The sequence below is a fragment of the Bacteroides uniformis genome, from assembly GCF_025147485.1.
In the GTDB taxonomy this organism is placed as follows: domain Bacteria; phylum Bacteroidota; class Bacteroidia; order Bacteroidales; family Bacteroidaceae; genus Bacteroides; species Bacteroides uniformis.
In genome coordinates, this window is sequence record NZ_CP102263.1 from 4,483,721 (window position 1) to 4,541,391 (window position 57,671).

At 46.9% G+C, this 57,671-nt stretch carries 37 protein-coding genes (2 of these 37 running past the window's edge); 15 read left to right on the plus strand and 22 right to left on the minus strand.

The window, feature by feature from the left end; genetic code table 11:
* Both NQ510_RS18245 and rseP read left to right on the plus strand, forming a co-directional pair.
* Positions 1-797: the 3' portion of a 1-deoxy-D-xylulose-5-phosphate reductoisomerase gene (locus NQ510_RS18245; RefSeq protein ID WP_005826984.1), read on the plus strand. The gene continues 349 nt to the left of window position 1, outside the view; 797 of the gene's 1,146 nt are visible here — the last part of the coding sequence; the start codon falls outside the window, past its left edge; the stop codon is at positions 795-797.
* A 112-nt stretch (positions 798-909) separates the two neighbouring features.
* The gene (gene rseP, locus NQ510_RS18250) at positions 910-2,241 is read left to right on the plus strand and encodes an RIP metalloprotease RseP (RefSeq protein WP_005826988.1); all 1,332 of its coding nucleotides are present in this window, start codon (positions 910-912) and stop codon (positions 2,239-2,241) included.
* Between the two features lie 132 nt (positions 2,242-2,373).
* Here rseP and NQ510_RS18255 read toward each other — a convergent pair whose 3' ends face one another.
* Positions 2,374-3,273, minus strand: a complete 900-nt coding sequence (locus tag NQ510_RS18255) for a diaminopimelate dehydrogenase (RefSeq protein WP_005826990.1) — start codon at positions 3,271-3,273, stop codon at positions 2,374-2,376.
* Positions 3,274-3,468: 195 nt separating this feature from the next.
* On the opposite strand from NQ510_RS18255, the gene ruvA reads away from it, so the two are divergent.
* A complete protein-coding gene (ruvA, locus tag NQ510_RS18260) occupies positions 3,469-4,071 on the plus strand; it encodes a Holliday junction branch migration protein RuvA (RefSeq protein ID WP_005826995.1) in 603 nt (200 codons plus the stop codon).
* A 23-nt stretch (positions 4,072-4,094) separates the two neighbouring features.
* A complete protein-coding gene (locus NQ510_RS18265) occupies positions 4,095-5,087 on the plus strand; it encodes a DUF3843 family protein (protein WP_005826997.1) in 993 nt (330 codons plus the stop codon).
* A gap of 195 nt (positions 5,088-5,282) precedes the next feature.
* Here NQ510_RS18265 and NQ510_RS18270 read toward each other — a convergent pair whose 3' ends face one another.
* The 8 genes from NQ510_RS18270 to NQ510_RS18305 form a co-directional block, all read right to left on the minus strand.
* On the minus strand, positions 5,283-6,446 hold the full coding sequence (locus NQ510_RS18270) for a M24 family metallopeptidase (protein WP_005827001.1): 1,164 nt from the start codon (positions 6,444-6,446) through the stop codon (positions 5,283-5,285).
* A 137-nt stretch (positions 6,447-6,583) separates the two neighbouring features.
* Positions 6,584-7,921, minus strand: a complete 1,338-nt coding sequence (gene gdhA, locus NQ510_RS18275) for an NADP-specific glutamate dehydrogenase (protein ID WP_005827003.1) — start codon at positions 7,919-7,921, stop codon at positions 6,584-6,586.
* A 377-nt stretch (positions 7,922-8,298) separates the two neighbouring features.
* Complete coding sequence (locus NQ510_RS18280; protein WP_005827008.1) at positions 8,299-10,446, minus strand: glycoside hydrolase family 97 protein; 2,148 nt, start codon at positions 10,444-10,446, stop codon at positions 8,299-8,301.
* Positions 10,447-10,449: 3 nt separating this feature from the next.
* Complete coding sequence (locus tag NQ510_RS18285; RefSeq protein ID WP_005827009.1) at positions 10,450-11,787, minus strand: alpha-amylase family glycosyl hydrolase; 1,338 nt, start codon at positions 11,785-11,787, stop codon at positions 10,450-10,452.
* Positions 11,788-12,097: 310 nt separating this feature from the next.
* Entirely contained in the window at positions 12,098-13,276 is a 1,179-nt protein-coding gene (locus tag NQ510_RS18290) for a hypothetical protein (RefSeq protein WP_005827013.1), read from the minus strand.
* Between the two features lie 22 nt (positions 13,277-13,298).
* Complete coding sequence (locus NQ510_RS18295; protein WP_005833034.1) at positions 13,299-15,092, minus strand: RagB/SusD family nutrient uptake outer membrane protein; 1,794 nt, start codon at positions 15,090-15,092, stop codon at positions 13,299-13,301.
* Positions 15,093-15,124: 32 nt separating this feature from the next.
* Positions 15,125-18,085, minus strand: coding sequence for a SusC/RagA family TonB-linked outer membrane protein (locus NQ510_RS18300; protein WP_005827017.1), 2,961 nt, complete (start codon positions 18,083-18,085; stop codon positions 15,125-15,127).
* Positions 18,086-18,291: 206 nt separating this feature from the next.
* The gene (locus NQ510_RS18305; RefSeq protein WP_005827019.1) at positions 18,292-19,956 is read right to left on the minus strand and encodes a DUF6377 domain-containing protein; all 1,665 of its coding nucleotides are present in this window, start codon (positions 19,954-19,956) and stop codon (positions 18,292-18,294) included.
* 231 nt (positions 19,957-20,187) lie between these two features.
* Between NQ510_RS18305 and NQ510_RS18310 the strand changes: the two genes are divergently transcribed.
* Positions 20,188-22,653, plus strand: coding sequence for a glycoside hydrolase family 9 protein (locus tag NQ510_RS18310; RefSeq protein WP_005827021.1), 2,466 nt, complete (start codon positions 20,188-20,190; stop codon positions 22,651-22,653).
* 35 nt (positions 22,654-22,688) lie between these two features.
* A complete protein-coding gene (locus NQ510_RS18315) occupies positions 22,689-23,492 on the plus strand; it encodes a ThuA domain-containing protein (RefSeq protein ID WP_005827023.1) in 804 nt (267 codons plus the stop codon).
* A gap of 584 nt (positions 23,493-24,076) precedes the next feature.
* Here NQ510_RS18315 and NQ510_RS18320 read toward each other — a convergent pair.
* From NQ510_RS18320 to NQ510_RS18350, 7 genes are all read right to left on the minus strand, one after another.
* On the minus strand, positions 24,077-25,639 hold the full coding sequence (locus NQ510_RS18320) for a RagB/SusD family nutrient uptake outer membrane protein (protein WP_005827028.1): 1,563 nt from the start codon (positions 25,637-25,639) through the stop codon (positions 24,077-24,079).
* Between the two features lie 21 nt (positions 25,640-25,660).
* The gene (locus NQ510_RS18325; RefSeq protein WP_005827030.1) at positions 25,661-28,771 is read right to left on the minus strand and encodes a SusC/RagA family TonB-linked outer membrane protein; all 3,111 of its coding nucleotides are present in this window, start codon (positions 28,769-28,771) and stop codon (positions 25,661-25,663) included.
* 253 nt (positions 28,772-29,024) lie between these two features.
* Positions 29,025-30,749, minus strand: a complete 1,725-nt coding sequence (locus NQ510_RS18330) for a glycosyl hydrolase family 18 protein (RefSeq protein WP_005827034.1) — start codon at positions 30,747-30,749, stop codon at positions 29,025-29,027.
* Positions 30,750-30,764: 15 nt separating this feature from the next.
* Positions 30,765-32,030, minus strand: coding sequence for an MFS transporter (locus NQ510_RS18335; protein ID WP_005827035.1), 1,266 nt, complete (start codon positions 32,028-32,030; stop codon positions 30,765-30,767).
* A 53-nt stretch (positions 32,031-32,083) separates the two neighbouring features.
* Positions 32,084-32,815 carry a 6-phosphogluconolactonase gene (locus NQ510_RS18340; protein WP_005833056.1) on the minus strand — a complete coding sequence of 244 codons (732 nt, stop codon included), beginning with the start codon at positions 32,813-32,815 and terminating at the stop codon, positions 32,084-32,086.
* Positions 32,816-32,837: 22 nt separating this feature from the next.
* Entirely contained in the window at positions 32,838-33,779 is a 942-nt protein-coding gene (locus tag NQ510_RS18345) for an ROK family protein (RefSeq protein ID WP_005827039.1), read from the minus strand.
* Between the two features lie 130 nt (positions 33,780-33,909).
* Positions 33,910-37,842 (minus strand): hybrid sensor histidine kinase/response regulator transcription factor, encoded by a 3,933-nt coding sequence (locus NQ510_RS18350; RefSeq protein ID WP_005827040.1) that lies wholly within the window; start codon positions 37,840-37,842, stop codon positions 33,910-33,912.
* Positions 37,843-37,967: 125 nt separating this feature from the next.
* Here NQ510_RS18350 and NQ510_RS18355 point away from each other — a divergent pair, with 125 nt between their 5' ends.
* A complete protein-coding gene (locus NQ510_RS18355) occupies positions 37,968-40,937 on the plus strand; it encodes a PEP/pyruvate-binding domain-containing protein (RefSeq protein ID WP_005827042.1) in 2,970 nt (989 codons plus the stop codon).
* Position 40,938: 1 nt separating this feature from the next.
* On the opposite strand, the gene NQ510_RS18360 is transcribed toward NQ510_RS18355, so the two are convergent.
* Positions 40,939-42,006 carry a metallophosphoesterase gene (locus tag NQ510_RS18360; protein WP_034525525.1) on the minus strand — a complete coding sequence of 356 codons (1,068 nt, stop codon included), beginning with the start codon at positions 42,004-42,006 and terminating at the stop codon, positions 40,939-40,941.
* A 70-nt stretch (positions 42,007-42,076) separates the two neighbouring features.
* Here NQ510_RS18360 and menA point away from each other — a divergent pair, with 70 nt between their 5' ends.
* Positions 42,077-42,988, plus strand: a complete 912-nt coding sequence (menA, locus tag NQ510_RS18365; protein ID WP_005827044.1) for a 1,4-dihydroxy-2-naphthoate octaprenyltransferase — start codon at positions 42,077-42,079, stop codon at positions 42,986-42,988.
* A gap of 46 nt (positions 42,989-43,034) precedes the next feature.
* Here the strand turns inward: menA and rfbB are convergent, their stop codons facing one another.
* The 3 genes from rfbB to NQ510_RS18380 all read right to left on the minus strand — a co-directional run bounded on the left by rfbB (position 43,035) and on the right by NQ510_RS18380 (position 45,996).
* A complete protein-coding gene (gene rfbB, locus NQ510_RS18370; RefSeq protein WP_005827045.1) occupies positions 43,035-44,177 on the minus strand; it encodes a dTDP-glucose 4,6-dehydratase in 1,143 nt (380 codons plus the stop codon).
* An 87-nt stretch (positions 44,178-44,264) separates the two neighbouring features.
* On the minus strand, positions 44,265-45,137 hold the full coding sequence (gene rfbA, locus NQ510_RS18375; RefSeq protein ID WP_005827046.1) for a glucose-1-phosphate thymidylyltransferase RfbA: 873 nt from the start codon (positions 45,135-45,137) through the stop codon (positions 44,265-44,267).
* 364 nt (positions 45,138-45,501) lie between these two features.
* Positions 45,502-45,996 carry a metallophosphoesterase family protein gene (locus tag NQ510_RS18380; RefSeq protein WP_005827049.1) on the minus strand — a complete coding sequence of 165 codons (495 nt, stop codon included), beginning with the start codon at positions 45,994-45,996 and terminating at the stop codon, positions 45,502-45,504.
* 91 nt (positions 45,997-46,087) lie between these two features.
* On the opposite strand from NQ510_RS18380, the gene NQ510_RS18385 reads away from it, so the two are divergent.
* The gene (locus NQ510_RS18385) at positions 46,088-48,154 is read left to right on the plus strand and encodes an RNA degradosome polyphosphate kinase (RefSeq protein ID WP_005827051.1); all 2,067 of its coding nucleotides are present in this window, start codon (positions 46,088-46,090) and stop codon (positions 48,152-48,154) included.
* 128 nt (positions 48,155-48,282) lie between these two features.
* A complete protein-coding gene (locus tag NQ510_RS18390; protein ID WP_034522753.1) occupies positions 48,283-50,535 on the plus strand; it encodes an inorganic phosphate transporter in 2,253 nt (750 codons plus the stop codon).
* A 43-nt stretch (positions 50,536-50,578) separates the two neighbouring features.
* Here the strand turns inward: NQ510_RS18390 and NQ510_RS18395 are convergent, their stop codons facing one another.
* The gene (locus NQ510_RS18395; protein ID WP_005827054.1) at positions 50,579-52,009 is read right to left on the minus strand and encodes a CCA tRNA nucleotidyltransferase; all 1,431 of its coding nucleotides are present in this window, start codon (positions 52,007-52,009) and stop codon (positions 50,579-50,581) included.
* A gap of 129 nt (positions 52,010-52,138) precedes the next feature.
* Here NQ510_RS18395 and NQ510_RS18400 point away from each other — a divergent pair, with 129 nt between their 5' ends.
* Complete coding sequence (locus NQ510_RS18400) at positions 52,139-52,969, plus strand: outer membrane protein assembly factor BamD (protein ID WP_005827058.1); 831 nt, start codon at positions 52,139-52,141, stop codon at positions 52,967-52,969.
* A 68-nt stretch (positions 52,970-53,037) separates the two neighbouring features.
* On the opposite strand, the gene NQ510_RS18405 is transcribed toward NQ510_RS18400, so the two are convergent.
* Complete coding sequence (locus NQ510_RS18405) at positions 53,038-53,439, minus strand: response regulator (protein WP_005827060.1); 402 nt, start codon at positions 53,437-53,439, stop codon at positions 53,038-53,040.
* An 86-nt stretch (positions 53,440-53,525) separates the two neighbouring features.
* On the opposite strand from NQ510_RS18405, the gene NQ510_RS18410 reads away from it, so the two are divergent.
* The 4 genes from NQ510_RS18410 to NQ510_RS18425 form a co-directional block, all read left to right on the plus strand.
* Positions 53,526-55,160, plus strand: coding sequence for an ABC-F family ATP-binding cassette domain-containing protein (locus NQ510_RS18410; RefSeq protein WP_005827062.1), 1,635 nt, complete (start codon positions 53,526-53,528; stop codon positions 55,158-55,160).
* An 83-nt stretch (positions 55,161-55,243) separates the two neighbouring features.
* Positions 55,244-56,620, plus strand: a complete 1,377-nt coding sequence (locus NQ510_RS18415) for an FAD-dependent oxidoreductase (protein ID WP_005827064.1) — start codon at positions 55,244-55,246, stop codon at positions 56,618-56,620.
* Between the two features lie 62 nt (positions 56,621-56,682).
* Entirely contained in the window at positions 56,683-57,093 is a 411-nt protein-coding gene (locus tag NQ510_RS18420; RefSeq protein ID WP_005827068.1) for a DUF6769 family protein, read from the plus strand.
* A gap of 119 nt (positions 57,094-57,212) precedes the next feature.
* Positions 57,213-57,671, plus strand: the 5' portion of a protein-coding gene (locus NQ510_RS18425) for an efflux RND transporter periplasmic adaptor subunit (protein WP_005827070.1). Its footprint extends 762 nt past the window's final position; only the first 459 of its 1,221 coding nucleotides appear in the window; its start codon is at positions 57,213-57,215; its stop codon lies off the right edge, out of view.

A 57,671-nucleotide genomic window follows, 5' to 3' on the forward strand; every position in this document is an offset into this window, starting at 1 on the left:
CGATAGCCCTTGCCAACAAAGAGACGCTGGTGGTGGCGGGAGAGCTCATCAATGACCTGGCACGTTTCAGCGGTGTCCCCATCCTACCCGTCGACTCCGAGCACTCCGCCGTTTTCCAGTGCCTGGCCGGTGAGATAGGCAACCAAATAGAAAAAGTGATATTGACTGCCTCCGGAGGTCCGTTCCGCACCTGCACTATGGAGCAACTAACAACCGTCACCAAAGCGCAAGCACTGAAACACCCCAACTGGGACATGGGCGCCAAAATCACGATAGACTCTGCTTCCATGATGAACAAAGGGTTCGAGGTAATCGAAGCCAAATGGCTGTTCGGTGTACGTCCCGACCAGATAGAAGTCGTGGTACACCCGCAATCCGTCATCCACTCCATGGTACAGTTTGAGGACGGTGCCGTGAAAGCACAACTGGGAATGCCGGACATGCGCCTGCCCATCCAATATGCCTTCTCCTATCCCGACCGGTTGAAAGCCTCTTTCCCGCGCCTGGACTTCAAGCTGTGCACGGAACTGACGTTCGAGCAACCGGACACCACCCGTTTCCGTAACCTCGCCCTGGCCTACGAAGCGCTACATCGTGCAGGCAATATGCCTTGCATTGTCAATGCCGCCAATGAAGTGGTGGTAGCTGCCTTCCTGCAGGACAAAATTTCGTTCCTTGGCATGAGTGAAGTAATAGAAAAGACCATGTCGCGCGTATCCTACTTACAGAAGCCCACCTATGAAGACTATGTGGCTACGGATGCCGAAGCCCGACGGATAGCAGAAGAGCTGATTTGATAGATACACCGGAATGAAAAGAATTATAAAAAACATCTACTCATTTGATACGTTAAATAAGAAAACGTACCTTTGCGAAAATTATAAAAATCGTAAAACAGCAAATAATTAGATGGAAACATTCTTGATTCGTGCCCTGCAACTCATTATGAGCCTCTCGTTGCTCGTTATTGTTCATGAGGGGGGGCACTTCCTTTTTGCGCGTCTGTTCAAGACGCGGGTAGAAAAGTTCTGCTTATTCTTTGACCCTTGGTTCACATTATTCAAGTTCAAGCCCAAACACAGTGACACGGAATATGGTATCGGGTGGCTACCCTTAGGTGGTTATGTAAAAATAGCAGGTATGATAGACGAATCTATGGATACCGAACAGATGAAGCAACCCATGCAGCCATGGGAGTTCCGTGCCAAGCCGGCATGGCAGCGCCTGCTAATTATGGTAGGCGGTGTATTGTTCAACTTCCTGCTCGCATTGTTCATCTATTCCATGATACTCTTTACTTGGGGCGACGAATATATACCAGTACAAAAAGCCCCATTGGGTATGGATTTTAACGAAACAGCCAAAGCCATAGGCTTCCGCGACGGCGATATCCTAATATCTGCCGACGGGGTACCATTCGAACGCTATGACGGCGACCTGCTGACCAGTATTGTCGATGCCCGCCAGGTAAGCGTATTGCGTGACGGGGAAGCTGCTTCAGTCTACATCCCCGAAGACATGATGAACCGCTTGCTGGCAGACAGTGTGCGTTTCGCCAGTTTCCGTTTCCCTTATGTAGTCGACAGCCTGATTGTAGGATACCCTGCCGCTTCCGCCGGTCTGCAAGTAGGTGACAGCATCACCCACTTGGATGGAAAGTCAATAGCCTACTACGACTTCAAAGAAGAGATGCTGAAGCGCAAGAAAGCCAATGCATCCCATGAGGTAACCTTGACATACGTCCGTAACGGTGTGACAGACACCTTGAGCATGATGACCAATGCCGACTATGAAATAGGCGTAGCAGCACGTACGGCAACCGACAAACTGCTGCCCGTTGTCCGCAAGGAATACAGTTTCCTTTCCTCTTTCCCTGCCGGCGTATCTTTGGGGGTAAAGACTCTGAAAGGCTACGTAGGCCAGATGAAATATCTCTTCTCCAAGGAAGGAGCCAAGCAACTCGGAGGTTTCGGAACCATCGGCAGTATTTTCCCCGCCACGTGGGACTGGCACCAGTTCTGGTACATGACGGCATTCCTCTCCATCATCCTTGCCTTTATGAATATTCTGCCCATCCCTGCACTGGACGGCGGACACGTGTTATTCCTCATTTACGAAATCATTGCACGCCGCAAGCCCAGCGACAAGTTTATGGAACGTGCGCAGATGGTGGGCATGTTCCTCTTGTTCGGTTTGCTGATTTGGGCAAACTTCAATGATATACTGAGGTATTTCTTTTAAAGAACAAGACATAAAAAAACGCATCATCCATTCGCGGTAGAACGGATGATGCGTTTGCATCAAACAGATGATGTATTCGGGGCAAGCAGACGATGCGTTTGAACCAAACACATCATCTGTTTTTTCTGTGTCTTATACCAAATGGCCGATCCACTCTTCGCGGTCGCCCGGAAGCAGGTCTATTACCGGAACTTCAACCATTGTATAGCAACCAGGCTGCTGACGCATAGCGGCACGCGCCACACATACCAGCACTTGTGCCGTGAGGGCAGGATTGTTGATACGCATGTTGAACTCAAATAGCTGGTTCTGCGTCTTGCCAGACACACCTTTACGGGTCAGGTTTACCCCATGACCCATATCGAGCAGTGCATCCACACTCGGAACCAATTTTACATGTGTTTCGTCATTCACAAAGTACGGGTCGGCTTTGATGGCTGCAGTCACCTTGTCAAATTCGTAGCCATCCTTCAACTCGATGTACACCATACGACGGTGAATGCCGGTTCCTGTAGGAATAGTCATGGAAAGGGCGGCTTTCACACCTTCGATGGCCTTTACAGCCACGGTATGTCCCATGCTCATGCCCGGACCAAAATTAGTATAGGTAATGCCTTTCGGAGCAATGGCTTCCAGCATGGTGCGGACAATGGAGTCACTACCCGGGTCCCAGCCGGCAGAAATGATGGATACCGTATTATGCTTTTTAGCCTCTGCATCCAGTGTGCGGCGCAAGGCAGTGATACCCGTATGGATATCGAAACTGTCCACAGTATGAATGCCTAAAGCAAGGATCTCCTTTGCATACTCTTCCACTTTGCGGGTAGGCGTACAAAGGATAGCAACATCCACGCCTTTCAGTTCCTTGATATTCTTCACAACGGGATATGCACTCAGTTCCGCAGGACAGTTTTCAGCTCCGGCACGGCGTACTACACCGGCAATTTCGAAATCGGGAGCTGCTTGCAGGGCTTCGAGCACATAATGCCCGATATTACCATAGCCAACGATGGCTGCTCTTACTTTTTTCATTCTTTTTATGAATTTATTTATCAGTTTTCTACTTTATCGGCGCAAAAGTAAGCATTTTAATTTATTATATCGGCAGAACTCCCTGCTGTTTCACACAGTTTTTCTTTTTTTAGTGAGTGAAAGTCCAATAATAATTCATACATTCGCAGATGATATGTACGCAAGGCACATTTGGGGCCAACAAGCAAAAGAATTATGATAGAATACATCAGAGGCGGAATTGCCGAACTAAGTCCGGCAACCGCAATAATAGACTGCAACGGACTGGGATACGGCGTCAATATTTCATTGAATACGTATGCCGCCATCCAGGGCAAGAAAGAATGCAAACTATATATATATGAAGCTATCCGTGAAGACGCCTATGTCCTCTACGGGTTCGCTGACAAGCAGGAACGCGAACTATTCCTGTTGCTCATCTCCGTTTCAGGCATCGGCGGAAATACAGCTCGCATGATTCTCTCGGCACTCTCGCCATCCGAACTGATAAATGTCATCAGCACGGAAAACGCCACTCTACTGAAAACAGTCAAGGGTATCGGGCTGAAAACAGCCCAACGGATAATTGTGGATTTAAAAGACAAAATCAAGACCGGCAGCGTTGTAGCCGGCAACGCAGGGACCATAGGTACACTGGTATCGGCAGCCAACGCACAAGTACAAGAAGAAGCCATAGCCGCCCTTACCATGCTGGGCTTTGCACAAGCCCCCTCACAAAAAGTAGTGCTTGCCATTTTGAAGGAAGAACCAAGCGCACCGGTGGAACAAGTCATCAAATTGGCATTAAAAAGACTATAATATTTATCTAAAACAAACAAATCATGACAACAATCAACATGCAATATTGGTTGGGGGCCAATGAACGCACCCACGTACTGCCAACGGACAAATGGTACCTCGACTTTGCCACAAGCATCCTGCCCCTCGTCAAGACCTCTCCCTTGTTCAACAAGGAAGACCTGCGTACCCAAATTGACGCAGCCATCTCCCTCGGCATGTACTTTCAAGATGCCATTGCCCAAAGCGGAGGCTGGAAACTTTTCTCCGAAGCCTTTCAGGGAGTATACGGAACTTACCTGCCGTTCTATCCACTGGGTGACGATTATACGCCCGATGAAATAAATCAGGAAGACATTGCATTCGTACTGTGGACATTGAAATCACAATTCAGTATTTTTGACAAGGAATACACCTTGTTCAGTCCTTATGACAAAGACCTGCTTGCATTAAGCCAAAGCGCCTATGAACTGATGGATGCACGTTTCGAAGAAGCTCCCATCAGCGAGGGAGAATCTTCCTTCCTTTGGGTAATGGGACTTGATTTACTGGATATGCCCATTACTCCGCTGCCGGAAGTCACTCCGGAAACCAAACTGAGTAAAGATGCCGCCCGCTGTCTGGAATACAGCCAGGGGAAACCGCTGCTATACTTCACCGATTACAAGGAGCTTTGCACTTTCTTTGTCGATGTCTTGGGATGGGAAAACAAACGGTCCGCACTATTGCCCGACCTGGAATACCAAAAAGAGTTCGTGATTTATGCCAACGCCAAAGGTATGCTCGTAGCCCACAACGTGGCCGCCTATTTCTGTGAAGAACATAACCCGATGTACGATGCCAAACGCGCTGCTGCAGAGGGTTACAAGATGTTCTGCCAACCCGGAGAGTGTCCGTTCGACCTGCTGAAATACGGAATGACCAAAGGAATTCTACCCGATGTGGAACTTCCCTTCCTGAAAGGAAAAGAAACACTGCATCAATATTGGGACTTTATAGCCCGCTACTACTTATGTGAATATTATGAAGGCGAGTAACCATTCCGGCATAAAGCCCAAACGGAGCAACAAGGCCAAGCCAACCGGAAAACGGATTGGTAAATCCAAACCTTCGAAAGCGAATAATCAGCTTAACAGAAGGGTGAAATAATGGAAAATGGATAATGGAAAAATAAACAGTGCAGCGTATTTATTGAAACCGCATGGCAATTTTCCATTATCCATTATCAATTTTCAAAGTTCCACAATCTCTTCCTTACACAACGTCAGTTTCTCCACTCCTTCCGCTGTTACAACCCAAGAGTTTTCGATACCGACGGGACCAATGCCTGGCAAAACAATCTTCGGTTCCAAAGCAAAGACCATGCCCGGTTCCAGCTCCTGCTTCATGCGTGGAGCCAGCACCGGCATTTCATTGATTTCCAGTCCGATGCCATGACCGATAAACTTGGCTTTTTGAGTGGCTCCCATAAAGTTGTCGGCAAAGCCCGCTTTGGTGACAATATCGATAGCGAGATTGTAAAGGTCCTCACAAACAGCACCTGGTTTCGCTTTTTCTACAACAGCCTCTTGTATGTCCAGGCAAACCTGATGGGCAACATATGCCTTTTCCGGCAGCTTTCCGATAGAGAATACACGGCTCATGTCTCCCATATAGCCATAGAAGTTACCCCCCATATCGACCATAAAGCTCTGGCCGGGCTGCAACAGTGCACCGTTCACACTGATAGGCAGTGACGGATCAAGTCCCTCGCCTCCCAGAGCAAAATCATAGGGGGCAGGCGCAGTAGCATTATCTCCTGCCAGCAGACTTCCCATAAAAATCTCCATACTTTGTCCGAAGGTACGGAAAATACCCAGACAACCTTCCAAACGCATCAGGCGCTCTATTTCGATGGATAACTGGCGGTCTGTCATTCCTGGTCTATAAACCGAGGGTATTTGTTCGTAAGCTTTAGCATGTGCAATGCCGGAACGGCGGAACATCTCAATCTCTATTTCAGTCTTGACACTTCGGGCCTTCCGGATAAGTGCCGTACCACAAGGAAGCACCTCCGTTTCAGGGAAACACGCAGCCAAACGGTTATATTCCGTAAAAGACAACTCATCCCCCTCCAGCATCAACCTCGCAGGTATGGGCAAACCACATTCCTTTAGTAAGTCAGGCAGTTGTTCCGGTTTACGGATAGGATGAATATGTTCCCCTTCAATATTGTTGGGACGTTTGATGAATAAACGGGCGGGAGCATTCAACGGCAGATACAAGTAACCGCTGACGACACGTCCGTACGTATAGATTAAATTTACATTGCAAGCGATAAGAGCGGCATCAATCTCTTGTTGAGCCATGAGAGAGCGTATTTTATCACGTCTCAGTTTCAATTCAGGTAGTAACATCTCTTTGTCATTTATGGTTTCTCGGATACAAAGATACAACTTTTTTAATTGAGAATAAAAAAGTACTGCCCCATACCTTCACAGGCGTAGGGCAGCACAAACCACAAATACAAATACAACTAAACAAAGTTTCTCTCTTAGATAATTCCCTGACCCATCATGGCATGAGCCACCTTCATGAAGCCGGCGATATTCGCTCCCTTCACGTAGTTGATGTAGCCATCAGGTTCTGTCCCATATTTTACGCATTGAGCATGAATTCCGTGCATGATGGCGTGGAGTTTTTCATCCACTTCGGCTGCACTCCAGCTGAGGTGCATGGCGTTCTGCGACATTTCCAATCCGCTGGTAGCCACACCACCTGCATTGACAGCCTTACCCGGTGCATACATAATCTTGTTGTCAATGAAAAGGTCGATAGCTTCGGGCGTACATCCCATATTGGAGATTTCGCCTACACATGTCACCTTGTTGTCAATGAGGTGTTGTGCATCTTCGCCGTTCAGCTCGTTCTGGGTAGCGCAAGGCAGAGCGATGTCCGCTTTCACTTCCCACGGGCGTTTGCCTGCCACGAAAGTAGAGCCGGGGAATTCGTCGGCATACGGTGCTACGATATCGTTGCCCGATGACCGGAGTTCCAGCATATAATCTATCTTTTCGCCACTGATACCGTTCGGGTCGTAAATGTAACCGTCGGGACCGGAGATGGTAACCACCTTGGCACCCAATTCGGTAGCCTTGGTAGCAGCACCCCAAGCCACATTTCCAAAACCGGAGATAGCCACGGTCTTGCCCTTGATGTCAATGCCTTTTGTCTGTAACATTTGGTTTACGAAATACAAGCCACCAAATCCTGTTGCTTCAGGACGAATCAGCGAACCGCCAAATTCCAATCCTTTACCGGTAAATGTGCCCGTAAATTCGCGAGTCAACTTCTTATACATACCGAACATATAGCCCACTTCGCGACCGCCTACACCGATATCACCGGCAGGAACATCCATATCCGGACCGAGGTGACGCCACAATTCCAGCATGAAGGCCTGACAGAAACGCATGATTTCAGCATCGCTCTTTCCGCGCGGAGAGAAGTCGGAACCACCCTTACCACCGCCCATAGGCAATGTAGTCAAAGCATTCTTGAAAGTCTGCTCAAATCCCAGGAATTTGAGGATAGAAAGATTTACGGAAGCATGGAAACGAATACCGCCTTTGTACGGGCCAATGGCATTGTTGAACTGCACACGATAGCCGAGGTTCGTCTGAACTTCACCCTTATCATCCACCCACGTTACACGGAAAGTAAAGATACGGTCAGGTTCAACCAGACGTTCTATAATTTTCGCTTTCTCGAACTCAGGATGTTGGTTATAGATATCTTCGATGGAAAGAAGAACTTCCTTTACGGCTTGAAGATACTCAGACTCGCCGGGGTGCTTTGCCTCTAAAGAGGCCATGATACGTTCGATATTCATAATATTACGTTTTAAAGGTTATTACCTTGTTGACTTCACGCTATTCAAACAAAATGTCAATGAATAACACCGCAAATATAAGAAAACTTTTCAAAACAGCTAAATTTTACGGTTATATTTTGATTAAAGAATGATAAAATGTCAAATCCCCGGCATTCTCTATTCATACCTAAATGGTCTATTCTTTTCCTATTCTGTCAACAATTCGCCATAACGGCATAAATATAGAAAAATTATAATAAAGAAAATAAGAAATGACGAATAATTTACGAAAAAAGACACAATCCTCACGGACTATGCCTTTCCAATTGCTAACTTTAATTCTTAAATGCTTGTATTAAATCCGCAACATAATAATTACTATGTACGGACAAGCTTCATAATTTCTTCAATCCTTTTACCTCTTCTTTTGTTGCTTCTCGAACACTGATAGCCACCCCTCCACTACTTGCCAAAGGTTGACGCAGCACACTCTTTGACGTTACTATGCCACGACGGATGTCATAGCTCTGCGGATTATCTTTCCAGTCTGCATCCCGACCATCTGCATAAACGGTAACAATATATTTCCTTCCTTCGGGTAAGAAAGAGAAAGGAATAGTTGCCGTACGAGGATGTTCGTCGGTAATAGCACCTACATACCACTCTTGTTTTCCTTTGGCTTGACGAGCCACTGTGATATAATCACCCGGTTCGGCTTCCAAATACCAAGAATTGCTCCAATCCACCGCTACATCCTTAATAAATTGAAACGCATCGGGAAAACGGCGATAATTATCCGGCAGGTCTGCTGCCATCTGTAACGGAGAGGGCATCGTTACATATAGAGCCAATTGTTTTACCAATGTAGTACCCGCCTGACCTTTAGGTTTCGAACTATTATAATACGAAAGTTTTGTCTGGAAAATACCAGGAGTGTAATCCATCGGACCACCCTTCAACCGAGTAAACGGCAAGATACAAGTATGATCCGGATCATTGCCCCCCATAGATTCAAACTCACCACCACGGGCAGATTCTTGCGCTACCCAGTTGGGCCAGGTCCGACACAAGCCGGTGGGACGAACAGCCTCGTGACTATCTACCATAATCTTATAATCAGCAGCACGCTTCACCACATGTATATAATGATTGTTCATCCATTGTGAGGAATGATATTCACTACGGGGAATGATTGAGCCCACATATCCTGTCTTTACAGAATTATAGCCATTATCTACCATAAATTGAAAGGCTACATCCAGCTGCCGCTCATAATCGGCAGCATTAGCAGCCGTCTCATGATGCATGATAATCTTTACCCCCTTTGATTTGGCATAGGCATGTAGTACCGCAACATCAAAGTCCGGATAAGGTTTGTCAAAAAGGAACTGACGATCCTTACGATAGGATGCCCAATCTTCCCAACCTTCATTCCAACCCTCAACCAATACCGCATCAATACCATTCTCCGCCGCAAAGTCTATGTACTCTTTCACATGTTCAGTATTGGCCGGATGATGTCCATTAGGAGTTAACTTTGAATAGTCGGTTATGCCGGGTTTAGCCTTATAATAGTCGCTATATGCCCATGTACCTCCTCCACCAGTAAACATCTCCCACCAGACACCGATAAATTTCTGTGGCTTAATCCAAGAAGTATCTTCCAGCTTACAAGGTTCATTCAGATTAAGAATCAACTGAGAAGCAAGGATGCTACGTGCATCGTCACTAACCATAATTGTACGCCACGGGGTATGCAACGGTAATTGCAGATATCCTTTCTTTCCTAATTTATCGGGAGTAAGATGAGCAGAAAAGTTAAACTCTTTATCATCCACATTCAGCAACATGGCAGAATAATCTACCAAGGCAGCTTCATGAATATTGATATAAAGTCCTTCGGTAGTCTTTATCATAAGGGGTGTTTGTACTGTGAATGAAGTCGCTTTAGCTTCATATCCTTTTTTACGTAGATTACGTTCCATAGCTTCGCGCACTTCGGAAATGGCCGCAGTAGTATAGGCAAACTCATTCGTATCATAATCACCGGGAATGCAATAGAGTGTATGATTACCGGTCAGATTGAATTCCGTCAGTTCGTCTTTTACCGTCAGATAATTCATGGTTTTCTGCTCCGGCAACTCATAACGGAATCCGAGTCCATCGTCAAACAATCGAAAACGTACAATCATCATACGGTCGTGCTTTGCCGGTTGTGAGAAAGTGACAGTAAGTTCATTGTAATGGTTACGGACTTTTTCATACTCTCCCCATACAGGCATCCAAGTTTCATCAAAAGTAGAATTTGTTGCATCAAGAATCCGGAAGCCATTTGACAAATCCGCTTCTTCCATAAGTATTCCCAAGGCAGAAGGTTCTACAACCGGCTCTCCTTTGTAATATAAGCTATAGACCGGCCCTCCCTCGGAATCAAGCACAACATTGAGTTTCAGATTCCCATTGGGAGATAACAATTCGTGTGCCATCGCCACACAAGCAATTCCCAGAAATACAACTGTTAATAATACATGTTTCATATACATCCGTTATTGTTGATATATAAAATATTGATAAGGCTCCATCGTCATTACTGTAGGCAACTCCACATCCACACCGGCAATCACATCGGTCATGGTCTTGCCAGCATGCTCCATAGGTACTTTCACTTGTACAGACTCATTGGCGGTATTCACCATGACCAACATGCCATGACTGCCTGCTGCCCGATAAAATGAAGCGACATCTCCGGTAGTATAAACTTCCAGTTCACCACCACGTACACTGCTCGTAGCTTTATAGGCTCTGATGATTTCTGCCATCTCTTGCGCAAAGACTTCATTGGACTTCAAGTCTATAACTCCGTAATTGAAAAAGTTAAGTGACCGCGGATAGGCTACTTCCTGCGAACTATAAATAAGAGGTATCCCCTCGAGCATAGTCGTCAATACAAAAGCAGACATGGCACCACGCTCACCGCCATAACATTCTATCGGTGATGCCTCACTTGCCTGGTCATGATTAGTAGAATAGCGTAACCGTAACGTACCCTTCGGCATTCCCTCCAATTCGGAAGTATTCATAGCATAAAGGTCAGTAAGTGAGCATTTACCGGCATAATAGTCTTTCAGTTTACTATGGAAGTTCCAGCCGTAGAGCAGATTGAAACCATTGTTCATTAAAGACGTTTTTCCGCCTTCGGCAAGCATCAGCAAATTATTGTCAAGTGTACGGAGCTCGGCGATTGCTTTCTTCCAGAAAGCATCTGGTACCCCCTCGGCATAATCACAACGGTATCCATCAATACCAATTTCTGTTACCCAATACTTCATGGCATCAATCATGGCTTGCTGCATGATTTCGTTGTCAAAATTCAAGTCAGCAACATCCGCCCAAGGCTGTTCTTGAGGTTGTACCACATTGCCATTTGCATCCTGTGTATACCAATCCGGATGCTCAGTCACCCAAGCATTGTCCCACGAAGTATGGTTGGCAACCCAGTCAAGAATCACTTTCATTCCTTTGGCATGGGCAGCATCTACCAGTTCTTTCAAGTCTTTTTTTGTTCCGTAACGTGTATTCAGCTTTTTATAATCCTTTATACAATAAGGTGAATTCACACTTTTCAGTACTCCCGGCTCATTTACAGGCATCAGCCAAAGCACGGTAGTCCCCAGGCTTTGAATACGGTCAAGCTCTGCTTTGATGGCAGAGAACGCATTTTCTTCGGCAAAAATGCGGGGATTTGCCTCATAAATCACCATATCCGAAGCCATGTATTCTTCCTGTGGGACGGGAATCGGTTCCATGTCACTCTGACTATCACTACACCCCATACAAGAATGTAGCATCGTAAAGAGCAGTGTCGCAATTATTACTTTTTTCATATTTCTACTTTTTATCTATACTTATACTCATTGGCGGAACTGATATCTGCAAAAGGAGCATCCAAACTCTCCAGTAATGGGCATTGGCAGAAAAGATACTAAGCCTTAATACTCAAAATCCCGGAAGCCAATACTAAAAAACAAAAGAGCTAAGAGATAACTTCTTCCCAAGGCTTGGTTTTTCTATCCCAAGACTTGGGATAGAAAAACCAAGCCTTGGGACATATATCCGCAAGATTGAAAAGAGATATCCTATCCCCAATCTCATTCCACCAATAGGTCATTTAACATCTTCATTACTATACAAAACTCATTTCAAGAAATTATTCTGATTAGAAACAAAAGCCGCTTCAGATTCCGGTTCAGAGTCTCCGTCCGGATTGTTAGGGTCAATCTCCTCACCAGCTATGTCCGTAATACGGAAATAATAATCTCGATCAAGCGTCACTGCTGCGAGGTCAAATTGTGAGCCTCCATTGTTATTATTCATTATCAGATTGTAAGTCAATCCCTTATTTGCTTCACCTGTATCGTAATAATTATACGTGACACCTTTTATCTCAACACTACCGGTTGGTAATATTCCTGGCCAACTGCCAAAGAGTTCCGGTATATCATTTCCCCACGCGTATATGGTTGTTTCTGCCCATCCGGACTGGTCTTCAATAAAAATGGTATAACCATCATGGATGACCACTGCATCCGGATCTATTTCCGTCCAACCGCTTTCTGTGATTTCCAAATATATGTCACGGTCAAGAGTAAAGTTCTGTGGTCCATCAAATTGTGAACCTACTCCATTATCGTTAAATATCAAATTGTAAACCAATCCCTTATTTGCTTCACCTGTATCGAAGTATTTATAGGTAATTCCTTTTATCTCAACGCTACCAGTAGGTGAAATACCGGGCCAACCTCCAAAAAGTTCCGGCAAATCATTTCCCCACGCATAAAGTGTCAGTGCATCCCAACCTGTATTGTCCATCACGAACACAGCATAACCGTCATGGGTCACTTCACTTGGGTCTTCCGGCTCCTCAAAATAAGCATTCCAGCGGGTTACCGTTATATCAGTGCGAGTACCTACCTTAGCCGAAATTTGATGTAAAGCATCCCCATTCTGCAAAGTACGCTCTATACCTTGTGTCTTAGAAACGAAATAAAAGCCATCGGCAAGTGTCTTTCCATTAACAAAATCTTCCGGATAGAGGTATATGCCCCATTTAACATCATTGTTTGCAGCTTTCTCCATCTGCCACTTAAGGTCTCCGAAAGCAGCATCCTGACCTCCATTGAAATCGCCTGCAATATAAATTATTTCATCGGCACCAGTTCCTTGGGGCATAATCACCTCCAGCAAGATAGCATCGCTACGAAGTTCAAATTGCGGCAACTCATGGTCAAACACAATTTCCTCCTTGTCACAACTACTGATGAAAGCTACAAAAAGCAACAAAAGCCATAGCGGATTACATATATATTTTTTCATTGTTACTATTATTATAGGATGATTAATAATTAGGATTCTGTACCAGTCCCGGATTTACCATAAGGGCAGACTGGGGCAAGGGATACCACTCGTATTTGCGGTCACGTTTAGCCGGATAGCTTAAACCGTCGTCCGTGGCACGGCCAAAGAACCACCATTGTCCTTGCGTAAACTTATCGAAACGACGCAAGTCTGTACGACGACGACGCCCCTCTCCCAAGAATTCAAGTCCCCATTCACTCAACATCCAATCCATATCAAAGGATGTAAAACCAGGACCGGGCTGTTCGAGAGCCGATTTATCTGTAAAATAGCGTGTTTTAACTCTATATACCAGCTCTTTAGCACCTTCTGTATCACCTGCACGCATTTTACATTCAGCAAGAGTATAGACCACTTCACTCAAACGGAATTCCACCTCATCGATGTTTTGGAAATCAATGCCTGCACTCTCCGGATAAACCGGATATCTTACCAAACGGACACCTGAATTCGTTTCACCCCAGCGAGGTGACATGACAGTCTCCAGATTACGTCCTAAATTAAGGAATGTACCCACCTGATCCACATAAACCAAATCCTGACCGTCACGGTCGGCATCTGCTTTCAAAGCCGCACCCTTACCATAGTTGGCTTTAATAGCCCCTTTCAAAAAAATGCCTTGATAGTTTCCTGTTGTTTCATTATACACATAGTTCTGCTTACGGATATCTTTATCGTGGAAACGTTCATAAACTGCTCCTAACTTATCACCGTAGTCGGTAAGAAAGCTCTTAGGATTGTCAGTACCACCATACGGCTGTACATTTCCAGAATTATCCCATGAAGGTGCCAAGCATACACAATTCCATCCGCTCTGGCTGTATGTACCTCCAAAGTAATCCCAACAATTGTAAGGCATGAAAGGCATGTTACGCATCCAACCGGTATTGACCTGACCGACTTCCATCGCCAATGCCATTACAACTTCCGGACATTCTACATTGTTTATCGAATAAATATCGCGATAGTCATCGGTAATGCTGTAAGTACCATAATCGCCATTCAGAATTTTTTGGCAAAGAGTGGCACACTCATTATAACTGTTTTGTTTGATAAACACCTCAGAATTCAGCAACAAGCGCATCTTAATCATACGATTGGCAGCTTGGTTCATGCGGTTGCGAGTCTTTCCAGAACCATCTTCTTTCATAAGATCTGTAACTGACTCATCTAATTCCTGACTGATAAAATCGTAGATAATCTTGCACCCCTTATCAAAATCAGTATCTGCAGAACCAGGGATTTCCGCACCCGAAGAAATGTTCAAGGGAAGTGCTCCACCCCAAATCTCAAAGATATTGTAGTATGCCCAAGCACGCAGGGTACGTACTTCGGCAATATAACTATTCAAAGCATCCTCAGTCATGCGTATAGATGCGGGGCTGATTGCCTGCAAATCTGTAATAAGCGTATTGCAAAGCCCAATAGTGGTCCACGCATTCTCCCAAGTTTGGCGAATAATGGTTGATTCTGACGTCCAGGTATGTGAAGACAAAGCAAACTTCAATGCCTCATCCCATCCCCAAAGTCCACCGTTCCAACTGCGCCATGCCACCTGGTCGGCAGAAAACTCCTGCAAATACCAGAAGTATTCCAAATAACTATATGCAGCTTTCGAATAGATGGCTGCCACTGCCCCCTGAACACTCGTCTCATCTTGATAATAAATTCCGGCATCCACACGATCGAACACTTCCTCGTCCAAATTAGTACAAGAGAAAAGTGAACATGACATAATCATCGCCAATAACCAACGACATTTTATATATTTCATATCTTTCATATTTTTAATAATTTGTTTCTCATTTATTTGAAGCGAAGAGTCACACCTAAACTCAATTGAGTTGCTGTAGGATAAGCACTATTACTATCTACTCCCGGCTGGATACCATTCACGTCTATAATTGAAGGGTCATTACCAGAATATCCGGTCAAGGTAAACAGATTCTTGGCAGACAGATATATGCGCATATTATCCAGTAACTTACGGTTCTTAGGAGTAAAATTATATCCCAAGGTTACATTTTCCAGTTTTATGAAGCTACCATCCTCCAGGAAATAGGAAGATATTACTCCACCACCGGTACGGATATTCTTATCTTCCAGATACGCAGAGCGAAGAACATTATCTGTACCACATCCCTGAAGCCCCATACCATATTTACGCATATTGAATACATCAAAACCGAATGTACCGCGGAAGAATACACTCAAATCAAAATTTCTCCAAGTCAGGTTGTTACTCCAAGACAAGAAGTGCTTGGGAGCACCATTGCCAATATAACGTTTATACTTGGCATCAGCCTGAGAAATCGGTATTTGCTCATCTTTATCATTCAAAATAAGCATATTGCCATTTTCGTCAACACCTGCATATTCATAACCGTAGAACTGCCCTATCTCTCCCCCTTCCTGCACACGGAAGAAATATTCGCTGGAGCCAGTACCCGGTTTTAAGTAAAGGTCGAGATAAGATGCCTTGTAAATATCGTTAGAAAGTTTGGTCAACTTAGTCTTCCCATAAGAATAATTGATTCCGCTCGTCCACTTCACTGCTGTTTTAGTAAGGATGTCACCATCCAAAGATACTTCTATACCGGTATTTTTCGTTGTTCCAACGTTAACCAAAATAGTGGAATAGACAAAAGGCGGTTGAGGTGCCGTGTACGTATAAAGCAAGTCTTTAGAACTACGGTCAAAATACTCCACTGAACCACGTAAACGATTCCATAGAACAAAATCAACACCCAGATTAATCGCAACGCTCTTTTCCCAAGCCAAATCCGGATTAGCATTACTAGAGGGAGCATAGCCCGTTACCCAACGCCCGTCAAAGAGATAACTACCATTGGTATTGTAAGTAGAAAGTGATTTATAAGCATCAAAATCCGAACGACCGGTAATTCCGAAAGAAACACGCGGTTTCAAACTGGTCAACACTTTCCGGGTATTCTTCATAAAGCCCATCTCCATCATTTCCCAAGCCAAAGAAGCTGCTGGGAAGTACCCCCACTTTTGGTTAGCACCAAATTTGGAAGAGCCTTCATAGCGCAACGAAGCCGATGCAAAAAGCATATCCTTCCAATTATAGTTCAACCGACCAAAGAAGCCAATAAGTGTCGATTCAGAGCGACCGCTATATAAACTTGCCAAACCATCCTTCAGATAAGAGCCACTGCCCAAATCCCAATATTTCGTATTATCAAAAGAGAAGTCGTTGTTACTACCACCAATCTGTTCCCAGATAGACTTCTCATAAGTATAGCCCACTACAGCCTTAATATTGTGGTCGCCCAAGTTCAGTGCATAATTTCCCAACCACTCCAATCGATTGGTGTACCATTTCTGATACTTCATTTCCGCACGTCCTTTATAACCATTCCAATAGGACTCCGAACCGGCAGACGAAGCATAATATTGTTGCTTCATGTCATTGTAATGCAATGAGTAACTTAATGTTGTATTCAACAAATGCTTTTCTGTCTGCAAAATATTCAGTTTAGCCTCAGCCGTACCCAACAAATACATACGCTGGCCGTTGTTATCTCTCAAAGCAAGCTCCGCAACCGGATTGGTTGCACCCGTAGGAGAAGTAGGCTGATAATACGAACCGTCTGCATTATATACCGGCATTGTAGGATTCATTGTGAGTGCCCTATCGAAGAAACCATCATTTCCCCAGGTTTCATTTACACGACGTGCACTCAACGAACCGTTGAATTGTAAGCGATTCTCCAGTACACGCTGTTCCATAGAAAAACGACCTCCAAATTCTTCACGACCACTCACGATGTCAAGTCCATTGGCACTTTTGTAATTGAAGGAAGCACCATAGAAACCATTCTTTGTGCTACCATCAATAGATATATATTGGTTTGTGTCGTATGCTACATCACGAGTAATCAGTCCATACCAGTCAGTGTCGGCTCCATAGTCTGTACCTCGTCTCGAACGACGGAATTCATCAGCCGACAGAATATCCGGAGAGGGCTTGGCTACATTAAAAGCGATGTAACTGTCATATGTGACTACCGTTTTTCCAGCTTCACCCGAGCCACGTTTCGTTGTAACTAAAATCACACCATTAGCACCTCGCGTTCCGTAAATAGCAGCTGAACCCGCATCTTTCAATACCGTAATAGATTCAATATCCTGTGCAGCGATGTTACGGATATCGCCACCTGCCACACCATCTATGACAATCAAAGGACTATTACTTGCAGAAACAGATGTTGCACCACGTACTTGTAATGAAGAACTGGAGTTAGGATTGGCAGCTGCCTGCGTATTGACATTCAAGCCCGCGACTTTTCCCGATACCATTTCCATCGGGTTATTCATAGCCCCCAAATTAAAATTTTTCTTATCCACTTGTACAATGGAACTGGAAACTTCTTTTTTACTCAATGAACCGTAACCCACTACTACAACTTCTTCCAACACCTGCTGGTCATCATGCAAGACAACATCAATCTTGTTTCTACCGGATACGTTCAGTTCCTGCGTTTGGTAACCTACATAAGAAAAAATAAGTATTGCATCAGGATTGACATTCAATAACACATAGTTACCGTCAATGTCAGTTATCACCCCCGAAGTTGTACCCTTTACCAATACACTTGCACCGATAAGACCTTCACCCGTTGCATCGGTCACCTTTCCTTGTACCTGAAGTTGTTGCGCAACAGCAACACCAGTCATCATAAGAAAACCCAGTAAAAGGATCATGCGCTTTTTAAGGCATCTCTTTAGACTTTTCTTTTTCATCTTATTAGAAATTAGTTAAACAATAAATAGATTGATGCAAATGTATTATCAAAACAAACGCACGATTTGGGCTGAGATAAAAATCTAAAGTCCTGCAACAGGCAATCAACTATAATACAACGCATTACAAAAATGCTATTGCTACTAATTTCTAAATCATTTCTAAACTTTTTAAGGCAGAAGAAAGCCTCAAAAGGAGGATAAAATCAAAAAGAAGTTATTTTCATCACTCGTTCTTCAAAGTCCTCTTTACAAAGAGACTTGTTTTTTAGCTTGGAACGATAAGTATAGATGGTAGTTATGGAATAACGCAAAAATTCTGCAATACGCGCACTGTCTGTAATACCTAAACGAATCAGTGCAAATATGCGCAGTTCGGTAACAAGCAATTCTTCATTTTTAGGATGCAATTGTTCTTCAACTGGCAACAAACGATTAAATTCTTCTACAAAGTTAGGGAATATCTTAAGAAAAGATACATCGAAATTGTGATAGAACTCTTTCAACTCTTGATTTATGAAACGGTCGGACTTCAATGTACGATATAACTCCTCAAGTTTACCGGCAGCAGCCTGCTTGTTCAATATGCGGCGATATTCTTCCATCTTACTTATATAAGAGGAACTTAAACTGAGGAAACGTCCCAAATACTCTTCCTTAATATGATTGGCTTCCGTAAGAGTCTGATTAGTATGCAATAATCGTTCATTAGCCTCATGTTGAGACTTGTTCAGCTTCTTCAATTCACTATTCAATATACTCAATTGGGAATTGGCAGCAACAACTTTTTTACGGGCATAAGACAATTTTTTCATTTGCCATAGCACACACAGTACTGTCAATAGAAGGAAAACAGAAAGGATACATATGCCTGTAATAAACATTCTCTGCCGCTGTTGCTGTATTTCCTTTTCTTGCTGATAAGCACGATCTATGAGCGGAAGCATCTTGGAATTCTGCGAACTACGCAACCGAGTAGTATAATAATTAGCATCTTCCATACTAATCTTGATATAGTGATTAGCACGTTCCAAATCGCCCATTCCATAAAGTAATTCCGCTAATGCGCACAAAGAATAATTTTCTTTCACCACTGCCCTAATGTCAGCAATGGCACTGCTAATACGTGCTTCCATTTCTTTCTGCTTGTTCCCCACGACATGATAAGCAAAAGCCAGAATTGAAGTAGCTACTGCATACTCACGCGTATTGGATTTCAACCGAGGTAAAAAATTCTTCAATAAACATATAGCCTCCTGACTTTTTCCCTGGTCAATGAGCTGAGGTGCATGCACGACTACATATCTATAAGTATCTTCCGGTACTAGGCTGATTATAGAATCCCTATACAAATTTGCTATCCGAAGATAATTGTTCACGTAGTTCCGATCAGTGGCGTACTCTGCCTGATAGAGATATAGGTTTTCAAAACATACATAATAGTCCACTATATTTTCACCCTCCAACGTGTTACGAGGAAGCGATTTCAGCAATTCCATTGCTTCAACAAAAAGGCCCGAAGTATTTAGAATATGTACTTTATTTAATATAGAACTATTTATCCATTGCCTATTATTTAGCCGTGTGGCAATAAGAATATTTTCATTTATATAATGTAATGCAGAATCACTAATATAAGAATTATATTCGGCAAAAAGACGATTTTGTATCAGATAACGCTCCATGTCAGTAAGCCTCCCTTGCTTCAACTCATCCTTTATCAAAGAAATATACCGTTCTTTTTCTTCCTCGTATTGTCTACGCATCACGATAGTCTTATCCAGAACAGACAAAAGGCTATCTATTGCAGATGCATACATACCAAGCGAACATGGCAACAGCATTATTATTAAAATCAAGATACGCATCATAGGTTAACATTGTGACATAACTTCGCAAAGTTACAATTTTCTTCTGTTATGAAAATACGATTTTAGTATTTTCTTTGGCATTATAAGTCGTACATCATAGGGATTATACATCTACCGAAATTCATATTTCCTCTACTTCGGATAGCTTTTAAAGCTTTTATGGCAGTTTTCAAACCTCCTTCTGCCTAATAATGGCTAACATTGCAACCGAAACCAAAGGTTGACATCAACATGAGAAAGACATTATTATTTTTATACCTTTTATCTCTCGGCAGTATTGCCGCATACGGTCAGACACGTCTGACCCAAGACCCCAAACTGGAACGACAACTCCACGAAAGCGGACTGATACATCAACCCCTCCCCCTGGATATTGAAAACTCTTTCGAAACCAACGGATGGAAAAAGGAGGTCTTGCAAAGCGCTCCTCTCACCCGCTCGGCAGGTACAGAGGGATGGAGTCATTCCGGCGCAGGAAGCATGTCCTTCAGTACGGAAAAGACCGTTTCCGGCAAAGGCAGCATCAAACTGCAATTCTCCACATTCACCGGGAAAAGGGCGACCGGCTCTCCTTCCGACCCAGACTATGCCACCTACGGAAACAGCAGTGTTACCTATCATCTGGACGGCGCCAATCTGGAGAAGTACAACCGCATCGTATTCTCCATCTATCCCGATTGCGACGGCGCGCGCATCGTCAACATGAACCTCACGTTTCGCAATGCAGATACTCCTGCCAAGAAAGGATATAATCAGCCTTCGGGTTCACACCTCATTAACCTTATTAATAAGGAGTGGAACCAATGCTTCCTCGAAATAGACGAGTATCAGCGCGACAAGGTGATGTCCATCACCTTCAGCACAGCCCTCAAAGGCAAAGACCGGACAACAGGAGATTCAGCTATCTACTACCTGGACAATCTACAACTGCAAACGGTGAAAGCCCCTGAGAAAGTCAGCGGATGGATACCTGCCGATGGAAAAATCTCCTACTCGACAACCGGCTATGCCGTCAACCACCCCAAAACCGCCCTCATCAACACAAACCTCACCATAGACGCCGGAAAGCGCTTCCAACTGCTTACCACGGACGGAAAAGTGGCTTACGAAGGAGACATCCGAAAAGAGAAAACCACTCTCGGAGAATTTGGCCTTATTGATTTCACCTCCTTCAATAATCCCGGAGAGTATCAGCTGAAGGTCGGAACATCGCTAACTCCCACCTTTCGGATTGGAGAACGGCTTTGGGAAGATTCACAATGGAAAGTGCTGAATTTCATCTTTTGCCAACGCTGCGGGCATCCAGTTCCCGGCAAGCATGCCTCCTGCCATGCAGACCTGATGTCCCGGCATGACGGACGCAGTATCTCCTACTCCGGTGGATGGCACGATGCGGGCGACTTGTCCCAGCAGACCCTGCAGACGGGAGATGTGGCTTTCGCCCTGCTCGAAGCCTATAATAAACAAAGAAACACCAACCCCACCCTCGCCGCCCGCCTGCGCGAAGAAGCGGAATGGGGAGTGGAGTTTATGCTAAAGAACCGCTATGGAGACGGCTACCGCGCCAGCAGCATGGGATTGCTAATCTGGCAGGATGGTGTATTCAACACACTGGACGACATATCTTCTGTACGCGTGCAGAACATGGCATTCGACAATTTCCTCTATGCCGGATATGAGGCGTATGCCTCCATGACGCTGGACAACGACCCGATGCAGCAGGAATATCTTCTGCGCGTGGCCGAAGAAGATTTCGCTTTCGCCATGGAGAAATTCAAAAAAGACGGTTTCGACCAGTTCGTCCAGCCTTACGAACACAGTTACAACACTTCGAAAAGTCAGTATATGGCTACCATCTCCTGGTCGGCAAGCCAATTATACAAGCTGACCGGAAAACCTTCTTATGCGGACATCGCCGCCGAATACATCCGCTACACCCTCGACTGCCAGCGCACGGAACCGCTGAAAGACAAAGACGGGACACGCGGATTCTTCTACCGGGACAAATCCCGCAAATCCATCGTACATTACATACACCAGTCGCGCGAGCAGGTCTATATGCAGGCTATGGTGATGCTTTGCGAAACCCAGAAGGAGCACCCCGATTACCCTAAATGGGTGAATTCCATACAACTATATGGAGACTATCTGAAAGGAATGATGAAATATACCCATCCCTACGGTATGATTCCAAGCGGTGTTTACCATGCAGAGGAATATAAGGATACCACCAACTTCTACGCCCTCCATCTGTTTCCACCTGCCAATGCCAAGGAACTGTACACGGAACAGATTAAACGAGGAGTACAACTGGACAAAGAGCACTACATGAAACGCTTCCCCGTGTGGTTCAACATTTTCAACGGCAATACCGCCATCCATCTTTCCAACGGAAAGTCCGCCGCCATCTGCGGAAACTTCCTGAAGGACAAGGAACTGCTCAACATCGGTCTGGAACAGTTGTACTGGACCGTAGGCAAGAATCCTTTCGGACAATCCTTGATTTATGGAGAAGGACACAACTATCCGCAACTGAATACCTTCTCTTCGGGAGAAATGACAGGAGAGATGCCCGTTGGTATCCGTACCCTGGGTAACGACGATGTCCCCTATTGGCCGCAAACCAACAATGCCTGTTATAAAGAGGTATGGGTTACCTCGGCAGGCAAATGGCTGTCTCTGACTGCGGAATATTAGATAATGAAGAATTAATAACTGATAAATTACAAATTATGAAACATCTGCTTATTTTATTGTTTACGGCTTGCACCTTGCTGACGTACGCACAAGTCCCCGAAGGTTATCCGGCAAACTATGCCAAAGCTCCTCGCTTCAAGGCCTTGATTTATTACACGCAACATGCGGAAGAAGCACACGTACAATTTGCAGAACAAGCAACCACTTTCTTCAAGAAGCTCAATTACGGTGACGGCTTTGTTCTGGATATTACTACCGATTTTTCAAAATACCCATACGAGAAACTGAAAGAATACAATGTCATTATCATGCTTAACACATCCCCCAACACCAAGGCCGAACGCGATGCTTTTGAGCAATATATGGAAAACGGAGGCGGTTGGGTAGGTTTCCACGCAGCTGCCTACAACGACAAAAACACGCATTGGCCCTGGTTCGTTAAGTTTCTTGGTGGTGGGGTGTTCTATTGCAACAACTGGCCTCCCCAGCCGGTATTGGTCGAAGTCGACAACGAAGAACATCCCGTTACCAAGAATCTGCCTGCATCATTCGTGGCTCCCGCCAGCGAATGGTACCAATGGACTCCCAGCCCCCGCCAGAATAAGGACGTAGAAGTACTCTTGTCCCTATCGCCCAAGAACTATCCACTGGGTATCAAGGATGTAGTGAATTTTGGCGACTTCCCCATCGTATGGTCCAACAAGAATTACAGAATGATTTACCTGAATATGGGGCATGGTGACGAAGAGTTTATCGACGGTACACAGAACCTGCTATTAGTTAATGCTTTCCGCTGGGTAGTGAGCAAAGACAAAAGCGGCAACCCGTTCCTCAAATAAAACGGTTTCCATAACAGCAATCAAGAGAATAAATAGGGGATAATTCCCCTATTTCCTATGTTAACACTACGTTTTTATGCCGAAACAGATACTTTTCGAAGGAAAAGTATCTGTTTCGGTCGTTTTATATAGATACCCTTGCCAGTTCCCAACGGGCCGAAATGACAGTTTCATATCGTTGAAACCAAAAGTTTCACTTGCTGAAACTTTTAGTTTTACGAAAGGAAACTAAAGGTTTTCCTTAATGAAACCAATTATTTTCCCAATTAAAACTTCTCGTATTTAGCCTCAAAACTAAAAGTTTCATGCTGAGAACTAAGATAATAGCCACTTTTACGATTCACCCAATAAATAGGAGGCATCATCTTTTAGAAAGATTGGAAAGCGTGATAGATGGTTGTAACGTTTTTTATCTGTCACGGGTATCTATCACGCTTTAATTGATTTATAATCAAAACAATACACCCATTTGCGTGATAGCATGACAGATGTTTTGCCAAAACAAACTTTGTGAAGGAACAAAAAATCCCCGGTATTATTCACAAGGAAATACCGGGGACTCTTCAGAAAAAAACAATCAAAACTTATAACCAGCCAGGGTTCTGTGTCAAGCCACCTTTAGCTCTATCCATTTCCGACTGGTCAATTGGAAAGTATCTGAACTTCTCCGTCCAACCTTTGTTACCTAAAATCTCTGTTCCTTTATCGAAACGCAGAATATCAAACCAACGCTGCATTTCATCCATAAACTCATACCCACGCTCTTCAAAAAGAATATCCAACAGCTCCTGTTTGCTCTTTCCGGCCAAGTTGATACGATGCTCTTTGTCTTTGAAAGCGCGGTCTCTGACCTGGTCGAACCAGCCTTGCGCATCGGCACTGGCAGTTCCGTTGATGCGTACATCAAGCTCCACAGCCAGCAGCAAAACATCGGCATAACGGTAAATACGCCAAGAGTTATAATAGTTATCCGTAGGATTCACCGTAGACGTCGTCTCCTTTCTCGGATGAATCTTATAGTGCCCCAGACCCTCGTAATTTTCCTGCTGGTCACTGACTTGGAAAGCACTTCCTGCCGGTAGTTCACCTTTGGCCACCATTTCTGCCACTTTTTTAGCCTCGTCCGCATAGACAATGACTGTTCCCTCACGGCGCGTATCACCTTCCTTAAACATGTTGTAAACAGTACTCGGCATGGTATTCTGCCCATAACCTTCGCCCAAGCCGCCCTGCTCGGCACTTCTCGGGTCAACAATGTTACGACCACCCAAAGAACGTGCAAGACCAAACCCTTCACCGGAGTTATTGCCGGCATAACATACCTCAAAGATAGATTCCGCACACCATTCTCCGTCTTTCACCCATAAGTTTTGATAATCAGGGTTCAACCGGTATCTTCCACTGGTGATTATTTCTTTCATGTCATTCAATGCCACCTGATATTTAGTCTCATCACGATGGAACAAAATAATTTTGGCACGAAGCAGCTTGGCAGCATCCCGGCAAACGCGTCCCTGCTGTGTAGCACTGCGCTGGGGCAGATACTTAGTCACTTCGTCATCCAAGTCACCCATCATAAACTCATAAATTTCTTCACGGGTTCCTTTGGCAACGCTATACATTTCACTGGCTGCCAGATAATGTTTGATAAGCGGGAATTGCTCATACCCCATAAACAGATGGTAATAGAAAATGGCACGGTAAAAGCGCGCTTCGGCAGAAATGGAATTGACAAAGTCTGCACTGAGGTTGCATCCGGCCAATTTGTCAATCAACAGATTGGCAGCAATGACTCCATTGAACAAGCCAAAATCCCACTCATTCCACCAAGAACCATATCCCCATGCACCGAAACAAGAAGTCGCGTCATAGGTAAAAGTATCCCATTTCGTCTTGTAAGACCCCTCACCGATACCACCACCGGTTTCGGACTCATCACCCAGCAAAGAAGAGTAAGACCAAACCTCCGGCATACGGGTCTGCATTTCATTCATCACGGCATACAAGCCCTTCATCATATCGTCTTCCGTCTTATAGAATTCGGTTTCTGACACCTGAGTTCTCGGATTCACTTCCAGAAAATCTGAACAAGCTGTGGTCGACAAAGCCATCGCACCCAAAGCCAATACCTTTAATATCTTATTCATTGTATCTAATTTTTAGGTTAATCAAAATGTAATATTCGCACCGATAGTATAAGTACGTGCTTGCGGATATGTTCCCCCGTCAAATCCATCACGTGTTCCCACTTCAGGATCATAACCGCTGTAGTTGGTAATTGTAAACAGATTTTCGCCCTGCACAAAGAAACGCAGCCCCTTGACGCCGACACGCTGCAACATCTGTCCGGGCAGACTATAGCCAATCTGCAACACTTTCAAACGCATATACGAACCATCTTCCACAAAAAAGTTTGAAACCTGATAGTTATTGTTGTCACCATCTATCACACGTGGCACCCAATTGGAAGTGCCTTCACCATGCCAACGGTTCAGCCAAGATTTGTCGTAGTTACCAAAAGTCACATTGGAACGTCTGTACAGTTTATAAATGTCGTTTCCGATACTTCCCTGGAAGAATGCACTGAAATCAACTCCTTTCCAATCGGCAGAAAGAGTGAATCCATATGTCCAGTCAGGGTTCGGCTTGCCTATCATGGTACGGTCATCACCATTCAACCCATTTTCACCATCCAAATCTTTAAAACGAATATCTCCAGGCTTGGCATTCGGCTGTATCAGCTGAGTCTTTCCGTTAGAATCTACGTAGGTATAGCTATCTATCTCCTGCTGATTCTGGAAAATACCATCATGCAAGTAACCGTAGAAGAAGCCGTACGGACGCCCGTTCTCTCTCCAACTGACCTGGCCGCCCATACCACCGCCGATATTATTGAGACCGACACGGTCGGGGCCCTGGTCTGTTACGGTATTCTTCACATAAGAAGCATTTCCATTGATACCCAGATTCACTTCACCCACCTTAAAGCGATAGGACGCTTCGAACTCGATACCTTCGTTCTTCACTGTACCCGAATTGACCGTCATACTGCCATAACTGGTATAAAGAGGAATCGGCATGGAAAGCAGCATGTCCTTCGTCTTCTTCACGAAATAGTCGGCAGAGAATGTCAATGCACTGTTGAAGAAACGCAAGTCAATACCCAAGTCGGTCTGTTCGGAGGTCTCCCATTTCAAATCGGCATTGGCATAGCCACTGGGCAGCATGCCCGTATATACCTTTCCATTTATGACTGCATTCTTACCCTGACTCATCATACTTGTATAGGCAAAGGAGCCAATACGTTCGTTACCATTCTGTCCCCAGCTTAGACGTATCTTGGCAAAATCCAACCAGGAAGGTCTGTTCTCCATGAACTTCTCACGAGTCAACACCCAACCCAAAGAAACCGAAGGGAATGTAGCATATTGGTGCTCGCGACTGAAGTTTGACGAACCGTCCCGTCTCACTACCGCTTCGAACAAATACTTTTCATCATAATTATAATTGATACGTCCGAATACGGATGCAATGCGGTGGTCTTCTGCCCCACCCCATACTTTGGACTGCTCTTCGGGCGCTGTGGCCGTGTCTATATATCCCTTGTCTATATCCACCACCAGCAGATTATAATCTTCCGCTTCCAAATTGGAGTAATGGTAGGAAGACATACTTGTACCGAACAGTGCACCTATATTATGACGGCCGAAAGACTTTGTATACGACAGTACATTTTCCCACTGCCAATAGGAAGACTCCCTTTTCTTATCCTCTACCTTGGAAGTGGCATTCTTACTGGTAGCATTTAGCTCGTAGACCGGAGTTACATTCTTGATGGAATTGAACACCCATTCCGCACCATAGGTAGTCTTGAACTTCAAGCCTGGCAACAAGTCGACATCAAGGTTAAAGTTCGCACCGAAATTCTGAGGCATAGTCCTCTGGTTATGACTGACCTGCATGGCTGCCAGCGGATTGGTTATTTCACGCATCTCGATGATATTGTATGCCAGGCCGTTAGGAGCAATGACATGATTTGGATAAGTTACGGCATATTGCTCCAGTATAGCAGGGTCGGTCTGATAAACCGGCTCGGTAGGAGGCAACATATTCATGGAAGTAATCAAGCCTGCTGCTTCACTATTGCCAATAGTATTACCAGTCTGGATTGACTTGGAATAGCTTGCAATTGCACCAAAACTAATCTTATTCAACCAATTTCGTGATTTCGTGTCCAGTAATACATTATTGTAATTCAAGCGTACATTGTAGCGTTCATAATCAGCATGTCCTTTAGCATAAATACCTTCTTGCTTTACATAACCGAAAGAAGCATAATAGGTAGAGTTGTCCGTACCGCCACTCAACGAAACCTTGTGGTTCATAATAGGAGCATTCTTGTTCTGCAGTTCCTTTTGCCAGTCGGTATTGACGCTGGAAACAGTCGGGAAATAAGGGTCCTTACCTGCATTGGCAGCCATTTCATTCATCAACATCTGATAATCCGCACTACCCAGCAAATCCACCTTCTTGGAAGGATTCTGAATACCGTACGTAAATTCATAGTTCAAAGTAGCCTTTCCTTTAGTACCCTTCTTCGTAGTAATCAGTACAACACCATTAGCACCACGGGCTCCGTAAATAGCGGCGGAAGCTGCGTCTTTCAACACTTCAATAGACTCAATATCAGAAGGATTCAAATGACTGATACCACTTTCAGACGGCATGCCGTCTACTATATAAAGCGGATCGGAGTTGTTGACCGTACCGGTACCCCGAATACGAATCTTTGATTCCGCACCGGGCTGACCTGAATTAGAGATAATCTGTACACCGGAAACTTTACCTTTCAAAGCATTCTGAATATTTGTAGGATTACCTTTATCCAACTCTTCACTGGTAACACGGCTCACAGCAGACGAAAGTACACTCTTCTTTTGTACACCATAGCCTACTACAACTACCTCGTCCAGCAACTCAGAAGAATCAGTAAAACGGACTTTCAGATTTGTATCTGCAGCAGTCAGTTTATACTCAATAGGCTCATAACCGATAAAGGTGAAGACCAACACATCACCCACAGAAGCTTTCAGACTGAAATTCCCATCAATATCCGTCACAGTACCCACAGCCGGATTACTTTTCATACTGACATTAGCACCCGGAACCGTTTCTCCAGAAGGATCATAAACGATACCCTGCACATTAATTTGTTGTGCGAAGAGCTGCAAAGTGCAACTGAGAATGCAAAGCAGCAAAAGGACTCTTTTTCTTTTCATGATAATAGTATTAGTTTATAAAATAGAAAGTTATTCATATTGTATTGATACAAATTCCAATACTTCGATAAGCGAAATTACGTACTAAACAAGAAATGGAAGTTGAATATTTCTCATAAGGAGTTCATTTACTAACACATCCATAAAAAACGTTTTATTTTAAACTTAAAGTGATAAAGTTTAAACCCATAAAAAAACGGATACGTTTCTGTACGTACCCGTTTTCTTCCAAATCCATTGATTATAAAAAGTATTACCTTTCTAAAGTCCAGTTAATGGCATTTCTGAACATGGTCGTAAACCCTTCCGTTTCGTACAACTTACTACTATGCCCTATCTGGAAATAAACATTGCGTGCCTTTTTGCTTTCATTGACCCAAACCACCGGATGATCGCCCATCTTGATGTCCGATGCAGGCGTGTAGCTCGATTCGTCTACATTGGCTAATACATGTACATTAGGGCGCGGACTCTTGTCATAAGTATACCACTCGTCATCGGGCACCACGAAAGAGGCCGGAACATCCTTCATTACCGGATGCTGTTTATCTTCCACAATCAGCGTACCGTCGGCCAGCGGAGCTATGTAGTTCTTGAAACGTACACCACCCATGAAATCAGAGAACCATTGCCACATGGGATAACCGTCAAACTCGCCCAGCAAAGTAGCATGATGGAAACCTATCCAGCCGCCACGGCCTTCTTCTATATACTTGACGAACGCATCTTCCGCTTCCTTCGGCCAAGTATAAGGCGGGAAATCCAATTGAATAACCAAGCTGAACTGCGACAAGTAAGCCTCCGTTATGTTCCTGGCATTGTTTATCTCGGTAATACTGAAATTCCCCTTTGCACCTTCGGCCGCCAACCACTTCAAGCCGGCATCCGTAAATCCTCCGTGCTGTCCACCACGTTCCGTCAACACCAGTACCTTCGCCTTGTGCGGCTTGCCCAATAGGTTTTCTGCTACCGTACGGCGCAAATCACCCTGCTCATTGTCTCCGCTATAATCCCAATACATGCCTCCCAGCAAATCTTTATCCAGAATATACTGACACTTGATGGCAAGTGAACGGGGATTCTCAAAACCAAATACCAACGTATCATTCTTATCGGCCAGATAAGGCACTTGAGCCACCTCATCCCACTTTTCAGTATATTGGGTATCCGTATTCCCTACCTTATTATAGTCTTGGAAGCTGGGATAACCGTCACCTCCACGACCATAGAAGGGCATACCCATCACCAGCTTGGAAGGCGGTACGCCCGCTTTCAAGTGTGCAGTAACGGCACCGTCCGAAGTAATGTCACCGCTATGTCCTGACGGATAAAGCGCCGAATGGTGCTTGGGAGCAGAAGCCATGTCATAAGCCATGATATTCACAAAATCGACGGAAGGCAAGATAGCCTTGAAGTCAATGTAACGGGCAGAAGCTACGGTGGCAAGTGTCAGTTCCTTTTCATTGCCGATGGCAGCTCTGATATCCTGCATCAGAAGTGTAAAATTCTCCGTATCGTCCGGTGACGAGGATATATTTGCCATAGAGCTGGTGGGATATTCCCAATCGATGTCAATGCCATCCAAAGCGAACTCCTTCACCACACGGTCACAGTCCGCGGCAAAAGCACGGCGATATTCATCATTGGCAGCCATCTCACTGAAACGTCCGCTTCCCCAGCCACCGATGGAAAGCAGCACTTTCAGCTCCGGCTTCTGTTTCCTCAAATCAACAATCTGTCTCAAACGTTCCTCATTATCAATCTTGACACCGTTAAAGCTCTCGTTTACATGACCGAACGCATAGTTGATATGCGTCATGTACTGCGGGTCGGGCATCACCTCACTCCACGAAGTGACATAAGCAACCACAACCTTTGAATCGCGGGAAGCCGCAACGACCTCTTCTCCCGACTTAACGCTACCGCATGAAACCAATACGCCCAAAGCGGCAGCCATCATCATTCTAATTTTTTTCATAAGTACTATCTTTAATTACAAATTATCGCAGGTCTGACGGACCCGTGAACCTATCAATGCATAATACAGCATAAACGCTTCTCCAAAAAGAACGATGAGCCATGACCATCTCCAGCATCCAAGAACATCGGCAAGCACTCCTTGCAACAAGGGCAATATGGCACCGCCTACCACTCCAATCATGAACACACCCGAAGCCACCGAAGTGTATTTTCCCAAATGGGCAACGGACAAAGTAAAGATAGCTCCCCACATGATGGAATGGAACAGACCTACTGCCGTGAGCAGCCACGGATTATTCAGAAGAATGGCCAGTAGGGCGAGTAGTCCTGCCGATACCGTAGTAACCGTCAACTGCACGCGGGGAGAAATCCTGCTCAGGCTGCTCCCCACCAGGCGGCCCACAAGCATACCACCCCAATAGAGCGTAGCCATCAGTGCCGGAGAAGCATAATCCATCTCGATGGCATACAGATTGATATTGGCCCCGATACAGACTTCCACTCCTACATAAAAGAAGATAGCCACCACGCCCAATGTCAGATGACGGAAGGACCATACACTTTTTTCCAGCTTTTCTCCCTTCTCTACCCTGGTTCCTTGGATATCGGGCAAAGACAATTTCATCAACAACAATACAATCAAAGAAATAACAGCCATCAATGCCAGGAACGGAACCATCAGCTGGTCAATCTGAATGTCCTCCATAGACAGACCGCCAAACACGACACCAGTCACGAAATAAGGAGCAAGCGTAGTTCCCACAGAATTGGCAGAACCGCCTATAGCCAAACGCTGAATGGACTGGGTACCCTTGACATGGCAAGCCGTCAGATAAGGATTTATAACCACTTGCAGAATGGTAGCCGAAGCCCCTACCACGAAAGAACCCAGTAAGAAAATCAAGAACCCTCCAGGGATAACATTATTTCCTGCATGCCAATTCGCTTCAGGAAAGTGTACTGTGAAATAGGAAGAGGCAAAGAACAAACCAAGCCCCACAATCATCACCAGCAATCCACGCATCAATGTTCCTTTATATCCGTATTTGCTAATCCACGACGAGCCTACCCCTCCACAAACCGGATAAGCAAGGAACCAGGAGAAAGTAATCAAAGTAGCAAAAGTATTTTTCAACCCGCCCACTTCCGAAAGAAAAGTTTCTTTCAGAGGACCCTGAAACTGAGTATTGGCAGTCGTAAGGAAACCTACAATAAAGAACAAGAACACCATCGTGATGAATGGCCCCATATAGTTTATTTGTTTTTCTTGTTGTGTCATAGTATTTTGATTATTAATTCAAATAATTAGTTATCAGCCGCCTGCAAGGCGACTTAGCAGTTAAGCATGCTTGCCGCCGCCTCATCCAGCAGAAATTCACAGTTGGGATGAAGCTGAAGGATGGAAGCAGGAACATCTGTTGTCACAGGCCCTTCAAGCATCCGCTTGACAATATCCGCTTTATTAGTCCCTTTGGCAACCAGTACAATCCGGCGTGCCTGCATAATGTTCTTTATTCCCAAAGTAGCCCCTCCCAACTCTTTATCGGGAGGAGTACCCGTTTCTCTACGGATGCGTTCTTCCAGTTCCACATTCATCCGGGTCACCCATGCTTCACCGCCAAAGGGAGATTCTGGCTGGTTGAATCCCAGATGTCCGTTCTCACCCAACCCTAAAATCAGCAAATCAATGCCGCCACGGTTCGCAATTTCCTGCTGGAAATCCCTGCATGACTGTTCAAAATCACCAGAAATGGTAGGCAGCATCAAAAAATTCTCTTCCTTGATGCCCAATGTATCCATCAACTCCGTTTTCAGCATCGTGTAGCATGCTCCGGCATATTCGCGCGGCACATTCGTTACCTCATCCAATCCGAAGAAAGTAACGGTATCCACCTTAAACGGATATTTAGTATAGATTTCTCCCACCAACCGATGAAGATTGCCGGTAGTACGTCCCGTCGAAAGTCCTATCACACTCTCCGGTTCATTCAACATCTGCCCGATGATGCGCCATGCAGCCGTGCAGTCAAACTCCTTTTCATTCTTTGTTATTGTTATTTTCATATTCTTAATCATTAATTCCTAATCACATATTCATCGCCACCGCGCCGGCCCCCAGAAGCCCGATAAATCCGGGATTCAGTTTCGTAATGACAACCCCGTTGCTGACAAAACGCATGGTCGTAGGATGAAGTTTCTCCAGAATCTTCTCGTGCATATACCCGTCGGCCACAATGCCTCCACCCAACACCACCGTGTCCGGGTCAATCACACGTACCAGATTCATGATAAGATTGGCAAGCGCCTCAGCTGCATTCTCCACCAGCACCGTACAGAGAGGGTCACCTTTCTGACTAAGTGCAAACACCTCACTCACAATCACCCGTTCCCCTTTTTCAGCCGGAATATGCAGGCCGGTCTCATACTGGTTGCGGAGCAGACGGGCACAATTGTCAAAACCTATGCCGGCAGCAATCGCCTCCACACAGTCCATCCGTCCACAACCGCATTTAATGCCTATGTTCACACCTACACGCACGTGTCCCACTTCGCCGGCATTGAAATGGCTGCCACGGATTTGTCTCCCATTTATCACCGTACCCACGGCAATGCCTGTACCTATATTTACGTATATGAAGTTTTTGGAAATTTGTCCGAATCCCCAGACGCGTTCGGCTCTTGTAGCGCTCTTCACATCATTGTCTATATGGCAAGGCATGCCATATATATCCGACAGTTCCTTTGCCAACTCAATCCTCTGTGTCCTGCTCGGGTCAATCTGCAGCCAGACACCTTCGTTGGGATCTACACGCCCTATCAGCCCAACACCCATCGCTACCGGTTTCTGGTCATACCAGCCCACGGTACGGATATAATCATCGAGCGACGACTTGATGATTTCCAGCGCAGCCTGCTGATTAAAGTAACCGGAGTCATATTTCTTATACCTCAAAATGTTGCCACGGCTATCCATTTCGCCAATCAGCAACTTCGTGCCTCCTAAATCAAGACCTAAATACGTTTCCATTTTTTATATGCGTTTTTTAATATTGTTTACTGTCCACAATATTACGCACTATCAGGGAGACAAGGGTTTATTCTCTGACAAAAAAGGTTTAATACTTGTCAGCGGTGGTTCAAAAGCAGTCTTCATGGCTCTAAATTTTGCTGGGACTGGTGCCAAACTGCTTTTTGAAGCATGTACTAAAATATTTCGGGTCAGAAAATCCGACCATATTCGCCACTTCCCCTATCGAATATTTCCGGGAAACCAGCAGCTCTTTTGCCTTGTTCAAACGGACAATGCGGATGAAGTCATTCGGTCCCTGCCCGGTCAGCGTCTTTATTTTATTGTAGACAGAAGTGCGGCTCATGCCCAGCATCCGGCAGAAGTCATTGATGGAGAATTCCGAATCGGACAACTCCTCCTCAATCACTTTCATAACCTTGTCCAGAAACTCCTTGTCCAACTGGCTGGTATAGTCTGTCTCTTCGGGCTGCGCATCCATCGCCAACACGGTTTCGCGCAAATGCTGCCTATTCTGAAGAATATTCCTGATACGTACTTTCAGCACAGACAAGTCAAAAGGCTTGATGATGTAGTCATTGGCACCGGCTTCCAGTCCGAAGATGATATTTTCCCTCTCACTCAGTGCGGTCAGTAATATAATAGGTATATGGCTTGTATCTACCGATGATTTCAGAATCCGGCACAATTCATCACCTTCCAGTACCGGCATCACAATGTCCGAGATAATGATATCAGGATTGATTTCCCTTGCCGTCTCCAATGCCTTTCCGCCGTCGGGCACGGCAACTACCTTATATTCGGAAGACAAGCTGTCCACCAGATACTCCCTCATATCCGCATCGTCCTCTGCCAGAAGAAGGACATTCTTCCCGGCACGTTCCGTTTCTTCATGCACAGCCCCGGTAGCGGCCTGAGCTTCTTCCCGGCCGTCAGCCTTCGCTTCCACCGCCACGCTCGCCTTTATCCTCTGCGGGAAAGTTACCGTAAACGTAGTTCCCTGTCCTTCCACGCTACTGAAAGAGATGGTGCCGTGATGCTGTTTCACAATGCGGCGCGTAATCATCAGACCGATGCCCGAACCGGTTTCCTCAAAGTTCATGGCATTCTGGGCTCTATAATATTCGTGGAAGATATTGCCCTGCTCCTCTTTCGGAATGCCGATGCCCGTATCCTTCACTTCAATAGTCCATTTCTTTCTTGCAGTCTTCACCAGTATATGGATGACTCCCTTCTCTGTATACTTCAAGGCATTGGAGAGCAGATTGTCTATGATATGATCCATCTTCTCCCGGTCAATCCAAACCTTGGGCATATCCGGCTCCACCTCCAACTCTATCCCGACGCTCTTCTGCATGGCAGCTAAGTGAAACTCCGCCATTTTTTCCTCCAGATAAGCCTTAATGTCGTATGGAGAAACCTTCAGACACTCCTCGGCATGCAGTTCCGTTTTCTGCAACTCAAGCAGTTGAGTAATCATTCCCATCAGTTTTTCCACATTCTTCATAGCCACCGCAACGGTTTTCTTACCCTGCTCCGGAAGTCCCTCCTGCGCTTCGAGCTCGCTCAGCGGAGCCTTTATTAAAGTAACCGGTGTACGGATATCATGGGCTATACTGATAAAGGAACGTATCTTGTCCCTTATACGCCCCTCGTTCACCTTATGCCTCCTATACTGCACAAACATGTAGACAAAGACAGACAACAAAATGAAATAGATGAACAGCGCCCACCACGAAACCCAGTAAGGGTTATGAATGACAATATCCAGACTTCTTTCTCCCACCTGCTGCCCGGTGTATTTATCAAATGCCCGCAAGCGGAATACATACTTACCGGACGAGAGATTCATATAGCTCACGTTCCGCACTGAATTGGAGTGTTCCCACTCTTCATTGTGATTTTCGAGCCTATACTCATACCTGATACGATGCGGGACTGCAAAGTTGATGGCAGAGAAGGAAATAGAGAAGGAGTTTTGATTATACTTCAAATCTATTTTCCGGGTATCATTGATATTCGTTTGCAAAAGAGAGCCTTTCATTCCCGCTTTGACCGATTCATAAAGCAGTTTAAAGTCTGTCAGAATCAGCTCAACGGGTGCATGAGTCCCCAAGTCCAAAGACGGGAGAAAGGAAAGAACCCCTTCTGCGGTGCCGAAAGCAAGACATCCATTCTTCAACTTAAGGGCAGCATTCGGATTGTAATATCCCCAGCTGACATCCAAAAAATCATTGGCACTGATGATAATATCCCGGGAGCAGTCCAAGCAATACAATTCCTTCTCCGTACTGAACCAGATACGCCCTTCGTTATCCTCCAGCAGGCTGTTGATGGAATTGGAAACCAGATTGTCATCTACGGTATAGGCATGCGCCTCTTTCCCATCCGGCCCAACACGTATAAGGCCTTCCCCGTCTGTAGCCAGCCAGGTATCGCCGGATGAGGACTGCATCAGGCAACGGACAGGATAATGCAGAGAGATGTCTCCAAACGTCTGATGCCACTGCATGTCTCCCGACTTCTTATCAAAGACGGCCAACCCGCTGCAACCGGCAATCAGTAATGAGCCCCCCTTACCCGGCTTTATGTCACCTATGCAATCAATCGGGTAATATGTATAAGTATCCGTCCGTATATCGTAACGGGTAAACTCTCCTTCAATACCACCGAACCAGACATAATCCCCTTCCGCATAAATGGCATAAACATAGTCGGTGGCCATTCCCTTCTCCGGATGTGCATTTCTTTTCTCTTTCTTCTGTACCCGTCCGGTCTGTTTATGAATACAATAGACACCGATACCATAGCCACCTACCCAGATGTTTCCCCCGGAGTCTTCGGCAAGTGCCAATACCACTTTGCCACTATATTCCGTACCGTCCAGATAGTGGGTCCATTTGCGTGACCGAGGTTGATAGAGGCTGACGCCGTTGTTTGTACCATACCAATAATCTCCCTCCGAGTCCTGAAACATCACATTTACATGGTCCGACTTCAGGGAATTATCATTATTGCGTTCGTGCCTGATTCTATAGACATCCGGCATCTCCGGATCCAGATAGCTGATGCCATTCGTAGAAGTGCCAATCCATACAACTCCGGATTCATCCACACAAATATCGGATACCGTATTACCACTCAAGCTTTTGTCATCATCCCCGTTATTCATATAATGGTTCAAAAGTTCTCCGGTAGCGACATCCATGCAAAAAACACCTGCACCGTCGGCTCCCACCAGCAGCAAATTATCCTTTGTCCTTGCAAACGAACGGATAGGTACATGAGGAATCCGGTCATTCAAGGAATGTATTTGCCCTTCGGGACCGTCAAGCACAAATACGCCGTTTGAAAAGGTACCGATGAACAGCTTCGCTCCGAAGACATAGAGCGATTCCACATGCATCTCTGTATGCAGGTCAACCGGCCTCGTCTCAAAAGACGAAGAACCTGCCGCTCCTGCCTTCGTCAGCCGGAAGACACCCTTGTCGGTGCCTGCAAAAAACACTTCATCTTCCATTTGGACCATGCAACGGACAGATTGCCCCTTCAATCCGGCAAAAGACAGTCCTGCACTTTCTTCCCAAGAATAAAGCCCCTTCGACATACACAACCACAAACGGTTTTCGTCATCAAACAGCATATTATACAATACCGGAGAAGGCAGGTAATCGGCCAAGTCCACACGCAATTGGAAAGAGTCCGTCAGTTTGTTGTATGCATAGATTTTTCCATTCTTCAATGCAACCCAGACAATACCCTCCTTATCACACATCATGGTAGTGGAAGACTGGATATTGTCCCTGGAATCAACCATTCCGTCCAGCTTGTAATGCTTGATTTCATTCCCGTCATAACGATCTATCCCGACATGAGTATACACCCAGACAAATCCGGCTGAATCCTTGTTTATCTGGAATACTTGCCGACTGCCCAATCCCTCCTTGATACCCAAGGTGCGGAATGAACCGGCAAACAAGTCAGCGGACAAAAAAACGAACACCCATAACAGCAAAAATGTACATGCAACGGATTTATATGGAAACGGATATGGAGCAGACATAGGTCATATATTGTTTTTCGGATGCAATATTACGCATAAATATAAAAAAAACGGTCGAAAAACTATCCGAATAGGTTCGATTTCTATTACTTTTGCCTTCCGAAACCAACAAATCATGAGAAGCCATGCTCAGTAAGTTCAAATTAAACCAGCTCTATTTCAAGGACACACAGTTTGCCAACCTCATGACACGGCGCATTTTCAACGTCCTTCTGATAGCCAATCCTTACGATGCTTTCATGCTGGAAGATGACGGCCGCATCGACGAAAAGATATTCAATGAATACACTTCGCTCTCCTTGCGCTACCCTCCCCGTTTCACGCAGGTTTCCACTTGCGAGGAGGCGCTGACACAGCTGTCCTCCATCTCTTTCGACCTCATCATCTGCATGCCGGGCACGGGAGACAACGACAGCTTCGACGTGGCACGATACATCAAAAACCTGTATGAACAGATTCCGATGGTGATACTTACCCCTTTCAGCCACGGCATCACCAAGCGTATTGCCAATGAAGACCTCAGTCCCTTTGAGTATGTGTTCTGCTGGCTGGGAAACACCGACTTGCTGGTTTCCATCATCAAGCTGATAGAGGACAAGATGAACCTGGAGCACGACGTCAACGAAGTGGGTGTGCAGCTCATCCTGCTGGTGGAAGACGGCATCCGCTTTTACTCCTCCATCCTGCCCAATCTGTATAAATTCGTATTGAAGCAGAGCCAGGAATTCTCTACTGAAGCACTGAATGCCCACCAGCGCACACTGCGCATGAGGGGACGTCCCAAAATTGTACTGGCACGTACCTATGAAGAAGCCTTTGGCATCTACCAAAAATATAAGAATAATATATTAGGTGTCATCACCGACGTACGCTTCCCCCGCGTAGAACGGGGCGAGAAGGACGGACTGGCCGGTATCAAGCTCTGTGCCGCCATCCGCAAGGAAGACCCGTTTGTACCCCTTATCATACAGTCCAGCGAATCGGACAACGTAGCGTATGCAGCCAAATACGATGCCGCCTTCATCGACAAGAATTCCAAAAAGATGGATGTGGACCTGCGCCGTATTGTATCAGACAATTTCGGCTTCGGCGACTTTATCTTCCGCAACCCGGACACGCTGGAAGAAATTGCCCGCGTAAAGAATCTCAAAGAGCTGCAGAACATTCTTTTTGCTGTTCCGGCAGAATCATTCCTTTACCACATCAGCCGCAACCACGTCAGCCGCTGGCTCTACTCGCGTGCCATGTTTCCCGTGGCAGAGTTCCTGCGGCCCATCACCTGGAATAGCTTGCAAGACGTGGATGCCCACCGTAAAATTATCTTCGAGGCTATCGTGAAATACCGCAAGATGAAAAACCAGGGAGTAGTGGCAGTCTTCAGGCGCGACCGCTTTGACCGATACTCCAACTTTGCCCGTATTGGCGACGGTTCGCTGGGAGGCAAGGGGCGCGGACTGGCTTTCATCGACAACCTGGTGAAGCATCACCCCGAGTTCGAAGAGTTTGAGAATGCCCGTGTCGCCATCCCCAAGACCATCGTGCTCTGTACCGATGTGTTCGACGAGTTTATGGATACCAACAATCTGTATCAGATAGCCTTGTCCGATGCCGACGATGACGTCATCCTGCGCTACTTCCTCAAAGCAAAGCTGCCCGACCGCCTGGTGGAGGACTTCTTCACCTTCTTCGACGTGGTGAAGTCGCCCCTTGCCATCCGTTCGTCCTCGTTGTTGGAAGACTCGCACTACCAACCCTTCGCCGGTATCTACAACACCTATATGATTCCCTATCTGGACGACAAGTACGAGATGCTGCGCATGCTGAGCGATGCCATCAAGGGAGTATATGCTTCGGTCTACTTCCGCGACTCGAAGGCATACATGCAGGCAACGAGCAACGTTATCGACCAGGAAAAGATGGCTGTCATCCTGCAAGAGGTAGTGGGCAACCAGTATGGTGACCGCTACTACCCCAGCATGTCCGGTGTGGCACGTTCGCTCAACTACTACCCCATCGGCGACGAGAAGGCAGAAGAAGGTATCGTCAATCTGGCGCTCGGTTTAGGTAAATACATCGTGGACGGTGGCATGACGCTCCGCTTCTCGCCCTATCACCCCAACCAGGTGCTGCAAACCAGCGAAATGGAGATTGCCCTCAAAGAGACTCAGACCCGCTTCTATGCCCTCGACCTGCGCAATGCCGGTCACGACTTCTCCATCGACGACGGCTTCAACCTGCTGAAACTGCACGTCAAAGAAGCGGAAAAGGACGGAGCACTGAACTACATAGCCTCCACCTACGACCCTTACGACCAGATTATCCGCGACGGGCTTTATCCCGGCGGACGCAAAGTCATCACCTTTGCCAACATCCTGCAACACGACGTATTCCCCCTGCCACGCATCCTGCAACTGGCTTTGAAATACGGAGAGCAGGAGATGCGCCGTCCCGTAGAGATAGAGTTTGCCGCCACCATGAGCCGCGAGAAGGACAAAACCGGCACCTTCTACCTGCTGCAAATCCGCCCGATAGTCGACACCAAGGAGATGCTGGATGAAGACCTTACCGCCATTCCGGACGACCAGGTACTGCTCCGTTCCAACAACTCATTGGGACATGGCATCATGAACGAGATACATGACATTATCTATGTGAAGACAGACGACTATAGTGCCTCCCACAACCAGGAGATTGCCTGGGAGATAGAGAAGCTGAACCAGCAGTTCCTGGACGAAGGCCGCAACTATGTCCTTGTAGGTCCCGGACGCTGGGGTAGCAGTGACACCTGGCTCGGCATCCCCGTGAAGTGGCCGCACATCAGCGCTGCCCGCGTGATAGTGGAAGCCGGACTGACCAACTACCGGGTAGACCCCAGCCAGGGAACCCACTTCTTCCAGAACCTGACCTCCTTTGGAGTGGGATACTTTACCATCAACGCCTTTATGAATGACGGCGTATACAACCAGGAATTCCTGAATGCACAGCCTGCCGTACACGAGACGAAGTACCTGCGGCATGTACATTTCCACCAGCCGATGGTGGTAAAGATGGATGGCAAGAAGAAACTGGGAGTGGTGCTGATGCCCGAAGAATAAATCAGTCCGTCAGCCGGTGCAGCACAATCATCACCACCTCTGCGGGAGCAAACATGCGGATGGCTTTCTGCGAAGTGCCGATGCCGTTGGTGACAATCATCGGGATGTTCTTTGAGTTGTACTTCAGCCCGGAGAGGAACCGCTGCCCGTAGTGCGAGGGGACTATCGGTGCATAAAGCCCGAACAGCGTCACCTGCCCGCCATGCGTGTGTCCGGCCAGGATGAGATCGGAGTTTGTCACCGGGACGTCCTCGGCATAGTCTGGCGTATGCGTCAGCAGGATTACGAAATCGTCGGGCGAAAGGCCGAGTGTGGGCGATGTGCCGTTCTTGCCCAAGTCGAAAGGATTGCGCCCGCCCGCCACAAGAATCCGCTCACCGCCACGCCGCAGGGTGTCCACCTTATGCTCCAGCAGATGCATGCCATAATGCCTCATTTCGCGCACGATGTCGTCATAGCAAGCCTCGTAGTCATTGTTGCCAAGCACGGCATAGGTGCCCAACGGCGTCTTCACTTGCGCCAGGGCAGCCATGACGGGCGGCACGTACTGGCAGCCTTCGTGAAAGTCACCGCCAATCAGCAGCACGTCGGCCTTCTGGTCTATGAGCAGGCGGACCAGGTCCTTCAATCCCTCCTCCTTCAGCAGGCTTTTGTAGTGCAGGTCGGAGACAAAGGCGATGCGGAAGCCCTCGAAGGCGGCAGGCACGTCGCGATGCGTGAAGTCGTACGTCTTAATGCGGCTGACGCCCTTATAGGCCGAGCCTACGTGGGTGGTTTTCGATGTGATTCTTGTACCTCGCTGCACAATTACCTTTTGTACCGGTGCCGTTTTCTTTATCTGCTGTTTCTTTACCTCGCCCTTCGCCGGCTGGCGGCGGACATTACGCAAATCAGACTGGTCAAAGGTGAACATCGGCGAAAGGCGGGCAGGCAACCCGATAGTATCGCCAAGCTGCGTGCTGTCTGCCTGCATGACTGGCTGCGGCAACGACACGGTAATCATCCGCTTGGAACGGCAGGAAGACAAGAGCAGCAGAGAAAGAATGGATATGTAGACTAACTTCTTCATCATAAGTGGGTACAAATATAGGGATTTTCAGTATTTTTGCTGGCAGATGCCGAACTAAATTGGAACTACGATGAACGAGATTAAACAGAATTCACCCTACGCATGGTTTCTCGCCGCCCGCCCCAAGACGTTGACGGGAGCCATCATCCCGGTATTGCTGGGCAGTGCCCTTGCCTTCAGCGACGGACAGTTCAAGACCGCACCCGCCCTGCTGTGCGCCCTCTTTGCCTGCGGCATGCAGATTGCCGCCAACTTTATCAACGACCTCTTCGACTTCCAGAAAGGGACCGACCGTCGGGAAGACCGGCTGGGGCCGCAGCGCGCCTGCGCCGAAGGTTGGATTACGCCGGCAGCCATGAAAACCGGCATCGGCATCGCACTGACACTGTCGTGCCTGGCAGGGCTGGCAGTGCTGTTCACCGTCTGGGGGCAGCTGCCCCACGGAGGCTGGGAACTGGTGGTGCTGGGCGTGGTGTGCATACTGTTTGCTTTCCTCTATACCACGCTGCTCTCCTATCGGGGCTGGGGCGACGTACTGGTGCTGGTGTTCTTCGGCTTCGTGCCCGTATGCGGCACCTACTACGTGCAGGCCTATACGCTGAATATGGATGTGGTGGTGCTGTCGCTCGTCAGTGGCCTCGCCATAGACACCTTGCTGATGGTGAACAACTATCGCGACCGCGAGCAGGATGCCGTGAGCGGCAAGTGTACGCTGGTGGTACGCTACGGCAAGAAGTTCGGTGAGAATATGTATCTGGCACTGGGCATCGCCGCCGTGCTGCTCTGCTTCTGGTTTGTCTACACGGGCAAGCTGACTCCGCTGGAATTTATCTGGGCTCCCTGCGTCTATCTCTATATGCACGCACTGACGTGGCGCAAAATGATACAGATAGGTAGCGGTAAAAAGCTGAACAGCATACTGGGCGAGACGTCGCGCAATATGCTGTTCTTAGGATTACTGTTAGCGGTGGCGCTGAATTGAGAGGTTAGAGGTTAAGGATTAGCGGTTAGACCCTAATCCCTAAACCTTAACCTCTACCTCCATACATCTGTTCGTAATACTTCTGATAATCACCGCTGGTCACTTCTTCCACCCACGGCTGGTTGTTCAGGTACCATTCAATGGTCTTGACGATGCCGACCTCGAACTTCGTCTCCGGATACCAGCCCAGGGCATTGGTAATCTTTGTGGGGTCGATGGCATAACGCTGGTCGTGACCTAGGCGGTCTTTGACGAAGGTGATAAGGTCTTCGTTTATCCAGCTGATGTCAATCGTGCCGTCGGCGGCTTTTACTTGTTTCTTCAGCACTGCACGGTAACGGGGTTCTTCCTCCATCAAGCGGCGGACGGTGGCAATAGTCAGCTTCACGATTTCAAGATTGGTCTTTTCGTTGTGACCGCCTACGTTGTAGACTTCGCCTTCCACACCCTCGCGGACAACCAGGTCGATAGCTTTGCAGTGGTCTTCCACGTAGAGCCAGTCACGCACGTTACTGCCGTCGCCATAGACGGGGAGGTTCTTGCCTTCGAGAATATTCTTGATGATAAGCGGAATCAGCTTTTCGGGGAAGTGATAAGGACCGTAGTTGTTGGAACAGCGGGTGATAGTGACGGGCATCTTATAGGTATCGTGATAGGCCATCACTACCATATCGGCACTCGTCTTGCTGGCGCTGTAAGGGCTGTGCGGGCAGAGCGGGGTTTGCTCTGTGAAGTAGCCTTCGGCACCAAGTGAGCCGTAAACTTCGTCGGTAGACACTTGATGGTAACGAACGCCTTTGCGCCAAGTGGGATAACCGGACTCGTCCTTACCCGTGACCCAGGCACGGCGGGCGGCATCGAGCAGGTTTTGTGTACCCAGGATGTTAGTCATCAGGAAAAGCTGGGGATTCTCTATGCTACGGTCTACGTGGCTCTCGGCAGCAAAATTCACTACGTAATCGAATTTATACTTGGCAAACAGTTCGTCGGCAAGCACGCGGTCGCAGATGTCACCTTTTACAAAAAAGCAACGTTCATCGTCAATGTCATTGGCAATGGTGCCCAGATTGCCTGCGTAGGTCAAGGCATCCAGTATCACCACTTTAATATCATTATGTTTTGCCAGGATGTATTTAATATAGTTGGCGCCGATAAAACCGGCGGCACCGGTTACGAGATAAGTCTTCATGAGAATTAAAAATTATAAATTAAAAATTAAAGTCAGCGGGCCTTTATAGGAGAACTATTCTCCTTCTCTTTTTGGGGAACAAAGAGTTCATCGCTTCGATTCAGCCAGTTCCATCAGGTATTTGCCATATTCGGTCTTGCCAAGCTGTTCACCCAAGCGATACAGCTGGTCTACATCTATCCAGCCCTTGCGCCAGGCAATCTCTTCGATACAGCTCACGCGGAAGCCTTGACGGTTCTGGATGGTGGCGACAAAATTGCTGGCTTCCAGCAGGCTGTCGCAATTGCCGGTGTCGAGCCAGGCAAAGCCACGGCCGAAGAGCTCCACTTTCAGTGTGCCCTCGTCCAGATAGAGACGGTTGAGGTCGGTAATTTCGTATTCGCCGCGAGCAGAGGGCTTCAAGGAGGCGGCTTTCTCTGTCACGGTGGAGTCGTAGAAGTACAGTCCGGGGACGGCATAGTTGCTTTTAGGATTGGCAGGCTTTTCTTCCAGCGAGACGGCTTTGCCGTTGGCATCAAACTCCACTACACCGTAGGCACGGGGGTCCTTGACGTAATAACCAAAGATGCAGGCACCCTTGTCTATGGAAGCGGCACGCTTCAGCATGGCGGAGAAGCCTTGACCGTAGAACATGTTGTCGCCCAGAATAAGGCAGCCCGGTCCGCCGTCCAAGAACTCTGCACCCAGCACAAAGGCTTGTGCCAGTCCGTTGGGATTCTCTTGTATCTTATAGGAAAAGGACATACCGAGTTCTTCGCCGGTTCCCAGCAGCTCGCGGAACATGGGTAAGTCACGTGGAGTAGAGATAATAAGCACTTCGCGAATTCCCGCCAACATCAGTGTAGAGAGCGGGTAGTATATCATCGGCTTGTCGTAGACGGGCATTATCTGCTTGGAGATAGCCTTGGACAACGGATAGAGACGAGTGGCACTGCCACCTGCAAGAATAATTCCTTTCATATTTCAGTTCTTTTTCGGTGATACTTCAAAATGGAGAATAAAATAAGAAGGAGGACGATGCCCCACGGCTCTACTTGCTATTCGGGTACAAAGATAATGGAAAAATTCGATTAAGTGAAGGCTTGGTTTCATCTTTTTACTTCATTGCTTTGCTTACTCCGGTACATTGTTTTGCTTACTTCAGTGCGTAACGGCCGTCACCCCTTGATGAAACGGTCTTCACCTCAGCGTGTAACGACCTTTACCAAATAGTGTAACGGCCTTTACCCAATAGCGTAACGACCTTTACATTAGCATGTAACGGCTTTTACACTATAGCGCAAGCAATCGGTAAATACAATCCATTGAAAATAAACAAACTACATCATCGGTCAGCAAGTTCTATCACCTCCAAATCTTTAAACGTTCCCCCATCAACCGCAAAGCGTACCATCGTACGCACCTTATGGAAACCTTGAATGCCCGCAGCGCCCGGATTGATGTGGAGTACATCCAACGTCTTGTCATACTTCACCTTCAGTATATGCGAGTGCCCGCTGATGAACAGCTTTGGGGGACGCACCAGAATGCTGCCCTTGATGGAAGGGTCGTAGTTGCCGGGATAACCGCCGATATGCTTCATCAGCACCTCCGCCCCATCCACCGTGAAACGGAGAATCTGCGGATAGAGCTGCCGTATCTCCTGCCCGTCAATATTGCCATACACGGCACGGAAGGGACGGAAAGCCGCCAGCTTCTGTGCCACTTCCAGCGAACCGATGTCACCGGCATGCCATATTTCGTCACAGCCCTCAAAATATTGCAGGTACTTTTCATCCCAGTAGCCATGCGTATCCGATAATAAACCAACTTTTGTCATCTTTCCTTTGTTTATTAAGACAAAGGTAATTATATTTGGGAAGAATACAATGTGGTAATGTGCTAATATGCCACATTAACACCTTAACACCATGGACAACAGATATTTCAAACGTGACATCAGCTGGCTTTCCTTCAACTACCGCGTACTGCTGGAAGCGGAAGACGAGACATTGCCGCTATACGAACGCATCAACTTTATTTCTATATACTCTTCCAATCTGGAAGAATTCTACAAGATACGCGTAGCCGACCATAAGGCCATAGCCACCGGAGCCTCGCAAAGCGATGAAGAGACTATGCAGTCTGCCGCCGAACTGGTAGATGAAATCAACCAAGAAGTCAACCGCCAACTGGAGGAACGTATCCGCATCTACGAACAGAAGATACTGCCCGCCCTGCGGAAACATCACATCATATTTTATCAAAGCCGCAACGTAGAACCGTTTCACCGCGACTTTGTGCGCAGCTTCTTCCGCGAAGAGATATTCCCTTATCTGGCCCCGGTGCCCGTAAGCAAGGACAAGGTGATTTCATTCCTGCGCGACAACCGTCTCTATCTGGCCGTACGGCTTCATCTGAAAGGAGCTCCCGCCAGTTCTCCAAACCGTATCCAGTATTTCGTGATGAAACTGCCGTACAGCAAAGTGCCGCGCTTCATCCAGCTGCCCAAGGTGGGGAAAGACTATTATCTAATGTTCATTGAAGACATCATCAAGGCCAATCTGGATACCATCTTCCCCGGTTATGAAGTGGACAGCAGTTATTGCATCAAGATTTCACGCGATGCGGATATTCTGATAGACGATGCCGCCAATACCTCCGAAATCATCGAGCAGGTGAAGAAGAAGGTAAAGAAACGCAAGATAGGCGCCGTGTGCCGTTTTGTATACGACCGCGCCATGCCCCAGGACTTCCTCGACTTTCTGGTAGATGCCTACCGCATAGACCGCCGGGAGCTGGTGCCGGGAGACAAGCACCTCAACATGGAGGATTTGCGGCATCTGCCTAATCCCAACCAAAGCGTACGTCCCATCAAGAAACCCCAGCCCATGAAGCTGACCTGCCTGGACGAACGCGAATCCATCTTCCGCTATGTGGAGAAGAAGGACCTGCTGCTGCATTATCCCTACCACTCCTTCGACCACTTCATCCATTTTCTATATGAAGCCGTCCACGAACCCACCGTGCGCGAAATCATGGTGACCCAGTATCGCGTGGCAGAGAACTCCACCGTCATCAACACCCTGATAGCCGCCGCACAGAACGGAAAGAAAGTCACCGTCTTTGTGGAACTGAAAGCCCGCTTCGACGAAGAAAACAACCTCGCCACCGCCGAGATGATGAAAGCCGCCGGCATCAACATCATTTTCAGCATACCAGGACTAAAGGTACATGCCAAAGTAGCCCTCGTGCTACGCCGCGATAAGGAAGGGCGCAAACTGACAAGCTACGCCTACATCAGCACCGGCAACTTCAACGAAAAGACCGCCACCCTCTATGCGGACAGCGGACTATTCACCTGCAACCCGGTGATTGTAAACGACCTGCACAACTTGTTCCGTACTCTGCAGGGAAAGGAAAATCCAGTGTTCCACCGCCTGCTTGTGGCCCGCTTCAACCTGATTCCTGAACTGAACCGCCTCATCAATCACGAAATAGAACTGGCTCGGCAAGGCAAGCAAGGACGGATTATCCTAAAAATGAATGCCCTGCAAGACCCTGCCATGATAGACCGCCTCTACGAAGCCTCGCAAGCCGGTGTAGAGATAGACCTCATTGTCCGCGGCATCTGCTGCCTCATCCCCGGGCAGGAGTACAGCCACAACATCCGCGTGACACGCATCGTGGATACCTTTCTGGAACATGCCCGTGTGTGGTACTTCGGCAACGGCGGCGCACCCAAGCTCTTCCTCGGCTCGCCGGACTGGATGCGGCGTAACTTGTACCGCCGTATCGAAGCCGTCACCCCCATTCTGGACCCGGACTTGAAGCAAGAGCTCATCGATATGCTATCCATACAACTGTCGGACAAACGGAAAGCCTGCTTTGTGGACGACCGGTTGCGAAACCGCTGGAAGTCGTCGCGACCGCAAAAGGAGAAGGTACGGTCGCAATATAGCTTTTACGAATACTTGAAACAAGGGATTAAGGATTAGCGATTAACGATAATTATCAATCGTCAATTATCAATCGTCAATCGCTTTGTAACATTTCTGTAACATGTATGACATTTCCCTGCAACACCAAACTCTTTCCTTTGCAGCCGGAAATAAAATACATGTCTATGGAAACAATTTATCTGGGTATCGTCATCTTTCTGTTCGTACTCGCGATTTTCGACCTCGTGGTAGGTGTCAGTAATGATGCGGTCAATTTTCTTCAGTCGGCTGTCGGAGCAAAGGCAGCATCTTTCAAAACCATACTGTTCATTGCAGGCATTGGCGTCTTCATCGGTGCGGCACTCAGCAATGGCATGATGGACATTGCACGACACGGCATCTATCAACCGGAGCACTTCTACTTTGCCGAAATCATGTGCATTCTGCTTGCCGTCATGTTGACGGACGTCGTGCTATTAGATGTCTTCAACACTATGGGAATGCCTACCTCCACCACTGTATCCATGGTGTTCGAACTGTTGGGAGGTACGTTCGCACTGGCGCTCATCAAGGTCTATAACAGCGATACATTGGGACTGGGCGACCTCATCAATACAGACAAGGCACTGTCTGTCATCATGGCCATTTTTGTATCCGTAGCCATTGCCTTCTTCTTCGGTATGCTGGTACAGTGGCTGGCACGTATCGTGTTCACCTTCAACTACAAGAAGAACATGAAATACAGCATCGCGCTGTTCGGTGGTATAGCTGCCACCAGCATCATCTACTTCATGCTGATAAAGGGGCTGAAAGACAGCTCATTCATGACCCCTGAAAACAAGCAATGGATACACGACAATACCGCATTGCTGATAACCGGTTTCTTTGTATTCTTCACCATACTGATGCAGATACTGCATTGGTGCAAGATAAATGTCTTCAAAGTAGTGGTTCTGATGGGTACTTTCGCCCTCGCTCTTGCCTTTGCCGGCAATGACTTGGTGAACTTTATCGGTGTTCCCCTCGCAGGATATTCCTCATTTATTGACTATACAGCCAATGGTACGGCCGCCGGCCCCGACGGATTCCTGATGTCCTCACTCCTCGGTGCAGCCAAAACCCCGTGGTATTTCCTTATCGGTGCAGGCGCCATTATGGTTTATGCACTCTGCACATCCAAGAAAGCCCACAACGTTATCAAGACTTCCGTGGACCTTGCCCGCCAGGATGACGGTGAAGAGAACTTCGGAAGTACCCCGATAGCCCGTACGCTGGTACGCTTCAGCATGACTCTGGCTAACGGAATATCCAAAACGATGCCCGAAAGCAGCAAGCGGTGGATGAACACACGCTTCCAGAAGGATGAAGCCATCATAGCCGACGGCGCCGCTTTTGACTTGGTTCGCGCCTCCGTCAATCTCGTATTGGCTGGTCTGCTCATCGCCTTGGGAACTTCCTTGAAACTTCCCCTTTCCACCACTTACGTCACCTTTATGGTAGCCATGGGTACATCGCTTGCCGACCGTGCCTGGGGACGTGATTCGGCGGTATTCCGCATTACGGGTGTGCTCAGCGTTATCGGCGGTTGGTTCATCACTGCCGGAGCAGCGTTCACCATCTGTTTCTTCGTAGCACTGATTATCCATTTCGGCGGTACGGTTGCCATCCTGGCACTGATTGGTCTGGCAGTCTTCATGCTGATTCGTAGCCAAGTGATGTACAAAAAGCGCAAGGAGAAAGAAAAAGGCAACGAGACCCTGAAACAGTTGATGAAGAGTACGGACAACAATGAAGTCATCGAATTGCTCCGCAAGCATACCCGTGAAGAACTGGTGAAGATTATGGAATTCACAGAAGAGAATTTTGAACGTACCGTCACTTCCTTCCTACACGAGAATCTACGCGGACTGCGTCGTGCCATGGGCTCAGTAAAATTCGAAAAACAACTCATCAAGCAGATGAAGCGTACCGGAACACTTGCCATGTGCCGTCTCGACAACAATACCGTACTGGAAAAAGGACTCTATTACTATCAAGGCAACGACTTTGCCAGCGAACTGGTGTACAGCGTAGGCCGTCTTTGCGAACCTTGCTTAGAGCACATAGACAATAACTTCAATCCGCTGGATGCCATTCAGAAAGGAGAATTTACAGACGTAGCCGAAGACATCTGCTATCTGTTACAAGTATGCCGCCACAAGCTGGAAACGAACAATTATGATGAACTGGAAACAGAGATTCGCAAAGCCAACGACCTCAACGGACAGTTGTCTCACCTGAAACGCGAAGAGCTGCAACGCATCCAAAGCCAGAGCGGCAGCATCAAAGTCAGCATGGTATACCTGACTATGATACAAGAAGCCCAGAACGTAGTGACCTACACCATCAACCTGATGAAAGTAAGCCGCAAGTTCCAAGTAGAAAAAGAAGAGTTATAAGTTATGAGTTATAACGCATGGTACATAACATGCAACTTATAACTCATAACTCCTTAAGCCCCATCTTCTCCGCCCGTTGCAACATAAATGCACGGGCGGCTTCGTATTCATTGGGAATGATGCCGTCCAAAATGGCATCCTTAATGGCACTCTTCAAGGCACCTACCTGCTGGCAAGGAGAAAGGCCGAAAGTCTTCATGATTTCTTCACCACTGACCGGAGGCTGGAAATTACGGATACGGTCGCGTTCCTCCAAATCCTTCAGCTTCTGGCGTACCAACTGAAAATTATTAAGGAAGCGTTTCTTACGCTCCATATTCTTGGAAGTAATGTCGGCTTCGCACAGTGTCATCAGGTCGTCTATATCATCACCTGCCTCAAACAAGAGACGACGCACTGCCGAGTCGGTCACTACATCATCCGCTATCACAATGGGACGCATGTGCAGGCTCACCATTTTCTGCACATATTTCATCTTCTCATTCATAGGGAGCTTCATCTTGCGGAAAATATCGGGTATCATCTTCTCGCCAATGAAATTATGGTTATGGAACGTCCAGCCCGCACGGGGTTCCCAACGCTTGGTGGCAGGCTTGGCTATATCATGCAGAAGAGCTGCCCAGCGTAGCCAAAGGTTGTCGGTCTTCTTGCTGATGTTGTCGAGTACTTCGAGCGTATGGTAGAAATTGTCCTTATGGGCGCGTCCATTGCGCGTCTCCACGCCTTGCAGCCTAACAAGTTCCGGGAATATCAGTTCCAGCAGACCACAGCGGTCCAGCTCAATGAATCCCTTAGACGGAATAGGTGACAAGATGATTTTGTTCAGTTCGTCTGCAATGCGTTCTTTGGAGATGATGGAGATGCGTTCGCGATTACGCTCCAGAGAATCGAATGTCTCATCGTCAATATAGAATCCCAGCTGGGTGGCAAAACGGACACAGCGCATCATGCGCAAAGGGTCATCACTGAAAGTTATATCAGGGTCGAGGGGAGCCCGGATGGTCTTTTCCTTCAAGTCTCCAATACCGCCAAAGGGGTCGACCAACTCGCCATAACGCACCCGGTTCAGGCAAACAGCCAGTGCATTGATGGTAAAATCACGGCGGTTCTGGTCATCCTCCAATGTACCGTCCTCTACAATAGGCTTGCGGGAATCGTGTGTATACGATTCTTTTCTTGCACCCACAAACTCAACTTCCGTACCATAGTACTTCAATTGTGCCGTACCGAAATTCTTGAAGACGGAAACATGCGCCCCACGCCCCAGACGCTTACCCAGCGCCTCGGCCATGGCAATGCCACTGCCTACCACCACCACATCAATATCCTTGGAAGGACGTTGCAGGAAAATATCACGTACATATCCACCGACTACGTAACATTCCAATCCCAATTCATCAGCCGTTTCGGATATCCGCTTGAATATATCATCACTAAAATATTGCTTCAGTTCTTCTGCCGTCAAATCTATCATAAATAATGCGCTAATGTAATGAATACGCAAATGTGTTAATGGTCTATTAGCACATTTGCACATTAAAATGCTGCAAAGATAAAGATATTATTTCTATTTTTGTGGACTCTAACTCCAAGAACAACAAATATGAAAAAAGTAATACTCCTTGCATGCCTATGCTGTACACTCTTCTCTTGCGAAGATGTGGAGAAGAAGGCCGGTGAAAAACTACAAGCTGCCCGCGAAGCGTTTGAACTCGGCAACTACAATGAAGCGAAGATTCTGATTGACAGCATCAAGATGCTCTATCCCAAAGCGTTTGAAACTCGCCGTGCAGGCATCGGCCTGATGCAGGAAGTGGAACTGAAAGAGCAGGAAAAGAGCCTGGTCTATCTGGACAGTATGCTTCAAGCCAAGCAAAAGGATTTCGATGCAATCAAAGGGAAATACACCTTTGAAAAAGATGCCGAATACCAGAATATCGGCAATTACCTTCATCCTTCCCAAGTGATAGAAAAAAATCTGCATCGCTCTTTCCTTCGCTTCCAGGTAGACGAAAACGGAGTCATGAGCATGACTTCCATTTATTGCGGAGCCCATAATATCCACCATGTGGCCGTCAAAGTCACTGCTCCCGATGGTAGCTTTGCCGAAACACCCGCCGCCAAAGACAGCTACGAAACCACTGACCTCGGTGAAAAGATTGAAAAGGCAGACTTCAAACTGGGAGAAGACGGAAACGTCATGGGGTTCCTTTATCTGAACAAGGACAAGAATATCAAAGTCAACTATCAAGGGGAACGTCCCTATTCCATCACCATGACTGCCGCCGACCGCCAGGCCCTTGCCAGCGTCTACGAACTGGCACAACTGCTGTCATCCATGACGGAAATAAAGAAGAATATGGAAGAAGCCAATCTCAAAATCGAATTTGTAAAAAAGAAGATGGAAGAGAGAAAAGACAATGCACAAGAATAAAAAGAAGGAAACCGGATGATATATTCATTACTTAGTCATCCGGTTCCCTTTTTATTATCAGTAAAGCCTTACCAAACCAATTTGGGTAAATAACGGCTCAGACATGTACGCAAAGCAGACAGAGTGATGGGTTTTACCAACACTTCCGAGGCTCCGCACTCCAAGGCTTTTTCGCGGTCGGCAGTAAAGGCGTAAGCGGTCTGCATGATGATGGGAAGTTCCTTATCCTTCTTGCGAATAATCACCGTAGCATCCAGCCCGTTCATAATAGGCATTTTTATATCCATCAGAATAGCTTCCGCCTTGTCGCGATTCTCTTCGAACAAATTTACAATATCCTCACCATTCTTTGCCCATAGTATCTCGCATTTCTTGCCGATAATAGCCTTTATCAGTTTAAAGTTACTATCATCATCTTCCGCAACCAGAATAAGCGGACGGTAATCTCCTGACACTTTTTCTATTTCCATGACCTATGCGTTTTGTTTATATAGGGGCAAAGATATAAAAAATAATAGATTTGCACTATCTTTGCAGCTCATTAAAAAAATATATAATGATTTCTATAGACGGACTGGCCGTAGAATTCGGCGGAACTACTTTATTCAGTGACATATCTTTCGTTATCAACGAAAAAGACCGTATCGCCCTGATGGGTAAAAATGGAGCGGGGAAAAGTACATTGTTGAAAATCCTGGCAGGTGTAAGACAACCTACCCGTGGAAAAATCTCAGCCCCCAAGGACAGTGTCATAGCTTACCTTCCACAGCACCTTATGACGGAAGACGGACGTACCGTATTCCAGGAAGCGGCGCAAGCCTTTGCCCACCTGCATGAAATGGAAGCTGAAATAGAGCGCCTCAACAAGGAACTGGAAACGCGTACCGACTACGAAAGCGACAGCTACATGGAACTTATCGAGAATGTCTCCGCCTTAAGCGAAAAGTTCTATGCCATCGACTCCACCAATTACGAGGAGGATGTGGAAAAAGCACTGCTCGGACTGGGCTTTGTACGCGAAGACTTCAACCGCCAGACCAGTGACTTCAGCGGCGGATGGCGCATGCGCATCGAGCTTGCCAAGCTGTTGCTGCAAAAGCCTGACGTGCTGTTGCTAGACGAGCCTACCAACCATCTGGACATAGAATCCATACAATGGCTGGAAGATTTCCTTATCAGCAATGGAAAGGCTGTCATCGTCATCAGCCACGACCGTAAATTCGTAGACAACATCACCACCCGTACCATTGAAGTGACCATGGGACGGATATACGATTACAAAGTAAACTACTCCAAATACCTGGAACTCCGCAAGGAACGCCGCGAACAGCAACAGAAAGCCTACGACGACCAGCAGAAGTTCATTGCCGAAACCAAGGAATTCATCGAACGGTTCAAAGGCACCTACTCCAAAACCCTGCAAGTGCAAAGCCGCGTAAAAATGCTGGAGAAGCTGGAACTGCTGGAAGTGGATGAAGAAGACACTTCAGCGTTACGCCTCAAATTCCCTCCTTCTCCCCGCTCAGGCAATTATCCCGTCATCATGGAGGGAGTAGGGAAAAGTTACGGTGACCATGTGGTCTTCAAGAATGCCAACCTCACCATAGAACGGGGAGACAAGGTTGCTTTCGTTGGTAAGAACGGGGAAGGAAAGTCAACGTTAGTGAAGTGCATCATGAAGGAAATAGAACATGAAGGCACCCTCACGATAGGACACAACGTGCAGATTGGATATTTCGCACAAAACCAGGCCTCATTGTTGGATGAGAACCTGACCGTATTCCAGACCATCGACGATGTGGCAAAAGGGGAAATCCGCAACAAGATACGCGACCTGCTGGGTGCCTTCATGTTCGGTGGCCCCGAAGAGTCCATGAAGAAGGTCAAGGTGCTTTCCGGTGGAGAGCGCACGCGCCTCGCCATGATAAAGCTTTTGCTCGAACCGGTGAATCTGCTGATACTGGACGAACCGACCAACCATCTGGACATGAAAACCAAAGATATCCTGAAGCAAGCGTTACTGGATTTTGACGGTACCCTTATCCTCGTCAGCCACGACCGTGACTTCCTGGACGGACTGGTAAGCAAGGTATATGAATTCGGCAACAAACAAGTGAAAGAGCACTTGAGCGGCATCTACGAATTCCTTGAAAAGAAGAAAATGGACTCCCTCCGCGAACTGGAACGATAAGCATCTGCTAAACCCGGCGTCCGAACAAATGGCCGATACATATTGTTTTCATTTTACTAAACACTTAACTAAGAGATATTAAAATGAAACAATATGATGCCATCATAATAGGATTCGGCAAGGGCGGCAAGTTATTGGCCGCCGAACTGGCCGAACGGAATTGGAAAGTAGCCATCGTGGAACGTTCCCCTCAGATGTACGGAGGAACATGTGTAAACGTAGGATGTATCCCTACCAAAACTCTGATTCACGAATCGGAATATGCGGAAAAAAGATACTATGACGATTATAAGAACCAGTCCAAACTGTATGCACTTGCCGTGGCGCGGAAAGACAAGCTTGTATCCTTCCTGCGTGAGAAAAATTATGAAAATGTAAAAAACGAGCCTAATATAACCCTCTATGACGGAACTGCTTCTTTCTTGTCCGAAAATACAATCCGTATAGTCTCCGGCAAGGACGAAACGATTCTTGAGGGAAAAGAGATATTCATCAACACCGGGTCCACCCCTATCCTGCCTGCCATCGACGGACTCAAGGAGAGCAAGTACGTATATACCAGTGAGACCTTGCTGCAATCGAACAAACTGCCCGCACACCTGCTCGTCATCGGCGGCGGTGCTGTCGGATTGGAGTTTGCCACTATGTATGCAGGCTTTGGAAGCCATGTCACACTGCTGGAAGCGGGAAACCGCTTTCTGCCTAAAGTGGACCGCGACATTGCCGCCTCCATGCTGGAAGCATTGAACCGAAAGCGTATCAATGTCCGGTTGAACGCCCGTGTCCAATCCGTGTACGACACAGCCGAAGGAATAACTCTGACCTATACGGACAGTGCAAACGGCACTCCCTACTACCTGAAAGGAGATGCCTTGCTGGTAGCCATCGGCCGCAAGCCTATGACTGCAGAGCTGAATCTGGAAAAAGCGGGTATACAAACAGACAAGCGGGGAGCCATCGTTGTCGACAACCAATTACGGACTACAGCCCCACACGTATGGGCCCTGGGGGACGTAAAAGGAGACGAACAGTTCGACTACTTGTCCATCGATGATTTCCGTATCATCCGTAATCAACTCTTTGAAAACAAAAAAAGGAGTACAAAAGACCGGTATCCAATCCCCTTTGCCATTTTCACCGACCCACCGCTGGCACATATAGGACTGACGGAAGAGGAAGCGATGAAGAACGGTTATTCCATACATGTGGCACGTATCCCTGCTGCCATGATTCCACGTGCCCGTACGCTACACAGCATAGACGGTATGCTCAAAGCTATTGTAGACATCCATACCGGACGGATTCTGGGTTGTACCCTACTTTGTGCCGATGCACCAGAAGTAATCAATACCGTAGCATCAATCATGAAAACGGGACAGCGTTACCATTTCCTGCGGGACTTCATTTTCACCCACCCCAGCATGAATGAGGGATTGAATATGTTATTCAAACCTTTTTAGCATTTTCTATTTGGTAATTAAGTCCTTAACCTTTATCTTTGCATCCGTCCAAAGATAGAGGAATGAAAAAGAAACAGTACATAACCTATATTCTTTTTTTCATCAGCTTGATAATGCTGGTGATACCCGTCATTCCCCACCATCATCATGCCGACGGAATGATATGCATGAAGAATGATATCACCGCCGATTGCTGCGGACACCGTCATAGCCCGGGCAACGAGCACTGCTGTTGCGACACGGGATGCATGACAACCCACTTTGTACAACAGACGCCCAGCTCTTCCAATGATGTGTGTTCACATCCGGATGCCTTGTGGGCAGTTACCCTACTCATTGAACCTTTTTCCAAGTTACTCATCCTACCCGAGTTTGACATAAGCAGGCAGGAGTGTATCTATCTGGAATCTCTTCATAGCACATTTATCATATGTGCTACGGGACTTCGTGCCCCTCCGTCTCTTCTTGCTTAACTGTTACCGGAACATCACCGGGACAGATTTCTATCCGGCATAAGGAACAATGCAATTTGGTTGCACGCCCTATGCCCTAACTTTGTATTCAAAATCAAAAAGTAAGAACAAATATCATCATGAAAAAAGTTATTTTCATGGGAGTCTTGGGATTATTCCTTTTAGGCTCCTGTAACAGCAAGTCCGGAGACAGCCACGAAGGACATAATCACGAAACAGAAGAGCACAATCATGACGGACATGACCACGAGGGACATGACCACGAACATGAGGAACACAACCATGAGCACGAAGAGCAGGAAAACCATGCCGGAGGAAGCGATGAAATCATCCTGCCACCAGCAAAGGCGCAAGCTGCCGGCGTAGCAGTCAGCACTGTTGAACCGGGTAGTTTCCATCAAGTCATCAAGACCAGCGGCCAGGTGATGGCAGCCCAGGGAGACGAGAGCGTAGCCGTAGCTACAGTAGCAGGCGTGGTTTCCTTCAAGGGAAAAGTTATCGAAGGAATGAGTGTCAGCAAAGGTACTCCTTTGGTGGTATTGTCATCCAAAAACATGGCCGACGGAGACCCGGTGCAG

What these genes read in the sequence shown, in the direction of transcription:
- NQ510_RS18325 (WP_005827030.1), bottom strand. Translation starts at nt 28,771, where the DNA reads ATGAAAAGAAAAAGAGTCCTTTTGCTGCTTTGCATTCTCAGTTGCACT.
- NQ510_RS18290 (WP_005827013.1), bottom strand. Translation starts at nt 13,276, where the DNA reads ATGAAAAAATATATATGTAATCCGCTATGGCTTTTGTTGCTTTTTGTA.
- NQ510_RS18310 (WP_005827021.1), top strand. Translation starts at nt 20,188, where the DNA reads ATGAGAAAGACATTATTATTTTTATACCTTTTATCTCTCGGCAGTATT.
- NQ510_RS18345 (WP_005827039.1), bottom strand. Translation starts at nt 33,779, where the DNA reads ATGGAAACGTATTTAGGTCTTGATTTAGGAGGCACGAAGTTGCTGATT.
- NQ510_RS18410 (WP_005827062.1), top strand. Translation starts at nt 53,526, where the DNA reads ATGATTTCTATAGACGGACTGGCCGTAGAATTCGGCGGAACTACTTTA.
- NQ510_RS18350 (WP_005827040.1), bottom strand. Translation starts at nt 37,842, where the DNA reads ATGTCTGCTCCATATCCGTTTCCATATAAATCCGTTGCATGTACATTT.
- NQ510_RS18305 (WP_005827019.1), bottom strand. Translation starts at nt 19,956, where the DNA reads ATGATGCGTATCTTGATTTTAATAATAATGCTGTTGCCATGTTCGCTT.
- NQ510_RS18335 (WP_005827035.1), bottom strand. Translation starts at nt 32,030, where the DNA reads ATGACACAACAAGAAAAACAAATAAACTATATGGGGCCATTCATCACG.
- NQ510_RS18295 (WP_005833034.1), bottom strand. Translation starts at nt 15,092, where the DNA reads ATGAAATATATAAAATGTCGTTGGTTATTGGCGATGATTATGTCATGT.
- NQ510_RS18420 (WP_005827068.1), top strand. Translation starts at nt 56,683, where the DNA reads ATGAAAAAGAAACAGTACATAACCTATATTCTTTTTTTCATCAGCTTG.
- NQ510_RS18280 (WP_005827008.1), bottom strand. Translation starts at nt 10,446, where the DNA reads ATGTATATGAAACATGTATTATTAACAGTTGTATTTCTGGGAATTGCT.
- rfbA (WP_005827046.1), bottom strand. Translation starts at nt 45,137, where the DNA reads ATGAAAGGAATTATTCTTGCAGGTGGCAGTGCCACTCGTCTCTATCCG.
- NQ510_RS18405 (WP_005827060.1), bottom strand. Translation starts at nt 53,439, where the DNA reads ATGGAAATAGAAAAAGTGTCAGGAGATTACCGTCCGCTTATTCTGGTT.
- gdhA (WP_005827003.1), bottom strand. Translation starts at nt 7,921, where the DNA reads ATGAATATCGAACGTATCATGGCCTCTTTAGAGGCAAAGCACCCCGGC.
- NQ510_RS18355 (WP_005827042.1), top strand. Translation starts at nt 37,968, where the DNA reads ATGCTCAGTAAGTTCAAATTAAACCAGCTCTATTTCAAGGACACACAG.
- NQ510_RS18285 (WP_005827009.1), bottom strand. Translation starts at nt 11,787, where the DNA reads ATGAAAAAAGTAATAATTGCGACACTGCTCTTTACGATGCTACATTCT.
- ruvA (WP_005826995.1), top strand. Translation starts at nt 3,469, where the DNA reads ATGATAGAATACATCAGAGGCGGAATTGCCGAACTAAGTCCGGCAACC.
- NQ510_RS18270 (WP_005827001.1), bottom strand. Translation starts at nt 6,446, where the DNA reads ATGTTACTACCTGAATTGAAACTGAGACGTGATAAAATACGCTCTCTC.
- NQ510_RS18315 (WP_005827023.1), top strand. Translation starts at nt 22,689, where the DNA reads ATGAAACATCTGCTTATTTTATTGTTTACGGCTTGCACCTTGCTGACG.
- rfbB (WP_005827045.1), bottom strand. Translation starts at nt 44,177, where the DNA reads ATGAAGACTTATCTCGTAACCGGTGCCGCCGGTTTTATCGGCGCCAAC.
- NQ510_RS18340 (WP_005833056.1), bottom strand. Translation starts at nt 32,815, where the DNA reads ATGAAAATAACAATAACAAAGAATGAAAAGGAGTTTGACTGCACGGCT.
- NQ510_RS18385 (WP_005827051.1), top strand. Translation starts at nt 46,088, where the DNA reads ATGGACAACAGATATTTCAAACGTGACATCAGCTGGCTTTCCTTCAAC.
- menA (WP_005827044.1), top strand. Translation starts at nt 42,077, where the DNA reads ATGAACGAGATTAAACAGAATTCACCCTACGCATGGTTTCTCGCCGCC.
- NQ510_RS18265 (WP_005826997.1), top strand. Translation starts at nt 4,095, where the DNA reads ATGACAACAATCAACATGCAATATTGGTTGGGGGCCAATGAACGCACC.
- NQ510_RS18255 (WP_005826990.1), bottom strand. Translation starts at nt 3,273, where the DNA reads ATGAAAAAAGTAAGAGCAGCCATCGTTGGCTATGGTAATATCGGGCAT.
- NQ510_RS18360 (WP_034525525.1), bottom strand. Translation starts at nt 42,006, where the DNA reads ATGAAGAAGTTAGTCTACATATCCATTCTTTCTCTGCTGCTCTTGTCT.
- NQ510_RS18330 (WP_005827034.1), bottom strand. Translation starts at nt 30,749, where the DNA reads ATGAAAAAAATTAGAATGATGATGGCTGCCGCTTTGGGCGTATTGGTT.
- rseP (WP_005826988.1), top strand. Translation starts at nt 910, where the DNA reads ATGGAAACATTCTTGATTCGTGCCCTGCAACTCATTATGAGCCTCTCG.
- NQ510_RS18400 (WP_005827058.1), top strand. Translation starts at nt 52,139, where the DNA reads ATGAAAAAAGTAATACTCCTTGCATGCCTATGCTGTACACTCTTCTCT.
- NQ510_RS18390 (WP_034522753.1), top strand. Translation starts at nt 48,283, where the DNA reads ATGGAAACAATTTATCTGGGTATCGTCATCTTTCTGTTCGTACTCGCG.
- NQ510_RS18380 (WP_005827049.1), bottom strand. Translation starts at nt 45,996, where the DNA reads ATGACAAAAGTTGGTTTATTATCGGATACGCATGGCTACTGGGATGAA.
- NQ510_RS18395 (WP_005827054.1), bottom strand. Translation starts at nt 52,009, where the DNA reads ATGATAGATTTGACGGCAGAAGAACTGAAGCAATATTTTAGTGATGAT.
- NQ510_RS18320 (WP_005827028.1), bottom strand. Translation starts at nt 25,639, where the DNA reads ATGAATAAGATATTAAAGGTATTGGCTTTGGGTGCGATGGCTTTGTCG.
- NQ510_RS18415 (WP_005827064.1), top strand. Translation starts at nt 55,244, where the DNA reads ATGAAACAATATGATGCCATCATAATAGGATTCGGCAAGGGCGGCAAG.
- NQ510_RS18300 (WP_005827017.1), bottom strand. Translation starts at nt 18,085, where the DNA reads ATGAAAAAGAAAAGTCTAAAGAGATGCCTTAAAAAGCGCATGATCCTT.